Source organism: Mycolicibacter longobardus, assembly GCF_002102265.1.
In the GTDB taxonomy this organism is placed as follows: domain Bacteria; phylum Actinomycetota; class Actinomycetes; order Mycobacteriales; family Mycobacteriaceae; genus Mycobacterium; species Mycobacterium longobardum.
The window spans coordinates 1-56103 of the sequence record NZ_LQPG01000040.1 but is presented as its reverse complement, the minus strand read 5'-3'; the positions used below and the strand labels follow the sequence as shown (position 1 = coordinate 56103).

Genomic DNA, 56103 nt, shown 5'->3' with positions numbered 1-56103 from the left:
CGCACTTCGCCGGAATGCTCACCGTGGTGTGCAAGCTGCTGTCGATCGTGCGCCCCGACCGGGTGTTCTTCGGCGAGAAGGACTATCAGCAGCTGGTGCTGGTGCGCCAGATGGTCGCCGACCTCAACCTCGATGTGAGCGTGGTCGGGGTGCCGACGGTGCGTGAAGCCGACGGCCTGGCGATGTCGTCGCGCAACCGCTACCTCGACCCCGATCAGCGCGAGGCCGCCACGGCGCTGTCGGCGGCCTTGGCGGCCGGCGAGCGTGCGGCTTCGGCCGGGGCGGCCGCGGCGCTCGAGGCGGCTGCCGCGGTGTTGTCCGCGGTGCCGGGCGTCGACGTCGACTACCTGCAGGTGCGCGGGGCCGATCTCGGACCGGCGCCCGCCGATGGTCCGGCCCGGCTGCTCATCGCCGCCCGGGTCGGCTCGACCCGATTGCTCGACAATGCCGCGATCACTCTTGTAACCGACGTACAAAACCGGAGGAATTGATGTTTCGGACGATGCTCAAGTCGAAGATCCACCGTGCCACGGTCACCCACGCCGACCTGCACTACGTGGGTTCGGTGACCATCGACGCGGATCTCATGGACGCCGCCGACCTGCTCGAAGGCGAGCAGGTCACGATCGTCGACATCGACAACGGCGCTCGGTTGGTGACCTACGCGATCACCGGTGAGCGGGGTAGCGGCGTTATTGGAATCAACGGTGCGGCAGCGCATCTGGTGCATCCCGGCGACCTGGTGATCCTGATCGCCTACGGCACGATGGAGGACGCCGAGGCTCGGCGCTACCGGCCCCGGATCGTGTTCGTCGACTCCGACAACAAGCAGGTGGACCTCGGCGACGACCCGGCTTTCGTGCCTGACGACGTATCGGATCTGCTGTCCCCCAGAAGCGTGCGATAACCGTGCTGCTGGCGATCGACGTCCGCAACACCCACACCGTCATCGGCCTGATCGCCGGCTCCGGTGACCACGCAAACGTCGTGCAGCAGTGGCGGATTCGCACCGAAGCGGAGATCACCGCCGACGAGCTGGCGCTGACTCTGGACGGTCTGATCGGCGACGACGGTGAACAGCTCACCGGTGCGGCCGCGCTGTCCACCGTGCCGTCGGTGCTGCACGAGGTCCGGCTGATGCTCGATCAGTACTGGCCCTCGGTTCCGTCGGTGCTGATCGAACCGGGTGTGCGCACCGGCATCCCGTTGCTGGTGGACAACCCCAAGGAAGTGGGGGCGGACCGGATCGTCAACAGCCTGGCCGCTTTCCACAAGTTCAAGACCGCGGCGATAGTCGTCGACTTCGGTTCGTCGATCTGCGTCGACGTGGTTTCGGCCAAGGGTGAGTTCCTGGGCGGCGCCATCGCGCCCGGCGTCCAGATCTCCTCAGATGCCGCCGCGGCCCGTTCCGCCGGCCTGCGCCGGGTCGAGCTCACCCGGCCGCGCTCGGTGATCGGCAAGAACACCGTCGAATGCATGCAGGCCGGCGCGGTCTTCGGTTTCGCCGGGCTGGTCGACGGCCTGGTTCGCCGGGTCCGTGAGGAGGCGGCGAGCTCCGGAGACGACGTGACCGTGGTGGCCACCGGACACTCCGCCCCGCTGTTGCTGGCCGACCTGGAGACCGTCGACCACCACGACCCCAACCTCACCCTGGACGGGCTGCGGCTGGTGTTCGAACGCAATCGGGACAGTCAACGGGGCAGGCTCCGGCCGGCGCGCTGAGCGCCGCGGGCTTTTCGCTCTACCGGGGCTGTTCCTCTAAGCTGGCCCGTCGTGAGCTCCGCCGATTCAACCCCCGAGACGCTGGATGAATCCGGCCTGCCTGAGCAGTTCCGGATCCGCCGCGACAAGCGGGCTCGACTGCTGGCGCAGGGCCGTGACCCGTACCCGGTGGCGGTGGAGCGCACCCACACGCTCGCCCAGATCCGGGCGAGCTATCCCGACCTGGCCGCCGACACTGCTACCGGCGACGTCGTCGGCGTGGCCGGACGGGTGGTGTTCGCCCGCAACTCCGGCAAACTGTGCTTCGCGACCCTGCAGGAGGGCGACGGCACCCATCTGCAGGTGATGCTCAGCCTGGCCAGCGTCGGCGAGCAGGAGCTGGAGGCCTGGAAGGCCGACGTCGACCTGGGCGACATCGTCTTCGTGCACGGGGAGGTGATCAGCTCCCGCCGCGGTGAGCTCTCGGTGCTCGCCGACTCCTGGCAGATGGCCTCGAAGTCGCTGCGGCCCCTGCCGGTCGCGCACAAGGAGATGAGCGAGGAGTCGCGGGTCCGGCAGCGCTACGTCGACCTGATCGTGCGCCCGGAGGCGCGCGTGGTGGCCCGCCAGCGGATCGCGGTCATCCGAGCGGTGCGCAATGCGCTGGAGCGGCGCGGATTCCTCGAGGTCGAAACACCGATGTTGCAGACATTGGCCGGCGGCGCGGCGGCCCGGCCGTTCGTCACTCATTCGAACGCCCTCGACGCGGATCTTTACCTGCGAATCGCGCCCGAACTCTTTCTGAAACGGTGTGTTGTAGGCGGTTTCGACCGCGTCTTCGAACTCAATCGAGTGTTCCGGAACGAAGGTGCGGATTCCACCCATTCGCCGGAGTTCTCGATGCTCGAGACCTACCAGGCCTATGGCACCTATGACGACTCGGCCGTGGCCACCCGGGAGATTATTCAAGAGGTCGCCGACGAGGTGATCGGAACCCGTCAACTGCCGCTGCCCGACGGCAGTGTGTACGACATTGGCGGCGAATGGGCGACGGTAGAAATGTATCCATCACTGTCGGAAGCGCTCGGTGAGGAGATCACTCCGGCGACCGCGGTCGAGCACCTGCGCGCGGTGGCGGACCGCCTCGGGGTGGAGATTCCCCACGACCGCGGCTACGGCCACGGCAAGCTGGTCGAGGAACTGTGGGAGCACGCCGTCGGCCACGGTCTGAGCGCCCCCACTTTCGTCCGGGATTTCCCGGTGGAGACGACGCCGCTGACCCGCCAGCACCGCAGTATCGAAGGCGTCACCGAGAAGTGGGACCTGTATATGCGGGGCGTCGAACTCGCCACCGGCTATTCCGAACTCATCGACCCGGTGGTGCAGCGCGACCGGTTCGCCGCCCAGGCCCGGGCGGCGGCCGCCGGAGACGACGAGGCGATGGCCCTCGACGAGGACTTCCTGGCGGCGATGGAACATGCGATGCCGCCCTGTACCGGCACCGGAATGGGCATCGACCGCTTGCTGATGGTGTTGACGGGCCTATCAATTAGGGACACTGTTTTGTTCCCGATTGTTCGCCGTCAAGGCAACTGAACTGCGCCTGACCTGTTGTGTTGAAGCATGCGTATTTTTATGGCACATTGGTCGGCGAGGTCGAATACGGCTTTGCGCAGCTTTGCGGGCAGGAAAGCTAACCGAGGGGGAACCCAATGGCGAAAAAAGTGACCGTCACCTTGATCGATGATTTCGATGGTGAGGGTGCCGCCGACGAAACGGTGGAATTCGGGCTTGACGGGGTCACCTATGAGATCGACCTTTCGAGCAAGAATGCGACGAAACTGCGCGCAGAGTTGAAGAAGTGGGCCGACGCGGGCCGCCGGGTCGGGGGACGCCGGCGTGGGCGGTCGGGTGGCGGCCGCCGCGGAACCATCGACCGGGAACAGAGCGCCGCGATCCGGGAATGGGCTCGCCGCAACGGGCACAACGTGTCGACCCGCGGTCGTATCCCGGCCGACATCATCGACGCATTTCACGCCGCGACCTGACGGGTTGGGCGGGTTAGGTTTCGCTTCTGGCGAACCGGATGAGCCCCCGGAAACGTATTCCGGGGGTTAGGCGTTGCTCTCTTGCATCCGGTGCCAGGCCTTACGGGGCCTGCATCGGTGGGTCGATTCGCCTACGCATTGCAAGGCAGGTCACGGCGCGCTCGCCCGCCCACTAGAGTGGACGGCAGGTACGCCGGGCCGAGCCGGGCCCGACCAAGTACCGATCGTGAGGGAGAGCAGGTAGCCGCCGATGTTCGAGAGATTTACCGACCGCGCCCGCAGGGTTGTCGTCCTGGCCCAGGAAGAGGCCCGGATGCTCAACCACAATTACATCGGGACCGAGCACATCCTGCTGGGCCTGATCCACGAGGGCGAAGGCGTTGCCGCCAAGTCGCTGGAGTCGCTGGGCATCTCCTTGGAGGGAGTGCGCAGCCAGGTCGAGGAGATCATCGGCCAGGGCCAGCAGGCGCCGTCCGGGCACATTCCGTTCACGCCCCGCGCCAAGAAGGTGCTCGAGCTGAGCCTGCGTGAGGCGCTGCAGCTCGGCCACAACTACATCGGCACCGAGCACATTCTGCTCGGCCTGATCCGTGAGGGTGAGGGCGTCGCCGCCCAGGTTCTGGTGAAGCTGGGTGCTGACCTGACCCGGGTTCGCCAGCAGGTGATCCAGCTGCTGAGTGGTTACCAGGGCAAGGAGACCGCGGAGGCCGGCACCGGCGGACGCGGCGGCGAGTCCGGCTCACCGTCCACCTCGCTGGTGCTCGACCAGTTCGGTCGCAACCTGACCGCGGCCGCCATGGAGGGCAAGCTCGACCCCGTCATCGGCCGCGAGAAGGAAATCGAGCGGGTCATGCAGGTGCTTTCCCGGCGCACCAAGAACAACCCGGTGCTGATCGGTGAGCCCGGCGTCGGCAAGACCGCTGTCGTCGAGGGCCTGGCGCAGGCCATCGTGGCCGGTGAGGTTCCGGAAACGCTGAAGGACAAGCAGCTCTACACCCTGGACCTGGGTTCGCTGGTGGCCGGCAGCCGCTACCGCGGTGACTTCGAGGAGCGCCTGAAGAAGGTCCTCAAGGAGATCAACACCCGCGGCGACATCATCCTGTTCATCGACGAGCTGCACACCCTGGTGGGTGCCGGTGCGGCCGAGGGCGCGATCGACGCGGCCTCGATCCTCAAGCCCAAGCTGGCTCGCGGTGAACTGCAGACCATCGGTGCCACCACCCTCGACGAGTACCGCAAGTACATCGAGAAGGACGCCGCGCTGGAGCGTCGGTTCCAGCCGGTGCAGGTCGGCGAGCCCACCGTCGAGCACACCATCGAGATCCTCAAGGGTCTGCGGGACCGTTACGAAGCCCACCACCGGGTCTCGATCAGCGACTCGGCGATCGTGGCGGCGGCCACCCTGGCCGACCGCTACATCAACGACCGGTTCCTGCCGGACAAGGCGATCGACCTGATCGACGAGGCCGGGGCGCGGATGCGGATCCGCCGGATGACCGCGCCGCCGGACCTGCGCGAGTTCGACGAGAAGATCGCCGACGCGCGCCGCGAGAAGGAGTCCGCGATCGACGCGCAGGACTTCGAGAAGGCGGCCAGCCTGCGGGATCGTGAGAAGCAGCTCGTTGCGCAGCGCGCGGAGCGCGAGAAGCAGTGGCGCTCGGGTGATTTGGACGTCGTCGCGGAAGTCGATGACGAGCAGATCGCCGAGGTGCTGGGTAACTGGACCGGTATCCCGGTGTTCAAGCTGACCGAGGCCGAGACCACCCGCCTGCTGCGGATGGAAGACGAGCTGCACAAGCGGATCATCGGCCAGGAGGACGCGGTCAAGGCGGTCAGCAAGGCGATCCGGCGCACCCGTGCCGGGCTGAAGGACCCCAAGCGCCCGTCCGGCTCGTTCATCTTCGCCGGCCCGTCCGGTGTCGGTAAGACCGAGCTGTCCAAGGCGCTGGCGGAGTTCCTGTTCGGCGACGACGACGCACTGATCCAGATCGACATGGGTGAGTTCCACGACCGGTTCACCGCGTCGCGGCTGTTCGGTGCGCCTCCGGGCTACGTCGGCTATGAGGAAGGCGGCCAGCTGACCGAGAAGGTGCGGCGCAAGCCGTTCTCGGTGGTGCTGTTCGACGAGATCGAGAAGGCGCACCAGGAGATCTACAACTCGCTGTTGCAGGTTCTCGAGGACGGTCGGCTCACCGACGGGCAGGGCCGCACGGTGGACTTCAAGAACTGCGTGCTGATCTTCACGTCCAACCTGGGCACCTCCGACATCTCCAAGGCGGTCGGACTGGGCTTCACTCAGGGCGGCGGGGAGAACAACTACGAGCGGATGAAGCTCAAGGTCAACGACGAGCTCAAGAAGCACTTCCGCCCGGAGTTCCTCAACCGCATCGACGACATCATCGTCTTCCACCAGCTCACCAAGGAAGAGATCATCGAGATGGTCGATCTGATGATCGGCCGGGTGGCCAAGCAGCTCAAGGCCAAGGACATGGACATCGCGCTGACCGACAAGGCCAAGTCACTGCTGGCCAAGCGCGGCTTCGATCCGGTGTTGGGGGCCCGCCCGCTGCGGCGCACCATCCAGCGCGAGATCGAGGACCAGCTCTCGGAGAAGATCCTGTTCGAGGAGCTCGGCCCCGGCCAGCTGGTCACCGTCGACGTCGACAACTGGGACGGCGAGGGCGCGCACGAGAACGCGGTGTTCACCTTCGCCGGCAGCCCCAAGCCGGCGGCGGAGGAGTCCGATCTGGCCAAGGCCGGCGCGCCCACCGGGGAGTAGTTCCCGCGACGACCGTGAATCTGGCGACGTAGACCCGGCGGGTCGCGTCGCCAGATTCCGTTTCGGGGCGCTACTTGCTCGCCGGCAGCAGTCCGAAGGCCTGCCCGGCGACCTGCAGCATCCAGCTGCCGACGCTCTTGCCGTGGTCCCGCGGCCAGTTGAGCTGGAAGCTGACCACCCACGGCTGGCCGGTCTTGTCAACGGCGTACCAGCTGAAGGTCAGGTCGCCGGGCAGGCCGCCGGCTTTGGCGCCGATGTAGGGCCAGTCGGCGCGGGGCAGGTCGATGCCGCGGACCGCGGACAGGATCTCCTTGACCGGTGCGGCCTTGCCCACCGCACCGGTCTGCAGGGCGACGTGCACCCGGCAGATGTCTTCGGCGCTGCCGTACCACTCGGCGCCGTACGCGGAAGCCGGGATGTGCGCACGGATCGGATCCGGCTCGTAGGGGCGGGAATTGGCCTGCTGCAGCAGCTTTGCGCGCTCTTGCGCCGAGCCGTGCTGCCACTGCTCGCGCAGGTCCGGTTTGCCCCAGCCGACCGAGAACAGTTCGTGCATGGTGGGAAACGGCGTCATGCTGGCCGGGTCGTGGTGGCCGGCTGCGACCAGTGCCCGCTCCACAGCGCGGGTGCCCACGCGTCCGATCAGCAGGTCGGTCGCCATATTGTCGCTGGTGGCGATCATCTTCTCGGCAGCCCTGCGCACCGACACCTGCGCTCCGTCGGGCAGTTTCTCCAGCCCCGACGATCCGACGGCCTTGGCTTGGCCGGTGATGGTCAGTGGGTCGTCCCAGGACACCGTCCCGGCCTTCACCTCGTTGGCCACCGCCAGCAGCACATACAACTTGAAGATCGACGCCAGCGGCAGGGACTGGGCGGTGTTGGTGCCGGCCACCGGTTTGCAGACGCCGCGCTCGATGCGGGACGCCTGATAGGAGTAACGTGCGCCGGTCCGTTTCAGCACCGCGTCGACGTCGTGCCAGGACCCGATCTCCGGTGCTTCGGTGGTCGGTTTGAACAGATCCACCATGCCGTTGTCGTCGGTGCGGATCCGGATGTCCTGGCGGGCGCCGTAGGACGTGGTCAGGTGCAGGGTGGCCGCCGCGGCGCGGATGTCGACGCTGTCGAGGTGGAACGGGCGGTCCCACCACAGCGATTCCATGGTCGTGACCACCTGCTCGACCTTGTCCGGTGCGGCCAGGGTCGCCACCCCGACCGGACCGATCGGCCAGTCGGAGTTCAGCATGTCCATGGTCTGCTTGGCGCGCAGGCCTGGCGGGGTCTTGGTCGAGATCGTCACCCCGCCGGCGTCGGAGCTACCGGGCGAGGCTGGGGACGGGGCGCACCCGGCGGTCACCAAGGCCAGAGCGGTTGCCAGCGCCGCGGTCACAACCCAGGCGGCCAGCGGTCGCCTCATCGGGTTAGGCCTCGGAGGCGGTTCCGGCAACGTCAAGCACAACCTCGAACTCCAGCAACGACGCCCCGGTCGCCACCGGGTTTGCCCGCTGGCCGGCGTGGGCTTCGATGGCGGGTCCCTGCGCCCACGCCTGGAACGCTTCGTCGGACTCCCAATGCGTCACCACGAAGTAGCGGTCATCACCCTTGATCGGGCGCAGCAGCTGGAAGCCAAGAAAACCGGGCTGGTTCTCCACGGCGTGCGCGCGGTGGGCGAACCGTTTTTCCAGCTCGGGCCCGGCGTCGGCGGGCACCTCGATTGCATTGATCTTCACCACTGACATGTGGCTAGGCTACCGTGCCCCGGGTGGAGACCGCGTCGACCGAGCTGCTGACCTACCGCGGTGGGCACGGGGCGCCGTTGGTCCTGGTGCACGGGCTGATGGGCCGTGGCAGCACCTGGCCGCGGCAGTCGGCGTGGCTGACCCGGCTGGGGGCGGTCTACACCTACGACGCGCCCTGGCACCGTGGCCGCGACGTCGCCGACCCGCATCCGATCAGCACCGAACGCTTCGTGGCCGACCTGGCCACCGCGGTGGGGCAGTTGCCGGGCCCGGTGCGCCTGGTCGGGCACTCGATGGGCGGGTTGCACTCGTGGTGTCTGGCGGCCAGCCATCCCGAGCTGGTCTCCGCGCTGGTGGTCGAGGATATGGCGCCGGACTTCCGGGGCCGCACCACCGGCCCGTGGGAGCCATGGGTGCACGCCCTGCCGGTCGAGTTCGCCTGTGCCGACGAGGTGATCGCCGAATTCGGCGAGATCGCCGGGCGGTACTTCCTGGAGGCTTTCGACCGGACCGAGACCGGCTGGCGCCTGCACGGCCGGCCCGAGCGGTGGGTGCAGATCGCCGCCGAGTGGGGCACCCGCGACTACTGGGACCAGTGGCGGGCGGTGCGCTGCGCGACATTGTTGATCGAGGCCGGCAACTCGGTGACACCCGCGGGCCAGATGCGCGAAATGCACCGCATCGCACCTGGCAGCACCTACCTGCACGTCCCGGCAGCGGGCCACCTGGTGCACGACGACGCGCCGCAGGTTTACCGCGACGCCGTCGAGTCGTTTCTGTCCTGACCGGGCAGCGCGAAAAGGCCGTCGGCGAGCTGTTCCACCAGGCCGTCGTCCAGCAGTGAGGCCAGGGCCCGCTCACGCTGCACCGCGTCCACCGGCCAGGCCACGTCAAGATCGGCTCGGGTCACCGCAACGGCGTTGTCCCGCAACACATCCAGTAGGCGCCCGCGCACCTGACGATCGGTTCCGGCATAGCGCTGGGCGGGCCGCCGTTGTTGCCCGGTGGCCGGCGGCGAGCCGGCCAGCCGCCACCGGCAGCCGTTGCGCAGCGGGCAGCCGCCGCAGCGAGGTGCCCGCGCCGTGCACACGATCGCGCCCAGCTCCATCAACGCCGCGGAGAACCGAGCGGCCCGGTCGGCTGTGGGCAGCAGGGCCAGCAGGGCCTCGACGTCGGCGTGGTCGCGTCTGGCCGACGGGGCGCCGGCATCGGCCCGCCCGTGCACGGCCCGGGCCACCACCCGGCGCACGTTGGTGTCCACCACCGGAACCGGTTTGCGGTAGGCGAAGCTGGCCACCGCCCGTGCGGTGTAGCTGCCCACCCCGGGCAGCTGCTCCAAGACGTCGACCTCGTCGGGAACCACATCGGCGAAGTCGCGGGCGATCACCGTCGCGCACTCGTGGAGCCGTTTGGCGCGGCGGGGATAGCCGAGCTTCCCCCATGCCCGCAGCACGTCGGCTTGGGTCGCGGACGCCGTCGCCGACGGGGTCGGCCAGCGCACCACCCAGTCCGTCCAGATCGGCAGCACCCGTGCCACCGGGGTCTGCTGCAGCATGAATTCGCTGACCATGATCTGCCACGGTGTGACATCGGCTGCCCGCCAGGGCAGATCGCGCTCGGCAACCGCGAACCAGTTGAACAGTTCGTTAAATTCGATGCCGGCCCCGCACGGCGGTCGATTCACAGGCAGAATGTCCGGCATGCCTAACTCCAACCCGGTATCAGCATGGAAAGCACTCAAGGAGGGTAACGAGCGCTTCGTCGCCGACGAGCCCAAGCACCCCTGCCAGGATGTCGCGCGCCGCGCCGCCCTGGCCGACGGTCAGAAGCCGACCGCGGTGGTGTTCGGCTGCGGTGACAGTCGGGTGGCCGCCGAGCTGATTTTCGACCAGGGGCTGGGCGACATGTTCGTGGTTCGCACCGCCGGTCACGTCATCGACTCGGCGGTGCTGGGCTCGATCGAGTTCGCCGTGGCAGTGCTCAATGTTCCGCTGATCGTGGTGCTCGGCCACAACAGCTGCGGCGCGGTGAAGGCAACGCTGGCTGCGCTGGACGAAGGTGCGGTGCCGGGCGGCTACCTGCGCGACATCGTCGAGCGGGTGACGCCGTCGATCCTGCTGGGCCGTCGCGACGGGCTGCGTGCTGTCGACGAGTTCGAGGCCCGCCACGTCAAGGAGACGGTGGCGATGCTGGCGGCTCGATCCACGGTGATCGCCGACCGGATCGCGGACGGCTCGTTGGCGATCGTCGGCGCGACCTACCACCTGGCCGACGGAAAGGTATCGGCGCGCGGCCACCTCGGCGATATCGGCGACTTGGGCGACGACTAGTCGCCGAAGGTCACAACGCGGCTACGACACGCCGCGAAGGGTCGGACAACTCGCGGTGAGGTCGTCCTACCGTGAGAACGTGCTCGATTTGGAACCGCAGGGTCCGCTGCCTTCGCAGATCTATTGGCGACGCCGCGGCCTGGCGCTGGGCATTGCGCTCGCCGTGATTGGAATCGTTTCGGCCATCGTCTTCGCCGTCGTGCACAGCAGCGCGGGCGCCGACAGCTCCGACGGGAAGCAGACGGCCGCCGCGCAGCACGCCAAGCCGCAGAACGCCGCGCCCGAAGAGGCCAAGACCCCGGTGGTGCCCCCCGCCGAGCAGGCCCCGCCGCCGTCGCCGACCCCTACCGCCGCGGTGATTCCCCCGCCGGTGCTCAAGGAGGGCGACGACTGCCCCGATTCGACGTTGGCGGTCAAGGGCATCACCGGTCCGCAGTACGCGGTGGGCGAGCAGCCCCAGTTCACCATGGTGGTCACCAACATCGGCCTGGTGGCCTGCAAGCGGGATGTGGGGGCCGCGGTGCTGGCCGCCTACGTCTACTCACTGGACAACCAGCGGCTGTGGTCCAACCTGGACTGCGCGCCGTCGAATGAGACCCTGGTGAAGACCTTCGATCCCGGAGAGCAGGTCACCACCACGGTGACCTGGACGGGCATGGGTTCGGCGCCGCAGTGCCCGCTGCCGCGGCAGCCGATCGGACCCGGCACCTACAACCTCGTCGTACAACTGGGCAATCTGCGATCGGCGACGGTGCCGTTCATGCTGACCGAACCCTCGCCGGACGCGCCCCCGCCGGTCGAGGACGTGCCCGCGCCCGACGTGCCGCCGCCGGGCAACTAGCCGCCATCCAGCAGCTTCAACGGCGGTGCCGGCTGGCCGGTGCGGCGGTCGGCGATCTCGACCAGGTGATGCAGTGCGGCGACGATGTTGGCGGCTGCCACCGTGCGCAGGCCACCCACGGTGGCAGGAGCGCCCGGTGGAGTCAGCGCGGTGGTGAACCCGAGCCGGGCCGCCTCGGTGAGCCTGCGGTCCATCCCGCTGACCGGGCGCAGGTCCCCGGCCAGGCCCACCTCGCCCACCACCACCGTGGTCGCCGGCAGCGGCAGGCCGCCATACGCCGACGCCAGCGCGATGGCCACGGCCAGGTCCGTCGACGGGTCGGTCAACCGCATACCTCCCACGGTGGACAGGTAGATGTCGCTCGCCGCGATCGGCAACTCCGCGTGTTTGTCGAGCACCGCGGTGATCATGGCGGCCCGGGCGTGGTCGATACCGCTGACGGCTCGGCGCGGTGAGCCGCCCGACGGGGTGGCCAGCAGCGCCTGCACTTCGCCGATCAACGGGCGCTTGCCGTCCAGTGCGACGGTGATCGCGGTGCCGGGCACCGGTTCGCTGCGCTGTTCCAGGAACAGCCCGGACGGGTCGGCGACGCCTTCGATGCCGCTGTCGCACAGCAGGAAACAGCCCACCTCGTCGGTGGCGCCGAAACGGTTCTTCACCGCCCGCACCATTCGCAGCACCGAATTGCGGTCGCCGTCGAAGTGCAGCACCACGTCGACAAGGTGCTCCAGTGAACGCGGGCCGGCGATCGCGCCGTCCTTGGTGACGTGGCCGACCAGGATCAACCCGACGTCGGCGCCCTTCACCGCCGCGGTCAGGGCCGCGGTGACGGCGCGCACCTGGGTGACCCCGCCGGCCACGCCGTCGGTGTCGGCGGCCGCGATCGTCTGCACCGAATCCACCACCACCAGCGTCGGACGCACCGCCTCGATATGGCCCAGCACGGTCTGCAGGTCGGATTCGGCGGCCAGGTAGATCTCGTCGTGGCTGGATCCGGTGCGCTCGGCCCGCAGCCGGATCTGCCCCGCGGACTCCTCCCCGGACACGTAGAGCGCCCGCCGCCCCGCCAGTGCCCACCGGTGCGCGACCTCGAGCAGCAGCGTGGACTTGCCGACGCCGGGATCTCCGGCCAGCAGTGTGACCGAGCCGGGAACCACCCCACCGCCCAGCACCCGATCGAGCTCTGCGACGCCGGTCGGCGCAGGGCGTGCGCAGCCCGCTCTGATCGAGCTGATCGGGACCGCGGGCCGGTCCGGCGCCGCCGGGCGCAGTCCACCTGCCGGCGCGGCCGCTTCGGCTACCGGGTCGATGCCGCCCCAGCTACCGCATTCCGGGCAGCGACCCAGCCACTTTGCGCAGGTGTGCCCACATTCGGCGCAGCGATACAGCGAACGGGGCTTGGAGATCTTGGCCACCCCCCGACGGTATCGGTTGGGTCCGACAGCGACGGCGAGCGACGCGGGGCGTCAGCGGTGCGAAAGCGTGCCGGCCGAGATCGGGACGGCCAGGGTGACCGAGCCGGCCTTCTTGAAGTCGAAGGTGAAGTCGTAGGTGAGCCCGTTCATGATCGCCTGGTCCAGCGTCAGCGTGGCCGCCGCGGTGTTGGCGTCGGCCACCTCGGGCAGGGCCTTGGCGGCGGGCGCTGTCGGCAGCTCGGGGCCCGCCGGGGCGCTGACGATCAGCACACCGCCCACCGGCACGGTCTTGCCGCCGGTCAACGGGGACACCTTGCCGACCGGCGTCTTGATGTCGGTCAGCTCGTCATCGGTCTCCGTCGACTGGTTGCTGACGACGAACACCAGGTCGACCGTCTGGCCGGGCTCCAGGGCGTCGCCGGTCTGCGTCGCCTGGATTCGGACGTCCCGCAGCGCCAGGTTGCCGACGGTGGCCGAGGCGCCGTTGACCGCGGAGGCCTGATCGGCGGTCTGGGAGATCTGGCCGGTACCGCACCCGGCGAGTGCCGCGGCAGCAACCAGGCCGATCGCAGCCTTGTTGAAGGCCCTGCTGAACCAGTTCACGTGTGGTCTCCTGCTCGGCGGTCACGGCTTGTGACTATGCACTGTAGTAGCAACCGCTTCACCGCGGTAGCGCAGGGTTGCGGGTCGCCCGTAACCCTGCGCCACCTGCTGAGATCGGGCTCCGATCAGAATTGGCCAAGCACGCTTCTGGCGCGCTGTCAACCCCCCATCTGGGGTCGCGGTGCCCCTGACCTGCACCGTTGTTAGTCCGGTGTCGGGGCGCCGTGTTAGCATGGGGTAGCGAAAGGGGCTCAAATCAGATGATCTTTAAGGTCGGAGACACCGTCGTATATCCACACCACGGTGCAGCGTTGATCGAGGCGATTGAAACCCGGACCATCAAAGGCGAGCAGAAGGACTATCTGGTCCTCAAGGTGGCGCAGGGCGACCTCACCGTTCGAGTTCCCGCTGAAAATGCCGAATATGTCGGTGTGCGTGACGTTGTCGGCCAGGAAGGTCTGGACAAGGTCTTCCAGGTGCTGCGCGCTCCCCACACCGAGGAGCCGACCAACTGGTCGCGCCGGTACAAGGCCAACCTGGAGAAGCTTGCCTCCGGTGACGTGCACAAGGTAGCCGAAGTGGTTCGTGACCTGTGGCGCCGCGACCAGGAGCGTGGCCTGTCCGCCGGCGAGAAGCGGATGCTGGCCAAGGCCCGTCAGATTCTGGTCGGTGAGCTGGCGCTGGCCGAGAACACCGACGACGCCAAAGCCGAGACCATCCTCGACGAGGTGCTGGCCGCGGCGTCCTGACCGCGGCATTCTTTAGCGACCGGGGAATCGGTGCCAACGACAGTTGCCGTGGTTCCGGCCGCGGGCGCGGGTGTGCGGCTGGGGGCGGGCAAACCCAAAGCCTTCTTCATCCTCGGCGGGCAGACCCTGGTCGAGCGTGCCGTGGCGGGCCTGCGAGAGTCCGGTGTCGTCGACCAGGTGGTGGTCGCGGTGCCACCGGGCCGCACCGATGAGGCGAAGCTGATCCTCGGCGAGAAGGCCACCATCGTCGCCGGCGGCGCCGACCGCGTCGAATCCGTCCGGCTCGCGCTGGCCGCCGCCGGAGAACCCGATTTCGTGCTGGTCCATGACGCCGCACGACCGCTTACCCCGCCCGCCCTGGTGGTCCGGGTGGTGGAGGCCTTGCATGCCGGGCACCGGGCGGTCGTCCCGGGCCTTGCGATACCCGACACGATCAAGGCGGTGGACGCCAACGGCGCGGTACTGGCCACGCCCGAACGGGCCGGCCTTCGGGCCGTGCAGACGCCGCAGGGGTTCGCCGCCGATCTGCTGTTGCGGGCCTACCAGCAGGCGGATCCGGCGGCGCAGTTCACCGACGACGCCTCGATGGTCGAACACATCGGCGGCCAGGTCCAGGTCGTCGAAGGCGACCCGCTGGCCTTTAAGATCACCACCCCGTTGGACGCGTTGCTCGCCGAGGCGGTGGTGAGCCGGTGAACCCGCCGCCGCGGGTCGGGTTGGGCACCGACGTGCATCCGATCGAGCCGGGGCGGCCTTGTTGGCTGCTGGGACTGTTGTTTGCCGACGCCGACGGCTGCGCAGGGCACTCCGACGGCGATGTGGCCGTACACGCCCTGTGCGACGCGCTGCTGTCGGCGGCAGGGTTGGGGGACCTCGGTGCGGTGTTCGGCGTCGACGAGCCACGCTGGGTAGGGGTAACCGGTGCCGTGATGCTCGGCCACGTACGCGAATTGCTCGGTGACAGCGGTTTCGCGATCGGCAATGCCGCGGTGCAGGTCATCGGCAACCGGCCGAAGGTGGGACCGCGCCGCGCCGAGGCGCAGCAGCTGCTGTCGGAATTGTTGGGCGCGCCGGTGTCGGTGTCCGCGACCACCACCGATGGCCTCGGGCTCACCGGTCGAGGCGAGGGCTTGGCCGCGGTCGCTACCGCGCTGGTGGTGCCGCTGTAGTTCGGTCGGCGGGGTTTAGCAGGCGCCGAAGATGACGCCGATGACACCACAGGTGACCTCGGTGCCGACGGTTGCGCCGATGTCGCCGGCTGCCTCGCCGGCCACCTCGGCCAGGGCCGCAGGGTCCAGGGCCAGGCCCAAAGCATCGGTCGCGGCGGCCGCACCGATCTCTGCGCCATCGCCCGCGTCCGCAGCGGCCCCGAAAAGGTCTGTCGCGGCGGCCGCACCGATCTCCGCACCGTTGTTCGCGCCCTGGGCGGCGAAACTGGTCAGCAGGGGCGTAGCCATCGGGATCATCATCGGGGCCATCATCGCGGCCATCGGGGCCATCATCGCCATCGACATACCGATCTGGGGACCCATGGCAGCCATACTGGCGGTGCTGGCGCCGGCGGTGGTGGCGCCGGCAGTGCTGGCCTGGCTCATCTGTTCTGCCTGCTGCTCGGCTTGCTGCCGTTGCTGTTCGGCCTGGACGTCGTCCAGCGCCTCCGTGTCGATCCCAGCCGGCTCAGCCTGCTCGGCCGGCGCAGCCACAGCCTCTTGCTGGGCTTGCTGATTGTTCGGCTCGTCGGCGTAGGCCGTCGCTGTTCCGGCAATTGTGGCCGCAGCCAGGAGCGCTCCAGAGACTGCCGCCAGACGTTTACTCACTGCCGCAATATATGCCACCCGTGACCACCTGTCCACCGATGCGGTCGGCGCACCCGGTCCTGGCAATCGCTGGTAGCGGCGGGTGCGGCCGATGCGCCCGGTAAGCTGGCCCGTCGTGACCGATCGCCCCAGCCTGCGGCTGCACGACACCGCAACCGGCGCCGTGCGTGAATTTGTTCCGCTGCGGCCGGGCCACGTGTCCATCTATCTATGTGGTGCCACCGTTCAGGCCCCGCCCCACATCGGCCATGTCCGCAGCGGCGTCGCGTTCGACGTGTTGCGCCGGTGGCTCACCGCCCGCGGGTACGACGTCGCGTTTGTGCGCAATGTGACCGACATCGACGACAAGATCCTCAACAAGGCCGCCGCCGCGGGCCGGCCGTGGTGGGAGTGGGCCGCCACTTACGAGCGCGAGTTCACCGCCGCCTACGAGGCGCTGGGGGTGCTGCCGCCCTCGGCCGAACCCCGTGCCACCGGCCACATCACCCAGATGGTCGAGCTGATCGAGCGCCTGATCGACACCGGGCACGCCTACACCGGCGGCGGCGACGTGTACTTCGACGTGCTCAGCTACCCCGAATACGGCCAGCTGTCCGGCCACAAGATCGATGACGTGCACCAGGGCGAGGGTGCGGCCACCGGCAAGCGCGATCCGCGCGACTTCACGTTGTGGAAGGGCGCCAAGCCCGGTGAACCCAGCTGGCCCACGCCGTGGGGGCGGGGCCGTCCGGGTTGGCACCTGGAATGTTCGGCGATGGCCCGTACCTACTTGGGCACCGAGTTCGACATCCACTGCGGCGGGATGGACCTGGTCTTCCCGCACCACGAGAATGAGATCGCCCAGAGCCGCGCGGCCGGCGACGGCTTCGCCAACTACTGGCTGCACAACGGCTGGGTCACCCTGGGCGGCGAGAAGATGAGCAAGTCGCTGGGCAACGTGCTGTCGATGTCGGCGGTGCTGCAGCGAGTCCGGCCCGCCGAACTGCGGTACTACCTGGGTAGCGCGCACTACCGGTCCATGCTGGAGTTCTCCGAGACAGCCCTGCAGGACGCGGTCAACGCCTACGTCGGCATCGAGGAGTTCCTGCACCGGGTGCGCAGTCGGGTGGGCGCGGTGGTCCCCGGCGACTGGACGCCGCGTTTCGCTGCCGCGCTCGACGACGATCTGTCGGTGCCGATCGCACTGGCCGAGGTGCACCGGGCCCGTGCGGAGGGCAACCGGGCCCTCGACGCCGGCGACCACGACAACGCGCTGGCCGCCGCCGGTGCGATCCGGGCGATGATGAACGTGCTGGGCTGCGACCCGCTCGACGAGCGCTGGGAATCGCGCGACGAGACCTCGGCGGCGCTGGCCGCGGTCGACGTGCTGGTGCGCGCCGAGTTGGACCGCAGGGAAACGGCCCGCGCCGAACGGGACTGGCAATTGGCCGACGAGATCCGCGGCCGACTCAAGGACGCCGGCATCGACGTCACTGACACCGGGGACGGTCCGCAGTGGTCGCTGCTGGTCGGGGGGGCCGACTGATGGCGGGAAACTCCAAGCGCAAGGGTGCGATTCGCAAGCCCGGCACCAAGAAGGGTCCGACCGTCGGCTCCGGCGGCCAGCGCCGCCGCGGGCTCGAGGGTCGCGGCGCCACCCCGCCGGCACACAAACGGGAATACCACCCGGCGGCCAAGGCGGCCAAACGCGCGGCCAAGCAACGGGCTTACCGGACCACCAAGCGCACCGACGAGAGCGAGACAGTGCTGGGCCGCAACCCGGTTCTGGAGTGTCTGCGCGCCGGAATCCCGGCAACCGCGCTGTATGTCGCGCTCGGCGCTGAGGCAGACGAGCGTCTGACCGAATCGGTAACCCGGGCAGCCGATTCCGGACTGCCGATTCTGGAGGTCCCGCGCTCCGACCTGGACAAGATGACCACCAACGGTCTGCACCAGGGCATCGCGCTTCAGGTTCCGCCGTACCAGTACGCGCATCCCGACGACCTGCTCGCCGCGGCGCGGGCAGATGTCGCACCTGCGCTGCTGGTCGCGCTGGACAACATCTCCGATCCGCGCAATCTCGGCGCCATCGTGCGATCGGTGGCGGCGTTCGGCGGACACGGCGTGCTGATCCCCCAGCGCCGGTCGGCGTCGGTGACCGCCGTGGCATGGCGTACCAGTGCCGGTGCGGCAGCACGGATTCCGGTTGCACGTGCCTCGAACCTGAACCAAACCCTCAAGGCGTGGGCGGATCGCGGCCTACAGGTGGTTGGGCTGGACGCCGGCGGAGACACCGTGGTCGACGAGTTGGACGGCTCCGGCCCGATGGTCTTGGTCGTCGGTTCCGAGGGCAAGGGCCTGTCCCGGTTGGTCCGGCAGAACTGCGACGCGATCGTGTCGATACCGATGTCGGGGCCCACCGAGTCACTCAACGCGTCGGTGGCCGCCGGGGTGGTGCTGGCCGAGATCGCCCGTCAGCGAAGGTGATCCGTCGTGGTCTCGTCGCGTTGTCGGTGCTCACGGCCGCGCTGATGGGGCCTTCGGCATCCGCCGGCGCACAACCGGCGACGTTCGATCTGCAAGCCCACCGCGGGGGGCGGGGCGAGACCACCGAGGAGTCGCTGCGGGCGTTCGCCAAGTCGCTCGGACTGGGCGTCAGCACCCTGGAGTTGGACATCGTGCTGACCCGCGATGCCCAGCCCGCGGTCTGGCATGACCTGTCGGTCGAGCCCGCCAAGTGTGCCGATACCGGACCGGCCTTCGCCGGTGATCCCGATTACCCGTACGTGGGCAAGCGGATAGCCGAGCTCACCCTCGCCCAGCTGCGCACGCTGGACTGCGGACAACCGCTGCCGGAGTTCCCCGACGCGGAAGTGGTGCGGGGAAACGTGATCGCGACGTTGCCGGAAGTCTTCGCGCTCGCCGGTCACACGAGCGTCCGCTACAACATCGAGACCAAGGTCGACTCCGAGAACCACCGGCAGATCGTCGACGTGATCCTGGCCGCGGTGCGCGCCGCCGGCAAGCTGGGCGCCGTCGAGATTCAGAGCTTCGACTGGCGGACCCTGGCGTTGGTGCGTGCCGTCGAGCCGGCCATTCCCCTTGTCGCGCTGTGGGAGCGCGGTCCCGACCCGATCGCCGGGGCGGTGGCCGCCGACGCCGACATCGTGTCCCCGGACTACTCGGTGGTGGATCGGGCATTCGTGGAACGCGCACATGCGGCCGGACTCAAGGTGATTCCGTGGACGGTCAACGAGGCCGAGGACATGCGCCGGCTGATCGCCGCGGGAGTCGACGGACTCATCACCGACTATCCGAGCCGGTTGCGCGCCGTGCTGGCCGAGCTGGGCATGCCGCTGCCGCCGGCCTATCCGACCAGCTAGAGATTCAGCAGCAGCGCAAGAGTCAGGTTCAGGCCCACGGATCCTCGCGGTGCCACACCGTGGGCAGGTGCAGCCCGACTCCATCGGCCTCGGCCAGTTCAGTCAGAACGCGCATCGTGACGTCCAGGTCGTCGCCGGCATAGGGCAAGGCGCGCAACGGCTTTGTCAGCGGACGAAAGAAGTCGTCCCAGTGGGTCAGCACTACCGTCGAAGCGCCCACCGCCCGCACCGTCTCGTTCCAGTAGTCGACCAGATACTGCCGGGGCTGAATGCCGAGCTGGCCGATGCCCAGATAGACCACGTCGGCGCGCCGGTCGGCCAACGCCCCCGGGATGAACCCCGCGCTGCCCACGATCAGCAGGCTGTGCCCCGAATACCGGTGGGCCACCAGCGCCGACCATGCCTCGCCGCACTTGTAGGCCGAGGCCTTCACCGGCGGAACCACCGCGGTGGTGATCACACCGGGGAAGCGGTCCGGTGGGCAGTGCCGCGACTCGATCAGGGTGACGTCGTAGCCGCCCAGCGTCAGGGTCGCCCCGGGAACGGCGACGATCAAGCGGTCGTCCGAGAGTCCATGGCCCCGGCCGATATTGGCCGTCGACTCACCACCCACCAGCGCCGCACCGGTGCGTTCGGCCACCACCGCGGAGTCCAGCGCGTGATCGATGTGGGTGTGCAGTGGGATCACAGCCGCCAGCTCGCGCGCGCCGGCCCGGGCCAGGCAGCCGTCGATGCGGGGGGCTGACGGTGACACCTTGCGCAGCGCCACCCGCGCCAGACCGGGACGCGAGAAGTAGCCGTCGGTCATCAGCGCCGACGACCCGTCGTCGATCAGCATGCTGGTCACGCCGAGCCACGTCACCGACAACGGCGCGCCCGGCTCGGCTGCCGGCACGGTGAACCGGTGCGCGTACCGGCCGATGTCGGGGCGGCCGAGCTTGAGACGCATCAGCGAGAAGGCGGGTCAGACCTTGGGACTGTCCTCGTCACCGATCAGCAACCGGACCGCGAGGTCCAGCCGGGTGCTGAAATCGGTGGCCGAGGCCCGCCGAGTGAGCCAGGCAAGCAGGTTGGACAGCCACACATCCGAGATCACCCGGGAGATGTGGTACTGCTCCTCGGTGGGCTCGCCGTCGCTCATCGCCCCGGCGAACATCGAGTCGATCAGCTTCTGGACGTGGTCCACTTCGCCCGCCGCCGACGCGTCGGCGAAGACATACGCCCGGGTCATGGCCTCGGTGAGCAGCGGGTTGCGCTGCATGGCGCGGTTGAGCTTGTTGACCACCAGATTGAGCCGCTGGTGGCGGGTGGTTCCGGCGTGTGTGACGGGATCTGTCTTGGTGTCCACCCGCGCGATCTCGCGGCCCATCGCCGAGACCAGCAGGTGGACCTTCGACGGGAAGTACCGGTACAGGGTGCCGACGGCGACGTCTGCCCGGTCGGCCACCGCGCGCATCTGCACCGCGTCGTAGCCTCCCTTGGAGGCGATCGCCAGAGTGGCGTCGAGGATGCGTTTGCGCCGTTCCCGCTGCGCTTCGGAGCCGAGGTCGGATTCGGTCAGCACAGCGACGTTGACAACCTCGCGCGGTTGGCTGGTCGATCCGCGGCTTGCGGTGCTGTCGGCTGGTGACGACATGTGCTGTGCAACTCCTTCCTTGACCTACTCGCCGGAAACGATACGCATCACGTAGCGCAATATCGCGGTTCCAACACCGGCCGAACGTGAGGTGTCCAGCCACAACGGTTCGACTTGACGCTCGGACGCTGGCACTATTAGAACACGTTCTAGTGGGTTGCGGGGCCTCCCTGACCCAGTGAAATATCAAGTACTTATCGAGCCGAGGAGCCCAGCGTGTCAGTGACTACCACGGAGACCAGTGCCGCCGACCAGCTCGCCGCCCGCGAGCTGGTCCGCGACTGGGCCGCCGCAGCGGGCACCACGGAGGCGATTCGTGCCGCGGAACTGGGCGAAACCGATTCCTGGCGAACCGTTTTCTCTCGCCTCGCCGAACTGGGTCTGTTCGGCGTGGCCGTAGCCGAGGAGTACGGCGGGGCCGGTGGGCGGCTCGAGGATCTGTGCGCCATGGTCGACGAGGCCGCCAAGGCGCTGGTTCCCGGCCCGGTGGCCACCACCGCGCTGGCCACCCTGGTGGTCACCGATCCGCAACTGGCCGAAGCCCTGGCGTCCGGCGAGCGGGTCGCCGGCGTGGCCACCGACACCGCCACGGTGAAGGTGAGCTTCGACCCCGCGACCGCGCAGGCATCCGGCACCGCCGATCGGGTGCTGGGCGCCACCGCCGACGGGCTGCTGGTGCTGCCGGCCGGGGAGGACAACCAAGCCTGGGTGCTGGTGGACGCCCGCGCGGACGGGGTGGACGTGGAGCCGCTGGCCGCCACCGACTTCTCCCGGCCGCTGGCCAAGGTGACGTTGTCGGCCGCGCCCGCGGTGCTGTTGGAGGCCGGCAGCCGGGTGGAGAACCTGGCGGTCACGGTGCTGTCCGCCGAGGCGGCCGGAGTGGCTCGCTGGGCGCTGGACACCGCCGTCGAATACGCGAAGGTGCGTGAGCAGTTCGGCAAGCCGATCGGCAGCTTCCAGGCCGTCAAGCATCTGTGCGCCGAGATGCTGTGCCGGGCCGACCAGGCCGCGGTGGCCGCCAGCGATGTGGCTCGCGCCGCCTCCGACCCCGATGACCAGCAGTTCGCCATCGCCGCCGCGGTGGCGGCCGCCATCTGCATCGACGCCGCCAAGGCCAATGCCAAGGACTGCATTCAGGTGCTCGGCGGCATCGGCATCACCTGGGAACACGACGCGCACCTGTACCTGCGCCGGGCCTACGGCATCGGGCAGGCGCTGGGCGGACCCGAGCGCTGGCTGCGCCGCACCGCCGAGCTCACCCGGGCCGGGGTGCGGCGCCGGCTGGAGGTCGATCTGGGCGAGGCGACCGATGTCCGGCCCGAGATCGCCGCGGAGGTGGCCCGCATCGCCGCACTGCCCGACGAGCAGCGCCAGGCGGCGCTGGCCGAATCCGGCCTGCTCGCGCCGCACTGGCCGGTGCCGTACGGGCGCGCGGCCAGCCCCGCCGAACAGCTGGTGATCGACCAGGAGCTCGCCGCGGCCGGTGTCGCACGCCCCGACCTGGTGGTCGGCTGGTGGGCGGCGCCGACGATCCTCGAGCACGGCACGCCCGAGCAGATCGAGCGCTTCATCCCGGCCACCCTGACCGGCGAGGTGTTCTGGTGCCAGCTGTTCTCCGAGCCCGGCGCCGGCTCGGACCTGGCGGCGCTGCGCACCAAGGCGGTGAAGGTCGACGGCGGCTGGCGGCTGACCGGGCAGAAGGTCTGGACCTCGCGGGCGCACGATTCGCAGTGGGGGGTCTGCCTGGCCAGGACGGACGCCGAAGCTCCCAAACACAAGGGCATCACCTACTTCCTGGTGGACATGGCCGCTGAGGGCATCGACATCCGGCCGCTGCGGGAGATCACCGGAGACGCTCTGTTCAACGAGGTATTCCTCGACGACGTGTTCGTGCCCGACGAGATGGTGGTCGGCGGCGTCAACGACGGCTGGCGGCTGGCCCGCACCACCCTGGCCAACGAGCGGGTCGCGATCGCCGGCGGCACCGCGCTGGGCAACCCGATGGAAGAGCTGCTGGCGGCCTTGAAAGAGCGGGAGGCGGACACCGCCACCGCCGAGCGGCTGGCCCGGCTGATCATCGCCGCCCAGGCGGGTTCGCTGCTGGACCAGCGCATCGCTCAGCTCGCGGTCGGCGGGCAGGACCCCGGCTCGGAGTCCTCGGTGCGCAAGCTGATCGGCGTGCGCTACCGGCAGGACCTGGCCGAGTTCCGGATGGACGTGTCGGACGGGGCCGGCATGGTGGCCGGCCGCCCGGTGCACGACTTCCTTAACACCCGCTGCCTGTCGATCGCCGGCGGCACCGAGCAGATCCTGTTGACGCTGGCCGCCGAGCGACTGCTGGGGTTGCCGCGGGGGTAAACGGGCCGCAAGGCTCGCCGAACGTGCACTCAGATCGAAAAATCGGCTGGATTTCGCGCTCAGTACACGCTCGGCGAAGGGTCACAGACCTGCCGACGGGCCGGTAAGAATATCGCAACCCGTGGTAATGGCTCTGAAACGATCTTGAAACCTTCTCCGGGCAGGGTGGCGGCAGACCCCCGACCCAAGGAGGTGACCACGCCATGCCCGCCCAAGACGACTCCCACGGCTGCCGGGAGGTGTCGACCCTCTGCGCCTACTGCGGGGTCGGCTGCGGCATGTTGCTGCAGGTCAGCGCCGATGCGGCGACCGGGCGTACCCGGGTGGTCAAATCCGTCGGCGACAAGAGCCATCCGACCAACTTCGGCCGGTTGTGCACCAAAGGCGCCACCACCGTCGACCTGCTGGCCGCGCCCGGCCGGATGGAGTCGGCGTTTCTGCGGCCGGGCCGCGACGAGCCGATCGAGCCAACCGACGTAGCCGCCGCCATCAGCCACTGCGCGACCCGGCTGCGCACGATCATCGATGAGCACGGTCCCGACGCCGTCGCGCTGTATGTCTCCGGTCAGATGTCGCTGGAGGCCCAGTACCTGGCCAACAAGCTGGCCAAGGGTTTCATCGGAACCAACCAGATCGAGTCCAACTCGCGACTGTGCATGGCCAGCGCGGGCAGCGGCTACAAGCAGTCACTCGGCTCGGACGGGCCGCCCGGCTCGTATCAGGATTTCGATCACGCCGACGTATTCTTCGTGACCGGCGCCAATATGGCCGACTGCCACCCGATTCTGTTCCTGCGGATGATGGAGCGCGTCAAGGCCGGCGCCAAGCTGATCGTCGTCGATCCGCGCCGCAGCGCCACCGCGGACAAGGCCGACCTGTTCCTGCAGATCGCCCCCGGCACCGATCTGGCGCTGCTCAACGGACTCCTGCACCTGATCGTCGCCAATGGGCACACCGACGACGAGTTCATCGCCGAGTTCACCGAGGGCTGGGAGGTCATGCCCAGCTTCCTCGAGCAGTTCACCCCGGCGAAGGTGGCCGAGCTCACCGGTATCCCCGAGGCCGACATCCGCACCGCCGCGCAGTGGATCGGCGAAGCGGGCAACTGGATGAGCTGCTGGACCATGGGGCTCAACCAGAGCACCCACGGAACCTGGAACACCAATGCCATCTGCAACCTGCACCTGGCCACCGGTGCGATCTGCAAGACCGGCAGCGGCCCGTTCTCCCTGACCGGCCAGCCCAACGCGATGGGTGGCCGGGAGATGGGCTACATGGGCCCGGGTCTGCCCGGCCAGCGCAGCGTCGTCTCCGCCGACGACCGTGCCTTCGTCGAGGACGTCTGGGGCATCCCGCGCGGCACACTGCGCACCGAGGTGGGCGCCGGCACCATCGACATGTTCTCGCAGATGGCCGACGGCCAGATCAAGGCATGCTGGATCATCTGCACCAATCCCGTTGCCACAGTGGCCAATCGCAAGACCGTACTGGAGGGTCTGGAAGCCGCCGAGTTGGTGATCACCCAGGATGCGTTCGCCGAGACCGAGACCAACGCCTACGCCGACGTGCTGCTCCCGGCGGCGCTGTGGACCGAGTGCGAGGGGGTGATGGTCAACTCCGAGCGCAACCTGACCTTGTTCTCCCAAGCGGTCGACGCACCGGGCCAGGCGCTGCCCGACTGGCAGATCATCGCCCGCATCGCCGCCGAGATGGGGTACGCCGAGGCGTTCGACTACTCGAGTGCCGAGGAGGTGTTCGAAGAGATCAAACGGTTCGCCAACCCCAAGACCGGCTATGACCTGCGCGGCGTCAGTTACCAGCGACTGCGCCAGACACCGATCCAATGGCCGTGCCCGCCGGACAGTGAGGAAGACCGCCACCCGATCCGCTACCTCAACGACGGAGCCAGTCAGACCCAGCTGGTCCGCGCGGACGGCAGCGTGCCGAGGTTGGCGTTCGCCACCGACAGCGGCCGGGCGGTGTTCTTCGCACGTCCCCACCTGCTGCCCGCTGAGATGCCCGACGACGACTATCCGTTCCTGCTCAACACCGGCCGGCTGCCGCACCAATGGCACACCATGACCAAGACCGGAAAGGTCGCCAAGCTCACCAAACTCAACCCCGGCCCGTTCGTGGAGATCCACCCCGACGATGCCGCCCGGCTGGGCATCACCGACGACGACCCGGTGGAGATCGCCTCGCGCCGGGGCCGCGCGGTGCTGCCGGCGGTGGTCACCGAGCGGGTGCGACCCGGGAACTGCTTCGCCCCGTTCCACTGGAACGACACCTTCGGTGAATACCTGTCCATCAACGCCGTCACCAACGACGCCATCGACCCGACATCACAGCAGCCGGAGTTCAAGGCGTGTGCGGTCACCCTGAGCAAAGTCGTGGTCGAGTCGCCGTCCGAACCTGAAACGCCCGGCACGCCGCAGACCGGCGAGATCAGCCTGGACCAGGTGGACACCCTCATCGAATTGTTCGGGCTCAGTGGCGAATCCGTGACCACCGTGCCCCCATTCGCCCCGATGGAGCGCATCTACTTGAGTGGTCTGCTGACCGCGCTCCGCACGGAGGCCGGGCGCAGTGCCTCCGGCGTGCCGACGGTACCGGCCAATGCGCCGCTGGAGCCGGCTACCCGGATGTGGGTCGACGGCCTGCTGGCCGGGTTGTTCTCCCGGCATCCGGCACCGGCGGCCAACCCGCCGCAGGCGGCCCCGGCTGATGACGGATCTCGCCCGGAGCGCGTCGTGGTGTTGTGGGCCTCGCAGACCGGCAATGCCGAAGAGGTGGCCGCCCGCTGTGCGGCACACCTCGGCGAGGCCGGACTGCCGGTCGCGCTGCACACGATGAACGACTTCGCAGTCACCGACCTGTCCACCACCCGGCAACTGATCCTGGTCTCCAGCACCACCGGCGACGGTGACCCGCCCGACAACGGCGCCGTCCTGTGGGAGGAGTTATCCGCCGACGGGACACCACAACTCACCGACACCCGCTACGCGGTACTGGCGCTGGGTGACTCCAACTACGACGATTTCTGTGGCTACGGGCGCAAACTCGACACCCGACTGGCCGAACTCGGCGCCACCCGAATCCTGGACCGTGTCGACTGCGAGCCCGATTACGACGATGCCGTGGATGAGTGGCTCTCCACGATCCGTGGGACGCTGAGCACCGCGCCCGTGCCGGCCGCGTCGGCTCCGGCCGTGCCGCCTGTTGCCGCTCCCATTGCGGCCCGCCCGTCGCGGGAACCGGGGCGGTACAACAGAAAGAACCCGCTGCTCACCAGTCTGGTGTGCAACAACGTGCTCAACGGCCCGGGTTCGACGAAGGAGGTGCGGCAGCTGGCGTTCGCGCTGCCGAAAGGGACGCTGAGCTATCAGGCCGGTGATGCACTCGGGGTGTGGCCACGCAACAGCGCCGCGCTGGTCGACGAATGGCTGACAGTGACCGGCCTGGACGGCGCGCACGTCATCGAGCTGGCCGACCACGGTTCGATGCCGTTGCGGCAGGCCCTGGTTGAGCGATTCGAGATCGCCCGTATCACCGGCGACCTGCTGCGGTTTGTGGCGGAGCGCAGCCAAGACCACGAACTGGTCGAGCTGTTGCAACCGGAGAACAAAGCTGCGCTGTCGGACTGGATGTGGGGCCGCCAGTCGGTGGACGTGCTGGCCGCAAGCCCGGTGCACGCCACGGTCGAAGACTGGCTCGCCGTGCTCAAACCGCTGGCACCGCGGATGTATTCGATTTCGTCGGCATGTGTCGACAACCCCGGCGAGGTGCACCTGACGGTCGGCGCGGTGCGCTATGAGTGTCGGGGGGTGCCGCGCGGCGGTGTGTGCTCGACGTATCTGGCGGATCGGAGTGACGACGCCGAGATCGGGATATTCGTACAGCCCACCAATCATTTCCGGCCGCCGGCGGATCCCAACGCCCCGATGATCATGATCGGGCCGGGGACCGGCGTCGCACCGTTCCGCGGCTTCTTGCAGCAGCGCCGCGCGCTGGGGCACCGCGGGCGGAACTGGTTGTTCTTCGGCGAACGCAATGCCGCCACCGACTTCTACTACCGCGACGAGCTCGAGGAAATGCACACCAGCGGCCTGCTCACCGAGCTCGATCTGGCGTTCTCCCGCGATCAGCCCGAGAAGGTCTACGTACAAGACCTGCTCCGCGCTCGCGGCGCCGAAATCTGGGAGTGGTTGCAGGATGGCGCACACCTCTACGTGTGCGGCGACGCCAGCCAGATGGCCAAGGAAGTCGACCGCGCGATCTGCGATATCGCCGCACGACACGGGCTGCTCGCCCGCGACGCCGCGAAAGCCCATGTGCGGGCGCTGGCCTCGGCGGGCCGGTACCAGCGCGACGTGTACTGACTCGGCTAAAAGACCGTCTGCGCGCAGGTGGACGGCGTGGTCAGGTTGACCCCGCTGTAGACCACCTGCACGTGGGTGCAGACGATCACGTTGGCGTCGGTCTTGGGCCGCCCGGTGGAGTACTCCAGGACGTCGATGCTGCCGTTGGTCTGATATTTCTCCGGCGGGCCCTCGCCGTTGTACATCGACTGGATCACCGCACCGGTGCCGTCCTTGAACACCTTTGTTCCGGGGCCGCCGCGGTCTTTGAACCAGCCCTCGCCGCCGTCGGTGTGCACGTCCAGGTAGGCGGTTCGCTTCGACGAGCGGATCTCGGTGCTCTGCCGGGCCCACAGGTCGGGCGGGAAGCCGGTCATGCCGTCCGGGGTCTGCAGTTGCACCCCGACCGTGAAGCGGCACAGCGGCGGTGCGCTGCAGTCGACCCAGCTGTGGGTCTGCAGTTGGTCGAAGTCGTTGACCGGCAACAGTGATGTCTTGGTATCACTGGCCGCAGACCCGATCGCGGGCGGAACCAGCGCGGTCAGCAGCGTTGACGCTGCCGCTACCATCAGCAACCGTTTCATGTCGCACCAACCTAGACCTGAGATCACTCGTCGTATGTCACTTCCACCGAATCCGTCTCGGGGTGGGCTTGGCAGGCCAGGATCAGCCCCTCGGCGAGGTCCTGGGGTTCCAGCACGTCGTTGATCTCCATGGTGACCTTGCCCTTTTTCAGCTCGCAGGCGCAGGCGCCGCAGTGGCCCTCCCGGCAGGAGAACGGGGCGTCGAGGCCCTTGTCGAGCAGCAGGTCCAGCAGCTTGACGTGACGTGGCCACACCAGCTCGTGCTTTTCGCCGTCCAACTCGACGGTCACGGTTGCCGGCGGGGTCCCTGTGCCCTCCGCGCCCTCCGGAGCATCCTCGATCTTGACGGCGGCGAACGGGTCGCTGTCCAGCGACTTGAACACCTCCAGGTGTACCTGCGTGTCGGGCACTTCCAGCGTCCGCAGGGCGTCGCGGGAGGCATCCATGAACGGCCCCGGCCCGCAGATGAAGACCTGGCTATCGGTGTAGGGGGCGGCCAGCCGGGCCAGCGCCGCGGGGCTCGGCAGGCCCTGTACCGATTCCAGCCAGTGCACGACCGTCAGTCGGTCGGGGTACTTGGCGGCCAGTTCCTGCAGCCGTCGGGCAAAGATCACCGACCGCTCGTCGCGGTTGGCGTAGATCAGCACCACCTGACCGTTGCCCTCGGTCAGTGCCGACTTGCAGATGGACAACATCGGGGTGATCCCGCTGCCGGCGGCCAGCAGCAGGAAGTCGGTGTCCAGCGACTTCGGGACGAACGTGCCGGACGGCGCCAGCACATGGATCCGCATCCCGGCGTGGGCATGGTCGCACAGCCAGTTCGAGGCGTAGCCGTCCGCGGTCCGCTTGACGGTGACCGTCATTGCGTCGTCGGTGAACGGTGAGCTGCACAGCGAGTAACAGCGGGCCACCGAGCCGGTGCGGTCGCTGGGTACCCGCAGCGTCAGGAACTGGCCCGGCGAGTATTTCAACCGCTGGGGCGGGATCTCCGGGTCGTCGGGACCGTCCGGCACGCCGAATACCAGCAGGCACGCATCGTCGGTCTCGGCGACGACGTCGGTGATCTGCAGTTCCAAGACATGACTGCCGAGTGGTTCGTCCGGAATGGTCTCCGTCACGGCCCGCCCTTCTCTTCGGTCATAACTAGAACAGGTTACAGAAAACCGGCCCGGGATTGCTACCAGCCGCAGGAACACCCCGCTCGACACAAATCGGAACGTGTTCTAATCTCACTCTAGGCTGGTTGGAAAACGGGCCGGAAGAACCTGCTCACTCCTGGGAGGCAATCTAGTGACGTCCCTTCAACAGCGCGACGCCCAGTCGGTGCTCGCCGCGATCGACGACATTCTTCCGCAGTTGCGCGAGCGCGCCCAGGAGACCGAGGATCTGCGTCAGATCCCGGACGCCTCCATCAAGACGCTCGAGGACATCGGCTTTTTCCGGCTGCTGCAGCCCGAGCAGTGGGGTGGCCTGCAGTGCGACCCGACGATCTTCTACGAGGCGGTGCGCCGGCTGGCCAGTGCCTGTGGCTCCACCGGCTGGGTTGCCGGGATCATCGGCGTGCACAACTGGCACCTGGCGCTCTTCGACCAGCAGGCCCAGGAAGACGTCTGGGGTGAGGACGCCAGCGTCCGGATCTCGTCGTCGTACGCGCCGATGGGCGCCGGTGTGGTCACCGAGAACGCCGACGGCTACATCGTCAACGGCTCCTGGAACTGGTCGTCGGGCTCGGAGCACGCCACCTGGGCGTTCCTGGGCGGACCGGTGATCAAGGACGGCAAGCCGGTGGACTTCGGCAGCTTCCTGATCCCGCGCACTGACTACACCATCGACGATGTCTGGCACGTGGTCGGCCTGCGGGGCACCGGCAGCAACACCGTCGTGGTCAAGGACGTGTTCGTGCCGCGGCACCGCTTCCTGTCCTACAAGGCGATGAACGACCACACCGCCGGCGGTTATGCGACCAACACCGCGCCGGTCTACAAGATGCCGTGGGGCACCATCCACCCCACCACCATCTCGACCCCGATCATGGGAATGGCCTACGGCGCTTACCAGGCGCACGTCGAGCACCAGGGCAAGCGGGTGCGTGCCGCGTTCGCCGGCGAGAAGGCCAAGGACGACCCGTTCGCCAAGGTCCGGATCGCCGAGGCCGCCAGCGACATCGACGCCGGCTGGCGCCAGCTGATCGGCAACGTCGCCGACGAGTACGCCCTACTGGTGGCCGGCAAGGAGATTCCGTTCGAGCTGCGCGCCCGGGCCCGCCGCGACCAGGTCCGCGCCACCGGCCGGGCGATCGCATCCATCGACCGGCTGTTCGAGGCGGCCGGTGCCACCGCGCTGTCCAACGACGCTCCGGTCCAGCGGTTCTGGCGTGACGCGCACGCCGGCCGGGTGCACGCTGCCAACGACCCGGAGCGGGCGTACCTGATCTTCGGCAACCACGAGTTCGGGTTGCCGCCCGGCGACACCATGGTCTGATCGGTCTGGACCACGCTGGGAGATTGACGAGCTTGCTGGAGGTGTTCCGATGAGTATCCGTTCGCTGGGCTACCTGCGAATTCAGGCCACCGACATGGCGGCCTGGCGGGACTTCGGGCTGAAAGTCCTCGGCATGGTCGAGGGATCCGGCTCATGCGAGGGTGCGCTGTACCTGCGGATGGACGAGTTCCCCGCCCGGCTGGTAATCGTGCCCGGGGACACCGACCGGTTGCTGGTGTCCGGTTGGGAATGCGCCAACGCCGCGGGGCTGCAGGAGATCCGGCAGCGGCTGGAGGCCGAGGGCACGCCGTACAAGGAAGCGACCGCAGCCGAGCTGGCCGAGCGGTGCGTCCAGGAGATGATCGCGTTCGACGACCCGTCGGGCAATCACCTGGAGGTCTTCCACGGTGTGGCGCTGCAGCACCGCCGGGTGGTCAGCCCCTACGGGCACCGGTTCGTCACCGAGGAGCAGGGCCTGGGTCACGTGGTGCTGTCGACCAAGGATGACGCCGAGGCGCTGCACTTCTACCGCGACGTGCTCGGCTTCAAGCTGCGTGACTCGATGCGGCTGCCCCCGCAGATGGTGGGCCGCCCGGCCGACGGCGACCCGGCGTGGCTGCGGTTCTTCGGCTGCAACCCGCGTCACCACAGCCTGGCGTTCCTGCCGATGCCCACCCCGACCGGAATCGTGCACCTGATGGTCGAAGTGGAGGACGCCGACGATGTCGGGCTCTGCCTGGACCGCGTCGCCCGCCGCAAGGTGCCGATGGCCGCCACCCTGGGCCGGCACGTCAATGACAAGATGCTGTCCTTCTACATGAAGGCGCCCAGCGGTTTTCAGATCGAATTCGGTTGCGAGGGACTGGAAGTCGATGACGACGACTGGGTGGCGCGGGAGAGCACCGCGGTCAGTCTGTGGGGTCATGACTTCACGGTTGGTATGAACTGACGGTGACCGAGCTTCCGATCGACCCGCGCGCGTTCCGCAACGCGCTGGGCCAGTTCTGCACCGGCATCACGATCATCACCACCGTGCACGACGATGCGCCGGTCGGCTTCGCCTGCCAGTCGTTCGCCGCGCTGTCGCTGGATCCGCCGCTGGTGCTGTTCTGCCCGACCAAGATGTCGCGGTCCTGGCAGGCCATCGAGGCCAGCGGAAAGTTCTGCGTCAACATCCTGGCCGAACAGCAGAAGGACGTCTGCGCCCGGTTCGGCTCCCGCGAGCCGGACAAGTTCGCCGGCGTGGACTGGGAGCCCTCCCCGCTGGGGTCGCCGATCCTGGCCGGTTCCCTGGCCCACATCGACTGCACGGTGGCCTCGGTGCACGACGGGGGCGACCACTTCGTGGTGTTCGGTGCGGTGCAGTCACTTTCGGATGTCCCGGAGGTCAAGCCCCGGCCACTGCTGTTTTATCGCGGCGACTACACCGGTATCGAGCCGGACAAGACCACACCGGCGCACTGGCGCGACGACCTGGAGGCGTTTCTCACCGCCACCACCGAAGACACCTGGCTGTAGCGTTCCCCCTGCGCCGAGCGGGAATCCGGCGATGCCGCCGCGGCGTGTTACGTCGTGAGATTCACGTTCGCGGGAGAGCTCTGAGCCAGCTCACCTGATCTGCGATGATCTCGGACGAGTGACTGCTGGAGAACGGCTCGAAGTGGTCGACGTCGTAGTTCTTCAGGTCGCCCGTGGCGCCAGACGAGCGAGATGATCGATGGCCCGTGCTGACACCGAGATGTCGCGTTCGCCTGCCTGAATCAGTACCGGACAGGTGAGATTTGGAGCTTGTGTAACCGGTCGCCAGAACGGCAGGGGCAGCACCACACCGGCGTGCACTTCATTGCGCCAATCCGACGTCGCAATCGAACGGAATCCTGCGAACTCACCCGGGAATGTCATGCCGCCATGGGCACTGGCTTAGCGGACACCGGAATCAGCGTGTCCCGCATCGCCCGTATCGTGACCCACGTTGCATTGCGCGGCTGGATTCTCATCCCGTGGATTGTTCGCCACCGGCCGTCCAGAAACGGGCAGAGTAGGATAGCGCCGGCCACGTGTTGGTCCGCGGCGGCTGCCTGCAGCGCGGTCCCGCCGCTCAGTGAGAACCCCCAAACGATGATTCTGTCGGGGTCGATTCCGTCGAGTGTCCGCGCGAATGTGATAGCCGCCAAACGGTCCTCGAGTTGCTCAGTCATGCGAACCCGTTGCCGCGGTTCGCCTTCTGAGTCGCCGAGGTAGCGATGGTCGTAGACTAGCGTCGCGACGCCGGCACGCGTCAGCGCCTCGGCGTAGCTGGACAGTGCATCGTGGCGGGTCAACCCGACGCCGTGAGCCATGACCACGCAGGGCACGTCGCCGGGGGCATCGCTTGGACGATAGAGCCACCCCGCGCAACGTATTCCAGCGGAGAGGAATGTGACATCCGCCCGATTCATCGACGGCGATGGTAGCCGACGCCGTGTCGCTGTAGTCATCGAATCGGTCAGCCGTTCTACTGGTCAGTAGCGCCACGACACTGCGGGGCGATCCGTCGCTGGCGCGACCACAGCGGCGCAATTCGACGTCTACCATGCGTCGGGTGAAGCGCCTCGGTTGGTCGGCGGCGGCCTTTCTTGCCTACAACGCAGTGATGTTGCCGATTGAGCGCGGGATGCGCAAGACGGGCGGTCCCGGGATCATCGCGTTCGAGCTGGCCGGTAGTGCTTCCCGCGCCGAGGAGATCCTGACCGCCTGGGGCGCCGAAGGCCGCCGGTGGGCACGCTGGTCGCTGTGGCTCGACTTCGGCTACATGCTGACCTACGGCACCCTGGTGGGGTTGCTCATCAATGCCGTCCGTGGTCGTCGGGGCGACACCGCGGCACTGCGGCTCCTGCCGATCGGCGCTGTGGCCGGCGATGCCATCGAGGGGGTGGCGCTGCTCAAGGTGCTCGACGGTGTGGACCGCGACGCCAATGCCCGGCGGGCCCGCAGCGCGGCACTTACCAAATTCGCGTTGCTCGCGGTCGCGCTGGCCTATGTCGGAATTCGTTCAGTGCAAAGGGTTTCGCGGGCGTAGCCCGGGGACTCGCGCGGGCAATCACTCTAATCACTTGTGTCACTGTGGTTTTAGTTGTCGGTTTCTTGTCAGTGCGCGCCGCTATGATTCGCACATGCGTTCGAATAGCCGGGCAGAGATCGTCGGAGCCTTCGATGCGCTCTCCGCTGACCTGGATCGGGCGCTGGAACTGGACTTCGAGGCCTTGACACCACGCGAATGCCTGGCGATCTTGCAGCGCTGCGAGAAGCTACGCCGGCGGCTGCCGGCCGTTGAGCATCCGTTGGTCAACCAGCTCGCCACCGCTGATCCCGCCGAGATCGGCGGCAAGGCACGCTGGATCTTGGCCGACACCCTGCACATCACCCGCGGTGAAGCCAAGCGCCGCATCACCGACGCCGCCGAACTCGGGCCACGGCGCGCCATCACCGGCGAACCACTGCAACCGGTGCTACCGGTGGTAGCCGCCGCCCAGCGCGACGGGCGGATCGGGGCCGCCCACATCGCGGTGATCCGCTCCTTCTTCCACTACCTGCCCGACGGTATCGATGCCGGCACCTTGGCCCAGGCCGAAGACCACCTCACCGAACTGGCCACCCAGTGCCGCCCCGACGAACTCACCCAACTGGCGAAGCGACTAGCCGACCATCTCCACCCCGACGGCAACTACAGCGATGAGGAACGCGCCAAACGCCGCGGCATCGTGCTGGGCCCCCAAGACCGCGACGGCATGACCCCCATCACCGGCTACCTCGATCCTCAAGCCCGCGCCACCTGGGATGCCGTGGCGGCCCGCTGGGCCGCACCGGGCATGTGCAACCCCGACGACCCCACCCCGTGCACCAGCGGCACACCGTCGCAAGCCGCGATCGACGCCGATACCCGCAATGCTGGGCAACGCAACCACGACGCGCTGACCGCGATGGGCCGCGCCCTGCTGGCCTCCGGAGAATTGGGCCAGCACAACGGCCTGCCGGCCAGCATCATCGTCTCGGCCACCCTGGCCGACCTGGAGGCCGGCACCGGCAAAGCCCACACCGGCGGCGGCACCTGGCTGCCGATGCGCGACGTGATCGCGATGGCCTCCCACGCCCACCATTACCTGCGGATCTATGACGGCGCCAAAGAACTCGCCCTGTTCCACACCAAACGCCTGGCCTCACCCGGGCAACGCATCGTGCTCTATGACAAGGAGCGTGGCTGTTCGCACCCCAACTGTCCCATCTCCGGCTACAACTGCGAAGTCCACCACGACGACGACTACGCCACCACCAAACGCACCGACATCCACGACCTGACCCTGCGCTGCGGCCCCCACCACCAACTCATCACGTCAGGCGGCTTCAAAACCCGCAAACGCCACGACGGCACCACCGAAACCCTGCCACCGGCGCATCTGGACCACGGCCAACCCCGCATCAACCACTACCACCACCCCGAAAAACTACTGAACGACAACAACTCCAGCGACGAAGACGACGAAGATCCGTAACCCGTTGTAGTTCTTAGGGTTAGCCCCGGGGAATGGGGCGGCCTAGGGGGGCAGTATTGTCGCCGATCAACTCGGCGAGCGACTCGGTGTCGTCGAGGTCTACACCGTCCCGCAAGCCTTCACTGCCGTGCGTCGGCAACAGCCAAGCCACGTGCTCATGTCCATCACCCGATGCGCCCATCCAGTCATGATGCTCTTGGACCGGCGTCAATGCCAGCGTTGCTGGTGCTCCGCATGGCTTCGCAGATACGCGCCGGGGGAGTAGAACTCGTCGTAGAAGTCGGTGTCGAGGTGCTGGGCCTGCAGGTACATCAGCACGTGCACGGTCGGGACGGTGCCGGGCAGCTTGCCGAACGTGTCGTAGATGTAGGACGCCTGGCAGGTGACCAGCTCGGCGATGCCGTCCGGGGGCAGCGCCGAACCGCGCACGGCCGGGCTGTTCGACCACGGCCCCGGCGTATCCGGGTGCGATGGACCACCCGGACCGAACTTTCGGGCCACCAGCTTGGCTACGCCGTCGGCCACCGAGGCGACGTGTGGTGGGCTGAGCGTCTCGAAATGCCCCGGCAACCCGGTGACATTCGGGAACGGCCAGCGCGGGTCGTCATCGGCGACGAAACCCAGCCCGGGCGCCCGCGGGTCACCGGAGCCACCCAGCACCGACAGCCGGTCCAGGCCGTCGAAGATCCAGCCGCCCAGACCCATCGCCTGCAGTCCCAGCGCCCCGTTATGGGCGGCGATGGACAACTCGGCGCTGGCCTCGGTCAGGGTGTACTGCTCGACGAACGACAGCGGTATCGGGTCATCGGCGTGTGCCAATCCGGAAAATGCCTGCACGCCGGGGATTTCGCGACCGTTGACGTCATCGCGGACCGGATATCCGTTGGCCGCGAAGAACCACAGATTCTCCAGCAGGTGCTCGGCCAGGTCAGCCACGGCGAACGCCAGCAGGCTGCCCGGATGGTTGCCGATCCAGGTGTTGTGGCCCTCCATGTAGGGCTCTTCACGTGGCAGCTCCAAGCGGGAATCCGAAAGCCGCACATAGGAATCCGCGGTATGGCTGATCCAGCCCTCGATGGTGTCGAACTGCTGTGGTTTCTGGTCGCGGGTGGGCAGCAGGTAACAGCCGGTGTCGTCGGTGAAGAACAGCTGGCTGGTGTGAAAACCCGCCGCCGACGGCACGGCCCGGCCGGTGGCGCTGCCGGGGTAGTTCGGCAGCGCAGGGGCGTACCCGGGGTGGTGCGCGATGCCGTCGTGCCAACCGGTGACGCCGGCCATCAACGACAGCAGCAGGGCACGCTCGACCTCGGACAACGGCTGCACGGGCCGGCGGCTGCGGTAGGCCAGCGCGCCGGCGGGAATGGCGCCGCCGACCGGGAACCGCCGCGACCGGCGCCCGGTGATCGCGGCGAACAGCCCGAAACCCGAAGCCTGCGCCAGCGCGGCCCGTTCGTGTTCGCTGATCACCAGGCCCATGGCCCGGACCTAATTGCTGACGGTCTCCAGCAGTGTGGCCAGCTGGGTCGGTGATACCGCGATCCCGCATTGGCTCTTCAGGTCGGTGAGCGGCTGGGCGATGCCCTGCAGGGTTGACAGCTGGTCGAGGTGGCCGACGAAGTAGCCCTGCACCGAGGACTTGGCCTGGTCCGGGGGCATGGTGGCCGCGGCGGTCAGCACGTCGTTGGCCTCCGGGTGGGCGCCGAGGAATCCACCGGCTTGGCTCAGCACGCCGCTGGCGGTGCTGGCCAGCCCGGCAGCCGTGCAGGGGGAGGGTGCGGCATCGGCTGCCGGCGAGATGGTCCCGGCCATCGCCGCAGCGGCCACCGCACCGAGGATGCCGACGGCCGCGGCGCCGATCGCCAGGCGAGAAGTCGTGATTGTGCTCATTGCAGGGTCCCTTCGATCAGGTATTTCGAGCTTGGGCCTAAACCTACCGGAGCGGCAGCCACCCGCGGATCCGGCGCAGTGCTTCGTCGATGTCGGCGGTCGGGCCGGCGAACGACAACCGGACGAAGGTATGACCGCGCTCGGTGTCGAAGTCGACTCCCGGAGCCAGCGCCACGCCGGTGTCGGCCAGCAGGCGCGCACAGAATTCCAGCGAGTCGTCGGTGTGCTCCGAGACGTCGGCGTAGACGTAGAACGCCCCGTCGGTGGGCGCCAACCGATCGATGCCCAGGTCCCGCAGCCCGTTCAGCAGCAGCGCCCGGTTGGTCGCGTAGTGCCTCAGGTGGCCGTCGGACTCGGCGATGGATTCCGGGGTGAATGCGGCGACCGCCGCGTACTGGGCCAGCACCGGCGGGCAGATGGTGAAGTTGCCGGTCAGGCAGTCCACCGCGCGTCGCAGGGCCGGTGGGACCAGCAGCCAGCCCAGCCGCCAGCCGGTCATCGCGAAGTACTTCGAGAAGCTGTTGGCCACCACCGCGTTGCGTGAGGTCTGCCAGGCGCAGCTGGTCTGCGGGGCTCCGGCGTAGACCAGCCCGTGGTAGACCTCGTCGCTGATCAGCCGAACCCCGGCGGTGTCGCACCATGCGGCGATCGCGGCCAGCTCCGCCGGTTCCAGCACGGTCCCGGTCGGGTTCGCCGGGCTGGCGACGATCACTCCGGCCAGGGGCCCGGTCTCAGCCAGCTCGGCGAGCATGGCCGCGGTGGGTTGGAAGCGGGTGTCCGGTCCGCACGGGATCTCGACCACCTCGCAGCCCAGCGCGGTCAGGATGTTGCGGTAACAGGGATAGCCCGGACTGGCGATCGCCACCCGGTCGCCGGCGTCGAAGCAGGCCAGAAACGCCAGCAGAAAACCGCCCGACGAACCAGTGGTCACCACCACGTCGTCGGGGTCGACGCTCAGCTCGTAGCGATCCGCGTATGAGCCGGCGATGGCCGAACGCAGTTCTGGGATCCCCAGTGCCACTGTGTAACCCAGCTGATTGGTGCTCAGCGCGGCGGCCGCGGCGGCCCGCACCGGCGCGGGGGCGCCCACGCTGGGCTGTCCGGCCGACAGGTTCACCAGGTCGCCGTGGCTGCGCTGGCGTTCGTCGGCGGCCAGCCACACATCCATCACATGGAAGGGTGGGATGCCGGCGCGCAGCGCCGCACGTTCGAGACGGCTGGTCATAGCCTCACTTGCTCAGGTCCAAGAAGGTGAAGGGTTCGGCGGCGGCGAACTGCGCCGAGGACTCGCCCGCGAGCATGTTCGATTCATCGGGGCCGAGGTCCAGCTTGCGTGCCGCCGCGCCCTCGCTGAAGTCGAGCTTGTTGAGATCCACCCAGAAGACGTTGGGGGTCAACGCGGACTCGAAGAAGTACAGCTTGCGGGTGTGGTGGGCGACGGTGCGCCAGCGGGTGGAGGAGATGTTGGGCTCGTCGGGTGTGGAGATGCCGAACGGGACGGATACGTTGCGCACCACGCTCAGCGCCGAGGCGAGCGCGATCTTGGGGTCCTCGGATTTCGGTACCGCGTTGACGTAGAACGAGGCCCGCGCGAACCGGTCCGCGGCCCGGTTGGTGCCCGGCAGCATGACGGTTCCGCCGAGCTGCTCCCAGTAGGCGTTGACGGCAAGCTGCTGATCGAAGACCGGCGAGTTCGTCATCACCTGATAGTCGCGGCTGTGGTGGATGGTCTGCTTTCCACCGATGTATTCCACGATCGCGCTGTCGCCGGTCGCATCCGACAGCGACAGATGCAGGGTGGCCAGCCGGTCCTCTCCGGGAACTCCGTCGGTCACCAGGACGTAGGGCTCAGCGCTGAGATCCGCGACCGCCTCGGCCACGGTGGCGAAGTTGTCCAGTACGTACTGTGCCCAGATGGAGATGGCCAGCCCGGGCCGGGAACCGTCGTAGACCGGATACTCCGACTCGGCCAGCCACAGCAGGTTGACCGAGAGACCAGCCTCGTTCAATCCGTCGGTGGTGCAGATGTCGTAGCCGGTGGCCACCACACTGCCGTATTTGGCAGTCCACTCAAGGGAGTTCGCCCCGGCCCGCCCGTCGCGTTTCACGCCGCGCGGCAGCGCCCAGAGGTTGGTCGCCAGGTCCAGCTTCCAGTCCATCGACCGTCCGGTGATGATGTTGCCGTTGGGTCCCAGATAAACCAGTCGGGTGCACATGCGTCTTACCGTACGGGACTTCTAGAACACTTCGGCCTGCAACCGATGCAGGTATTCGGACGGATGACCGAGCAGTTGTGAACTGCCGTGCGCGCGTTTGAAATACAGCTGGATGTCGCTCTCCCAGGTGATCGCGATGCCGCCGTGCAGCTGAACGGCCTCGCCGGCCACCTTGGAGAATGCCTCGCTGGCAACGACTCTGGCCAGCGCGGCCGATGTCGTGGAGGGTTCGGTGAGCGCGTCGTCGACGACGGCGCGCGCAGCTGAGACCGCGACGTAGAGATCGGCCATCCGGTGCTTGAGCGCCTGGAAGCTGCCGATCGGCCGGCCGAACTGCACCCTGGCCTTGGTGTATTCCACGGTGAGGTCCAGGCAGCGCGTCGCCGCGCCGATCTGCTCGGCGGCCAGCAGGATCGCCGCGTAGTCCGCGATGCCGGGGTCGGCGCCGATCGGCTCGGTCTGTCCGGCGGTGACCCGGCCCAGACGACGGGTGGGGTCCATGGTGGCCGCCGGCTCGCTGGTGAACGTGGTCCACCGGCTGAGCTGGTCGCCGTCGGTGCCGATTACGACGCTGCCGTCCGCACCCACCAGATCACCGTTGACGGCGTAGTCGGTGCCGAAGACGACCGTTCCGATCGCGCTGCCTTCCGCCAGCTGCTCCAGGGCTGTGCCGTCGGGCTCGGGCGCGGCCAGCAAGGCCAGCTCAGCCAGGACGGTGCCCAGCAGCGGGGTGGGCACCAGCGCCTTGCCCAGTTCTTCGAGAACGACCGCGGCGTCGCCCAGTTCGCCACCGGCCCCGCCGAGTTCCTCGGGCACCACCAGGGCGGCGGCGCCGACCTGCTCGCAGAGCAGCTGCCACAGCGTCTCGTCGTAGCCGCGGTCGGACTCCATGGCCGCCCGGACGGCTTCGGGTGTGGCGTGCTTCTCGACCAGCGCCGCGACGGTCTGGCGCAGCAGGTCGCGTTCTTCGTTGCGGGCAGCCATCTAGATCGCCTCCAACACTCGCCGCCGGTGGGCGGTCGGATCACCCCAGGCCGGGCGCAGGGCCTGCACCCGCAACAACCACAGGGACAGGTCGCATTCGCTGGTGAAGCCGATCGCGCCATGGGTCTGCAACGCGGAATGGGCCGCGAGCAATGCCGCATCCGAGGCGGCCACCTTGGCGGCGCTGACGTCGCGGGCGGTGTCGGCGTGGAGCGGTCCGGCCGCGGAATCAGCCAGAGTCAGGGCCGCCCCGTAAACCAGCGGGCGGGCCAGTTCGAGTGCGATGTGCACGTCGGCAAGCTTGTGCTTGATCGCCTGGTAGCCGCCGATCACCCGGCCGAACTGGGTGCGCTGCTTGGCGTAGTCGACGGCGGTATTCAGCATCGCCTGGCCGGCCCCGATGAGCTGTGCGGCGGTTGCCAGTGCACCCACCTCGTAGGCACGGGTGGTGTCGGCCTCCCAGCTCTCCCCGCCCGCGGTGACGTCGAAGACTCCCCGGCTGGGGTCCACCGAGGCGTGGCGGGTGCCGGCCTGTGCCGTGCCGGCCTGGCCGTTGTCGGCCAGCAGGACCAGATCGGCGCGATCGGCATCGACGGCGCGGGGGGTGTGCGGCGGAAGCGCCACGGTGGCGATCAGCTCACCGGCGGCCAGCCCGGCCAGTTGGTCACCGGCATCGGGTGAACCGGCCAGCAGAATCGGCGCCACCGCAATCGATTCCACTACCGGACCGGGCACGCACCAGCGACCCAGCGCCTCGATGGCCAGCATCAGGTCGACCGGATGGGCGCCGATGCCGTCGAACTCCTCCGGCACCGCCAGCGCGGTGACGCCGAGCTCGGTGAGCTGGTTCCACACCGCACGGCCCGGCTCGGGGTTGCCCTGCGCCCAGGCGCGCACCGCGCTCGGGACGTCGGCGGCGCCGAGGGCTGCGTCGATGCTGGCCGCGAAGTCACGCTGCTCTTGGTCTAGATCGAATTTCACTTCTTCTCCCGGGGCAGGCCCAGCAGCCGCTCGGCGATGATATTGCGCTGAATCTCGTTGGTGCCGGCGTAAATCGGTCCGCCGAGCGCGAACAGGTAACCGTGGGTCCAGGCATCGGCGAGCTCGCCGTCGGCGCCGCGGATATCCAGGCCGGTCTGGTGCAGCGCGACGTCCAAATCGGACCAGAACACCTTGGTGACCGAGGATTCCGCGCCCAGCTCGCCGCCGGCGGCCAGCCGGGTGACGGTCCCGAAGGTCTGTAACCGGTAGGCCTGCGCCTTGATCCAGGCGTCGGCAACCCGGTCGGTGAACACCGGGTCGCTGCCGTGGTCCTTCCAGAGTGTGGCCAGTTTCTCGGCACCCACCAGGAAGCGGGCCGGGCTGCGCAGGCTCATGCCGCGCTCGTTGCTCGAGGTGCTCATCGCGGCGCGCCAGCCCTCGTTCGGCACACCGATCACGTCGTTGTCCGGCACGAACACGTCGTCGAGAAAGATCTCACCGAAACCGGTCTCCCCGCCGAGCTGCTCGATGGCACGCACGGTGATCCCGTCGGCCTTGAGGTCGAACATGAAGTAGGTCAGCCCGTGGTGGCGCTGGGCCTGTGGGTCGGAGCGGAACAACCCGAAGCCGCGTTCACCGAACGGGGCGCGCGAGCTCCAGATCTTCTGCCCGTTGAGTTTCCAGCCGCCGTCGACCTTGGTCGCCGTCGAACGCAGCGACGCCAGGTCGCTGCCGGACTCGGGCTCAGACCACGCCTGCGCCCAGATCTCCTCGCCGCTGGCCATCTTCGGCAGCACCCGGTCCAGTTGCTCTTCGGTGCCATGCGCGAACAGGGTGGGCGCCAGCATCGAGGTGCCGTTGGCGCTGGCCCGGCCCGGCGCGCCGGCGCGGAAGTACTCCTCCTCGTACACCACCCACTGCAGCAGGGTGGCGTCGCGCCCGCCGTACTTCTTCGGCCAGGCGATCACCGACAGGCCGGCGTCGAAAAGCACCTTGTCCCAACGGCGATGCTGCTCGAAACCCTCAGCGGTGTCGTAGGACTCAGTCGGGAACTTGTCCTTGTTCGCGGCCAGGAACTCCCGCACCTCGGCACGAAATGCCTCGGTCTCGTCATCGAAATTCAGGTCCATCAGGCCCACTCCCTCAATTCATGCTTGACCACCTTGCCGCCGGGATTGCGCGGTAGGGAGTCGGTGAAGGTCACCGATCTAGGTGCCTTGAAGTTCGCCAGATGTTCACGGGCGTAAGCGATCACTGCCGACTCGTCCAACTCCGAGCCGGCCCGGCGCACGATGAAGGCCCGGCCCACTTCGCCGAGCCGTTCGTCGGGCACCCCGATCACGGCCACGTCGGCCACCCCGTCGAGGCGGGCTAGCGCCTGCTCGATTTCGGCAGGGTAGACGTTGAAACCTCCGCAGATGTACATGTCTTTGAGCCGGTCGGTGATCCGCAGGTTTCCGGCCGCATCCACGGTGCCGACGTCACCGGTGTGCAGCCAGCCCTGTGCGTCGACCGCCGCGGCGGTGGCCTCCGGGTCGTCGAGGTATCCGAGCATGATGTTGGCGCTGCGCAGCAGCACCTCACCGGCTTCTCCGGGCTGAGCGGCGCCGTCGATCTGCAGCTCGAAGTCGGCGATCGGGCGCCCGCAGGTGGTGGCGACGGTGACGGCGTCGTCGTCGGCGCGGCACATGGTGGCGAACCCGCCGGATTCGGTCAGCCCGTACGCGGTGAGCACGATGTCGATGTCGAGCTCGGTCTGCATGCGTTCGATGAGCACCACCGGCACGGTGGCCGCCCCGGTGACCGCGAACCGAAGCGAGCTCAGGTCGTGCCGGTCACGCTCGGGGTGATCCAGCAGGGTCTGGTAGATGGTGGGCGGACCGGGCAGCACGGTGATCCGGTGCTCCTCGATGGCGCGCAGCGCTTGGGCCGGGTCGAAGGTCAGTTGCGGGATCAGGGTTGCCCCGGTCTGCAGGCAGGCCAGGATCCCGGCCTTGTAGCCGAAGTTGTGAAAGAACGGGTTGATGCACAGGTAGCGGTCATCGCCGGTCATCTGGCCGCACGCCGCCCAGGCCGCGGGGCCGGCCAGTGACTGCCGGTGGGCGCAGAGCACCCCTTTGCTGCGACCGGTGGTTCCGGAGGTGAACAGGATGTCGGAGAGGTCGTCGGGGCGCACTGCGGCCGCGCGGGAGTCGATTTCGGTGGCTGCCACCGCTGCGCCGCCGGCGATGAACTCGTCCCAGGTCCCGTCGGTCGCATCGATCGGCACCCGGACCACGTGCGCCAGCTCCGGCAGTGCGCCGCGGTCCAGCTCGGCGAGGCGGTCGGTCTTGAGGAACCGGCCCATCCCGACCAGCACCTTGGCTTTGCTGCGGGCCAGGATGTCGGTGGCCTCCGCGGCGGTATAGCGGGTGTTCAACGGCACCAGCACGCCACCGGCGTAGTGCGTGCCCAGGCAGGTGATGACCCAGTGCCAGGTGTTCGGCGACCACAGCGCGACGCGGTCGCCGGGTCCCACGCCGAGGGTGATCAGCGCGGCGGCCGCCCGACGCACCTCGTCGCGCAGCTGGCTGTAGGTGAGACGTTTGTCCTCGGTGACCAGGGCGTCATGGTCGGGAAGCGCACGCGCGATGTGGTCCAGCGCCGCAGGAGTGGTCTGCGGTTCTGTGCTCATCGGCGCCACTCCTCCTCCTGGGCTTGACGGCCCGTAGCCGAGCAAGTGCTTGGTAGGTTAGCCTACAAGGGTGCAAGCAGTCGAGGAGTTCCGGGCTGAGGTCCGTGCGTGGCTGGCCGACAACCTGGTCGGGGAGTTCGCCAAGCTCAAGGGCCTCGGCGGCCCCGGGCGCGAGCATGAGGCGTTCGAGGAGCGGATGGCGTGGAACCGCCATCTGGCCGACGCCGGGCTGACCTGCCTGGGCTGGCCGGTGGAGCACGGCGGGCGTGGCCTGTCGGTGGCGCACCGGGTGGCGTTCTACGAGGAGTACGCCCGCGCCGACGCGCCCGACAAGGTCAACCACCTGGGCGAGGAGCTGCTGGGGCCGACGCTGATCGCCTTCGGCACGCCTGAGCAGCAGCAGCGATTCCTGCCCGGCATCCGCAATGTCACCGAGCTGTGGTGTCAGGGCTACTCCGAGCCGGGCGCCGGAAGCGACCTGGCCAATGTGGCCACCACCGCGGTGCTCGACGGGGACGCGTGGGTGATAAACGGGCAGAAGGTCTGGACGTCGCTGGCGCACCTGTCGCAGTGGTGCTTCGTGGTGGCCCGCACCGAGAAGGGCTCTAAGCGGCACAACGGGCTGTCCTACCTGCTGGTGCCGCTGGACCAGCCCGGAGTTGAGATCCGGCCGATCGTGCAGCTGACCGGCACCTCGGAGTTCAACGAGGTGTTCTTCGACGACGCCCGCACCGATGCCGACCTGGTGGTCGGCGAGCCCGGCGACGGTTGGAAGGTGGCGATGGGCACGCTCACCTTCGAGCGAGGCGTGTCCACGCTGGGGCAGCAGATCCGTTACGCGCGTGAACTTTCCGCGCTCGCCGAGCTCGCACAACGCAACGGCGCCGCCGAGGACCCGCTGATCCGTGAGCGGCTGACCCGCTCCTGGGTCGGCCTGCGGTCGATGCGGTCCTATGCGCTGGCCACCATGGACGTCGAGCAGCCCGGGCAAGACAACGTCTCGAAACTGCTGTGGGCCAACTGGCATCGCGATCTCGGCGAGCTGGCCATGGACGTGATCGGGCGCGACTCGATGGTGTTGGCCGACGGCGAGTTCGACGAGTGGCAGCGGCTCTACCTGTTCACCCGCAGCGACACCATCTACGGCGGGTCCAACGAGATTCAGCGCAACATCATCGCCGAGCGGGTTCTCGGCCTACCCCGGGAGGCAAAGGGATGAGCTCGACTTCGGATCTGTCCAAGGTGCCGGATGAGGTTGCCGGGCACGGCCTATTGGCGGGCAAGACGGTCCTGGTGACGGCTGCCGCCGGCACCGGTATCGGTTCCACCACCGCGCGACGTGCGCTGCTCGAGGGCGCCGACGTCGTGGTCTCCGACTATCACGAACGCCGCCTCGGCGAGACCCGCGATGAACTGGCCGGCCTCGGGTTGGGTCGGGTGGAGGCGGTGGTCTGCGACGTCACCTCCACCGCCGCGGTGGACGCGCTGTTCGACGAGGCCGTGGCGAAGATGGGCCGGCTCGACGTGCTGGTCAACAACGCCGGGCTCGGTGGGCAGACTCCGGTGATCGACATGACCGACGACGAGTGGGACCGCGTGCTGAACGTGACCCTCAACTCGGTGATGCGGGCGACCCGGGCCGCGTTGCGCTACTTCCGCGGGGTCTCCCACGGTGGGGTGATCGTCAACAACGCCAGCGTATTGGGTTGGCGCGCTCAGCATTCCCAGTCGCACTACGCGGCGGCCAAGGCCGGTGTGATGGCCCTGACCCGGTGCAGCGCGATCGAGGCCGTCGAATACGGGGTGCGGATCAACGCCGTCTCGCCGTCCATCGCCCGGCACAAGTTCCTGGAGAAGACCAGTTCCTCCGAACTGCTGGACCGGCTCGCCGACGGTGAGGCGTTCGGCCGGGCCGCCGAGCCGTGGGAGATCGCCACCACCATCGCGTTTCTGGCCAGCGACTACTCCAGCTACCTGACCGGCGAGGTCATCTCGGTTTCCAGCCAGCGGGCCTGATGCCATGACCCGTCGTGACGAACTGCTGAACCTGGCTGCGGCGATGATCGCCGAGCGTGGCCTGCGTGCCACCACCGTGCGCGACATCGCCGACGCCGCCGGGATCCTGTCGGGGAGTCTGTATCACCACTTCTCGTCCAAGGAGGAGATGGTCGATGAGGTGCTGCGCGACTTCCTGGACTGGCTGTTCGACCGCTACCAGCAGATCATCGATCACGAGACCGATCCGCTGGAGCGCCTCGAGGGACTGTTTCTCGCCTCGTTCGACGCCATCGAGCACCGGCACGCCCAGGTCGTCATCTACCAGGACGAAGCCAAGCGGCTGTCGTCCCATGAGCGGTTCTCCTACGTCGACGAACGCAACCGGCAGCAACGCAAGATGTGGCTGGACGTGCTGGCGCAGGGTATCGAAGCGGGATGTTTCCGGCCCGACCTCGACGTTGACCTGGTGTACCGCTTCATTCGCGACACCACCTGGGTATCGGTGCGCTGGTACCAACCGGGTGGTCCCTTGACGGCCGAGGAAGTCGGCAGGCAGTACCTCGCCATCGTGCTGGGTGGAATCACCAAAGAAGGAGTCTGAAATGGCCGCACAAGTTTCTGAGGCGTATGTCATCGACGCCGTCCGTACCGCCGTCGGCAAGCGCAACGGGTCGCTGGCCGCCTATCACCCGATCGACTTGGGCGCGTTGGCGTTTCGCGGCCTGCTGGACCGGGTGGATGTCGACCCGGCTGCCGTCGACGACGTGATCACCGGCTGCGTGGACGCCATCGGTGGCCAGGCCGGCAACATCGGTCGGCTGGCATGGCTGGCCGCCGGCTACCCCGAAGGGGTCCCCGGGGTCACCGTCGACCGGCAGTGCGGTTCCAGCCAGCAGGCGATCTCCTTCGGGGCGCAGGCGATCATGTCGCGTACCGCGGACCTGATCGTGGCCGGGGGCGTGCAGAACATGAGCTGGATCCCGATCTCGTCGGCGATGATCGTCGGCGAGCAGTTCGGCTTCACCTCGCCGACCAACGAGTCGAAGAAGTGGCTGGAGCGCTACGGCGACGAGGAAGTCTCCCAGTTCCGCGGCGCCGAGATGATCGCCGAGCGCTGGGACATCTCCCGCGAGGACATGGAGCGCTTCGCCCTGCAGAGCCATCAGCGGGCGTTCGCCGCGATCGCCGAGGGGCGTTTCGACAACGAGATCATCGATGTCGACGGCTTCCGGGTCGACGAGTGCCCGCGTGAATCCACGCTGGAGAAGATGGCCGGTCTCAAGACGCTGGTCGAGGGTGGCCGGCTTACCGCCGCGGTGTCCAGCCAGATCTGTGACGGGTCGGCCGCGGTGCTGCTCGCCTCCGATCAGGCCGTCAAGGACCACAAACTGACCCCCCGCGCGCGAATTCATCACATCAGCGCCCGCGGTGACGACCCGGTGATCATGCTGACCGGCCCGATCCCGGCCACCCGTTACGCGCTGGAGAAGACCGGCCTGAGCATCGATGACATTGATGTTGTAGAGATCAACGAGGCGTTCGCGCCGGTGGTCCAGGCCTGGATGAAGGAGTTCCCGATCGACCCGGCCAAGGTCAACCCCAACGGCGGGGCGATCGCGCTGGGTCACCCGTTGGGAGCCACCGGGGCGAAGCTCTTCACCACCATGCTCAACGAGCTGGAGCGCACCGGCGGGAAGTACGGATTGCAGACCATGTGCGAGGGTGGCGGCACTGCCAACGTCACCATCATCGAACGGCTCGGCGGCTAGATTTCGGAGGGCTGCGGCGTCGGTCCCGTCGTAGTCCCGCGGAACCGCCGAATCCGCGCGGCGATTGCCGGAGCGATCGTGATTCCCACCGGGATCCACAGCGGAAGCAGGGTCAGAAGGACGAACGCGATGATGGTCGCGTAGGCGCTGACGAGGTCACTCATTTGCGTGCTCACTTCCTCCGCAAAGCGGAATCGGCGTAGTGGTTTTTCTTGGGTGTCACGCACGCTAGCCAGCGGGCAACCCGGTTGGCTTTGTCGTCGAACGACCAACTGGCGGCGGGCCCTTGTCGTCCGCAGACGAAGGCAGTTGGGCGGCGGGTTCAGTGCACCAGCCCGGAGATGATGTCGTCGACCGTCCGTTGTGCCAGTGCATCCAGATCGGGGCGCGCAGTGCCCCGCAGCGGTCCGCGCAGCGCCAGTTCGGCGAAGCCGTGCACGGCCGACCAGCACGGCCACTCCGCACCGATGCGCCGGTTCCGTTGCAGCACACCAGCATCGGCCATCGCATCGAGGGCATCGATCAGCGCGCGAAGCGGCGGCGGAACCCGGCCGTCGTCGGCTGAAGGGATGCCGGAACCGCTGGGCTGATGCGTCGGTCCCAGTTTCGCCTCTCCTCCGTCGAGGCTCGCTGAACCGACGAAAAAGGCCACGCTGAACCAGCCCGGCTCGTCCAGTGCGAACTCGATGTAGCCGAGGCCGACCGCGCGTAACTGTTTGCGGGCCCGGGTCTGCGCGGAGCCGCGGCCGTTGACCGGTGTGAGCATGCGCTCGGTCATCCGGTCCTGGATGGCCGTCGCCACGGCGTTCAACAGCGCGTCGCGGTCGGCGAAGTGGCGGTATGCGGCGTTGGGGGAGACCCCGGCTCGACGGGTCGCCTCCCGGATGGTGAGTGCTTCCGGGCCACCGAGCCGGGTGAGCTGCAGGCCGGCGTCGATCAGTGCCGCGCACAGATCGCCGTGGTGATAACCGGTCTTGGTGCCAGCCACCTCTTGACAACCCCCTCGAGTTGAAGTGTACGGTGTGAACATAGTCAATGTAGACGCCGTACACATGGCAACTGGGGGTTTTGTGATGACGAGCTTGGCTTTGCCGCCGGTGGTGGATCAGTCGACCTGGCGGAAAGAACTCGACGCCCTACGGGTCCGGGAGAAGGCGGCCACCCGCGAACTCGACGCGATCGCCGCTCAGCGCCGCCGGCTGCCGATGGTCGCGATGGGCGACTATGTCCTCGAAGGTGAGGACGGTCCGGTCGGGTTGGCCGAGGTATTCGACGGCAAGCGCCAGTTGATCGTCTACAACCACATGTGGTTTCCCGGCGAGGAATGGCAGTGCCCAGGGTGCACCGGGTACACCGCGCAGTTCACCCGGCTGGAGTTCCTGGCCGGCTATGACGCGCGGTTCGTCATCGTCACCCAGGGGCCCATCGATGAGGCCATCGAGTACAAACGCCGGGTCGGCAATCAGATGACCTGGTACAGCACCGCCAACAGTCCGTTCGGAGCCGACGTGGACGCTCCGCCCGGCGGTGGATTTGCCGTGAATGTCTTTCTGCGCCAGGGCGACAAGGTGTACCGCACCTGGCACACCAACGGCCGCGGAACCGAACAGCTCAGCCACACCTTCCCGTTGATCGACGTGCTGCCCTACGGGCGTCAGGAAGAGTGGCAGGACTCGCCCGACGGCTGGCCGCAGGATCCCACCTACAGCCGCTGGGTCGGCTCGCAGGAGATCGCCCGGCTGTACGGCACCAATTCGTAGTTGTCTCCAACGTTGTCCCCAACCCAGAAGGAGCAAGATGAGCACCATCAAGACCGGACTGAAGACGCTCAACCTCGTGTGTGTGGCGACACCCGAGCAGGACAAGGCGGTTGCGTTCTATGAGTCGTTGGGCTTCGAGAAGCGCACCGACATCGATATGGGCGATGGCTACCGGTGGATCGAGGTCTACCCGCCGCAGGGTGCGGCTGGTATTGCGCTGGCGCCGCCGGAGCCGGGCCGCGGACCGGTCGAGCCGACCGACACCGGCATCGCGCTGACCACCGACGACGTCGACGCCACGCATGCCGCGATGAAGGAGCTCGGGGTCGATGTCGATGCCGAGGTGTCCCGGATGGGCGATCCCGTTCCGCCGATGTTCTGGTTCCGCGACCCGACCGGGCACACCCTGCTAGTGGTGGAGGCCTGACACGATGCCCAGCATCGTCCCGTCGCTCTGGTTCGACAACAATCTTGAGGAGGCCGCGCAGTTCTACACGGACATCTTCCCCAACTCATCGATCGAGACCATCAACCGCTCCGCACCGACGGGATCCGATGGTCCCGGCGGGGTGGTTTCGGGCATCTTCGTTTTGGACGGAGTGCGGTTCCTTGCCATCAATGGCGGTCCGCAATTCCGCTTCACTGAGGCAGTGTCGTTCATGGTCAGCTGTACCGACCAGGATGAGGTCGACTATTACTGGGCCCGGCTCCTCGACGGCGGCCAGGAATCGCAGTGCGGCTGGCTGAAAGACCGCTTCGGCCTAAGCTGGCAGGTCGTGCCGGTCCGGCTCGGTGAGTTGCTCAGCGATCCCGATCAAGCACGGGCGACCGCCGCCTCGATTGCGATGATGGGCATGCGCAAGATCGTAATCGCCGAATTGGAGGCCGCCGTTCAGGGCGTCTGACCGTTTCGGGCTTGTCACTGCACGAAGGACGACGCCGCGCGCAGGTGCTCGACGGCGTCGGCCACGATGCCCTCGATCAGCTCCGCGCACGACGGCAGACTCTCGAGGATGCCGGCCACCTGGCCCGAGGCCAGCACCCCGGCTTCGGTATTGCCTTCCACCAAGCCGGCTTTGAGCAGCATCGGGGTGTTGGCGGCCATCAGCACCTGCGACCAGGTGAGTTCCTTGCCGTGCCGCATCGCCAGTCCGTCGCGGACCATGGTGGGCCAGCTCATCTGGGACATCTTCTTGAACTTCGCGGCATTGCGGATGGCGGCGGTGAAACCGCGAGCACGCGAACCGCTTTCGAGCTTGTCCACCAACTCGGTGCGCAGCACCCGGTGCGGCATGCCGTCGACCCGGGTGGACACGACGGTGCCGTTCAGGTCGGCCGCCAGGTAGCGCTGCTTGACCGAGTCGGGAACCGTCGAATCACTGGTCAGCAGGAATCGGGTGCCCATGGCCACGCCGGTCGCACCGTACGACAGGGCGGCGGCCAGTCCGCGGCCGTCGAAGAATCCCCCGGCGGCGATCACCTGCACACCGGTGCCGGCAACCGCGTCAAGCACCGACGGCAGCAGCAGCGTGGTGGCCACCGGACCGGTGTGCCCGCCGCCTTCGCCGCCCTGCACGATCACCGCGTCCGCGCCCCAGGACGCCACCTTCTTGGCGTGCTTGGCCGCGCCCACCGACGGGATCACCACCGAGCCGGCCTCTTTGAGCTTGGCGATCAGCTCGGCCTTGGGTGCCAGTGCGAACGAGGCCACCTTGACGCCCTCGCGGATCATCAGATCCACCCGGTCGCCGGCGTCGGCGGCGTCGGCGCGGATGTTCACGCCGAACGGCTTGTCGGTGGCGGCCTTGACCTTCTCGATGGCGGTGGCCAGCTCGTCGATCGTCATGGTTGCCGAGGCCAGGATGCCCAGCCCGCCGGCGTTGGCGGTGGCCGACACCAGCCGTGCGCCGGCCACCCAGCCCATCCCGGTCTGCACCACCGGGTGCTCGATGCCGACCAGCTCGGTCAGCGGGGTGCGCAGCCTGCTCATGCCCGTACTTCTTTGTCCCGCAGTGACTTCGGATCGATGACCTCGCGGATCAGCCGCAGCTCCTCGACCTCCGGCAGTCGGGTCGTAGCGGCCTCGGCCAGGCCGTGCACCTCGAACGAGGTGTTCTCGGCGACCTCGTCGGCGGAGACGCCGGGGTGCAGCGAGACCGCCCGCATCTGGTGGTCCGGACCGCCGAAGTCGAACACCCCGAGGTTGGTCACCACCCCGCCCAGGTTGAAGAAACGAAACGCCGGATTGGCCGGGTCCACCTTGTCGTAGCCGATGCCGGAGACGATGTCGACGGCCTCGCAGAACACCCGCGACGAGTGCGCGCCCACCCAGTAGCTGGTGGTGTGGTTGATGGTGTTGCCCGGTGCGCCCCGGACCCCGAACATCTGCCGGGTGGGCTGTTGCAGGGGACCGAACGCCGAGAGGTTCTGGTTGCCGTAGCGGTCGATCTGGTTGGCGCCCATGATCACATGGCGCCGGCCCCACGACAGGGTTTCGAAGACCCGGTTGAACGGCATCCACCCTTCCAACGCCCCGACCTTGCCGATCGCCGGGGTGTCGGCCAGGATGCGGGCCTCACCGTCGGTGAGCACCAGGTCGGGGGAGAAGGTGAGGCGGGCGAGCCGGGCACCGACCGAGGGCACCGTGGCCATCGGGCTGGCCATGATCTCGCCGGCGTCGCGGAACAGCTCGGCGCAGGCGACGGCGCAGATCTCAGCGCGAGTGGGTGAGTCGGTCATGCTTGTGCCTCCGCTCCGAATGCCTTGACCGCAGCCTGGTAGTCGTCTTCGCTGCCGGACAGGTAGGTGGCCTTGAACTCCGCCCAGGTCTCGTCGGACTTGGCGGCCTCGGCGTAATGCCGCTGGAACTTCTCGTCACGTCCGTAGTCGGCTGCGCCGATGGTGAAATGGGCTCCGTTCGGTGCCTCGACGACGCGATCCACCATCATCCGGTTGATGACCTGGGTCTGCGGCGACGTGGTGGCGATCAGCTCCTCGGTGGGCACGATCTTCTCCACCGACAGGAACCGGCGCTGCGCCGACATCAGGAACAGATCGTCGAAGTACGGGTCGATCCCGGTGTAGGCGGCGTTGCCGCGGGAGTCGCCGAGGTTCATGTGCACGAACGCGGCGTCCAGGTTCAGCGCCGGCATCGCGACCAGCGTCTCGTGACCACCCCCTTCTGCAGCCGAGACCGGATACGGCGAGGTGACGGTCTTGAGCTCACCTTCCCAGAAGTCGATCACCGAGCTGCCCAGACCGGCCCGGATCGGCAGGAACGGCAGCCGCTGAGCGGCAGCCTGCAGACCGCAGCGCAGCATGCCCTCGTCCATCTCCCGGGCCTCGATGGCGCCGGTGGTGCGGGCGCGCGAGAACCATGGGTCGTAGAACGGCGGAGAGTCCAGGGAGACAAAGCCGTAGTAGGCCCGGCGCACCTTGCCCGCCGAACACAGCAGACCCAGATCCGGGCCGCCGTAGGTCACCACGGTCAGGTCCTTGACGTCCGTGCGCAGGATGGCGCGAACGAACGCCATCGGCTTGCGGCGCGATCCCCAGCCGCCGATGCCGATCGTCATGCCATCGCGCAGCTCGGCGACGGCGTCGTCCAGCGTGGTTACCTTGTTCGCCATCACTTCTTCCCCTTCTCGGTGCCGGCGAAGGCGTCGCGGTGCTCGTCGGCCACCCCGGCGAGATTGAGCTCGAAGGTGAAGCCCTGCTCCATCCGGTAGCTGGAGTTGACCTTCTGCACGTCGATGAGGTTCAGAGCCTCCTTGGCGGCCCGGATCACCCGGGTGTCCTTGGCGGCGATGTCGCGGGCCACCCGCAACGCGGCCTCGTCGAGTTCGGCGCGGGGCACTACCTCATGCACCGAGCCGTACTGGTGCAGGGTGGCGGCGTCCACGGTGGCCGCGGTGTAGAACAGCCGGCGCATCATGTGCTGCGGCACCAGCCGGGACAGGTGGGTGGCCGCACCCAGGGCGCCGCGCTCCACCTCCGGAAGGCCGAACTTGGCGTCGTCGGAGGCCACGATCACGTCGGCGTTGCCGACCAACCCGATGCCGCCGCCCACGCAGAAGCCGTTGACCGCGGCGATCACCGGCACCGCGCACTCGTAGACGGCTTTGAACGCGGCGAAGCAGCCGCGGTTGGCGTCGATCAGGGCGGTGAAGCCCTCGGTGTTCTGCATCTCCTTGATGTCCACGCCGGCGTTGAAGCCGCGGCCTTCGGCGCGCAGGATCACCGCGTGGGTGGACATGTCGTTGCCGACTGCGGTGATGACCTCGCCCAGCTCGAACCAGGCTCGGGACGGTAGTGCATTGACCGGTGGGAAGTCGACGGTGACCGCGACGATCCCGGGTTCGACGGTCTTGGATGTGATCGGCATGGGCGAACTTACCTGTCGTTTCGGGGCCATTTGTACCTAAGCAAGCACTTGCTTGGTACGCTAGCACAATGTCTGCTCCTGCACCCGCTGCGCTCTTTCCCGGATTGACCGGCAAAGTGGTCCTGGTGACCGGCGGGGTTCGTGGCGTCGGCGCGGGTATCAGCGCCGTCCTCGCCGACCAGGGCGCGACCGTGGTGACCTGCGCGCGGCGTCCCGTGGAGGGCCTGCGGTATGAGTTCCACGCCTGCGACGTGCGTGACGACGACGCGGTCCAGGGCCTGATCGAGGCGATCGTCGCCAAGCACGGCCGGCTCGACGCGGTGGTCAACAACGCCGGCGGTTCGCCGCACGCGCTGGCCGCGGAGGCCTCGGCCAACTTCAGCCGCAAGATCATCGAGCTCAACCTGCTGGCGCCGCTGCTGGTCGCCCAGCACGCCAACGCCGTCATGCAGACCCAGGCCACCGGCGGCTCGATCGTCAACATCACCAGCGTCAGCGGCCACCGCCCGTCGCCGGGCACCGCTGCCTACAGCGCGGCCAAGGCGGGCGTGGACAACCTGACCGCCACCCTGGCCGTCGAGTGGGCGCCGAAGGTCCGGGTGAACTCGGTAGTGGTCGGCATGGTCGAGACCGAGCAGTCCGAGTTGTTCTACGGCGACGCCGAGTCGGTGGCCGCCGTCGCCGCCACCGTGCCGCTGGGCCGGCTCGCCAAGCCCGCCGATATCGGTTGGGCGGCGGCTTTCCTGTCTTCCGACGCCGCCTCCTATATCAGCGGCGCCAGTCTGGAAGTGCACGGCGGTGGCGAGCCGCCGGCCTACCTGCAAGCTTCGAGCGCCAACAAGTAAGTCGGCCCCAAGAAAAGGAGACAGCACACATGGGACTTCTCGACGGCCGCGTGGTCATCGTCACCGGAGCGGGCGGCGGAATCGGGCGGGCGCATGCGCTGGCCTTCGCCGCCGAGGGCGCCCGGGTGGTGGTCAACGACATCGGTGTGGGTCTGGACGGCTCACCGGCCGGTGGGGGCAGCGCCGCTCAAGGCGTGGTCGATGAGATCGTCGCGGCCGGTGGGGAAGCCGTCGCCAACGGCTCCAACGTGGCCGACTGGGAGCAGGCCGCAGCGCTGATCCAGACCGCGGTGGACACCTTCGGCGGACTCGACGTACTGGTCAACAACGCCGGCATCGTGCGCGACCGGATGTTCGCCAACACCAGCGAAGAGGAGTTCGACGCCGTCATCGCCGTGCACCTCAAGGGGCACTTCGCCACCATGCGGCACGCGGCCGCCTACTGGCGGGCCAAGTCCAAGGCCGGCGAGTCCGTCGATGCGCGCATCATCAACACCAGCTCCGGCGCCGGCCTGCAGGGCAGTGTCGGGCAGGCCAACTACAGCGCCGCCAAAGCCGGCATCGCCGCGATGACGCTGGTCGCCTCGGCCGAGATGGGCCGCTACGGCGTCACGGTGAACGCGATCGCCCCGTCGGCGCGCACCCGGATGACCGAGACCGTGTTCGCCGACATGATGAACACCCAGGAGCAGGCCTTCGACGCGATGGCCCCGGAGAACGTCAGCCCGCTGGTGGTGTGGCTGGGCAGTGTCGAGTCGCGTGACGTGACCGGCAAGGTCTTCGAGGTCGAAGGCGGCAAGATCCGCGTCGCCGAGGGCTGGGCGCACGGCCCGCAGGCCGACAAGGGCGCCCGCTGGGACCCCGCCGAGCTGGGGCCGGTCGTCACCGATCTACTGGCCAACGCACGCCCCGCGGTTCCCGTCTACGGGGCGTAAGCGGCGAGAACCCCGACGTGGCGCGCAATGGCGCGTGGCCACCCGGGGATCGCCGACACCCCAAGGGCCCGTTGGGTTGCGGGACAAGTAAGAAAAATCCATTGTTCGTCAACATTTCCCTGTGCTCCGATTTATCGTTGCCTGAGGATCGCTCGATCCTTCAAACCTGAGCCCAGGGAAAGGCCGGGAAATGTCTGCACGGCAACGCATTCGCAAATTCGGGTTCAATGCACGTTCTCGTGGCCGGTTGATCGGTGCCGGCAGCGCGGTCGGGGCTTTCCTGGCGTTCGGGATGGCGCCGTTGGCGGCTGCACCGGCGGCACAGGCTGACGACTTCGGTCTG

56 protein-coding genes (1 of these 56 only partly in view) are annotated in these 56103 nt (G+C 68.1%); 31 read left to right on the top strand and 25 right to left on the bottom strand.

Going from position 1 to position 56103, the window contains the following annotated elements; translation table 11 throughout:
- From panC to clpC1, 6 genes are all read left to right on the top strand, one after another.
- A protein-coding gene (gene panC / locus AWC16_RS20020) for a pantoate--beta-alanine ligase (RefSeq protein WP_085266470.1) crosses the window boundary here: on the top strand, positions 1–491 show its 3' portion. The gene continues 421 nt to the left of window position 1, outside the view; 491 of the gene's 912 nt are visible here — the last part of the coding sequence; its start codon lies off the left edge, out of view; it ends in the stop codon at positions 489–491.
- Positions 491–907, top strand: coding sequence for an aspartate 1-decarboxylase (panD, locus tag AWC16_RS20015; RefSeq protein ID WP_085266469.1), 417 nt, complete (start codon positions 491–493; stop codon positions 905–907). Before panC ends, panD begins: the two co-directional genes overlap by 1 nt.
- A 2-nt stretch (positions 908–909) precedes the next feature.
- Positions 910–1722 (top strand): type III pantothenate kinase, encoded by an 813-nt coding sequence (locus tag AWC16_RS20010; RefSeq protein WP_085266468.1) that lies wholly within the window; start codon positions 910–912, stop codon positions 1720–1722.
- Between the two features lie 51 nt (positions 1723–1773).
- Positions 1774–3297: a lysine--tRNA ligase gene (lysS, locus tag AWC16_RS20005; protein WP_085266467.1), complete on the top strand. Its 1524-nt coding sequence runs from the start codon at positions 1774–1776 to the stop codon at positions 3295–3297.
- 116 nt (positions 3298–3413) lie between these two features.
- The gene (lsr2, locus tag AWC16_RS20000; RefSeq protein WP_024442366.1) at positions 3414–3749 is read left to right on the top strand and encodes a histone-like nucleoid-structuring protein Lsr2; all 336 of its coding nucleotides are present in this window, start codon (positions 3414–3416) and stop codon (positions 3747–3749) included.
- 250 nt (positions 3750–3999) lie between these two features.
- Positions 4000–6528 (top strand): ATP-dependent protease ATP-binding subunit ClpC, encoded by a 2529-nt coding sequence (clpC1, locus tag AWC16_RS19995; protein WP_085266466.1) that lies wholly within the window; start codon positions 4000–4002, stop codon positions 6526–6528.
- Between the two features lie 70 nt (positions 6529–6598).
- Here clpC1 and AWC16_RS19990 read toward each other — a convergent pair whose 3' ends face one another.
- Positions 6599–7942 carry a serine hydrolase gene (locus AWC16_RS19990; RefSeq protein ID WP_085266465.1) on the bottom strand — a complete coding sequence of 448 codons (1344 nt, stop codon included), beginning with the start codon at positions 7940–7942 and terminating at the stop codon, positions 6599–6601.
- Between the two features lie 4 nt (positions 7943–7946).
- Positions 7947–8264 (bottom strand): mycobilin-forming heme oxygenase MhuD, encoded by a 318-nt coding sequence (gene mhuD, locus AWC16_RS19985; protein WP_085266464.1) that lies wholly within the window; start codon positions 8262–8264, stop codon positions 7947–7949.
- Between the two features lie 23 nt (positions 8265–8287).
- Between mhuD and AWC16_RS19980 the strand changes: the two genes are divergently transcribed.
- The gene (locus AWC16_RS19980; protein WP_085266512.1) at positions 8288–9049 is read left to right on the top strand and encodes an alpha/beta fold hydrolase; all 762 of its coding nucleotides are present in this window, start codon (positions 8288–8290) and stop codon (positions 9047–9049) included.
- On the opposite strand, the gene AWC16_RS19975 is transcribed toward AWC16_RS19980, so the two are convergent.
- Complete coding sequence (locus tag AWC16_RS19975) at positions 9016–9966, bottom strand: HhH-GPD family protein (RefSeq protein WP_085266463.1); 951 nt, start codon at positions 9964–9966, stop codon at positions 9016–9018. The genes AWC16_RS19980 and AWC16_RS19975 overlap by 34 nt on opposite strands.
- On the opposite strand from AWC16_RS19975, the gene AWC16_RS19970 reads away from it, so the two are divergent.
- Both AWC16_RS19970 and AWC16_RS19965 read left to right on the top strand, forming a co-directional pair.
- Positions 9965–10594 (top strand): carbonic anhydrase, encoded by a 630-nt coding sequence (locus AWC16_RS19970; protein WP_085266511.1) that lies wholly within the window; start codon positions 9965–9967, stop codon positions 10592–10594. The two genes, AWC16_RS19975 and AWC16_RS19970, sit on opposite strands and share 2 nt — an antisense overlap.
- Positions 10595–10673: 79 nt before the next feature.
- Positions 10674–11435, top strand: coding sequence for a hypothetical protein (locus AWC16_RS19965; protein WP_085266462.1), 762 nt, complete (start codon positions 10674–10676; stop codon positions 11433–11435).
- Here the strand turns inward: AWC16_RS19965 and radA are convergent.
- Positions 11432–12841 (bottom strand): DNA repair protein RadA, encoded by a 1410-nt coding sequence (gene radA, locus AWC16_RS19960; RefSeq protein ID WP_085266510.1) that lies wholly within the window; start codon positions 12839–12841, stop codon positions 11432–11434. The two genes, AWC16_RS19965 and radA, sit on opposite strands and share 4 nt — an antisense overlap.
- 60 nt (positions 12842–12901) lie before the next feature.
- Positions 12902–13453 carry a copper chaperone PCu(A)C domain-containing protein gene (locus tag AWC16_RS19955; RefSeq protein ID WP_234812357.1) on the bottom strand — a complete coding sequence of 184 codons (552 nt, stop codon included), beginning with the start codon at positions 13451–13453 and terminating at the stop codon, positions 12902–12904.
- Positions 13454–13713: 260 nt separating this feature from the next.
- Between AWC16_RS19955 and carD the strand changes: the two genes are divergently transcribed.
- Genes carD through ispF form a run of 3 tightly spaced genes read left to right on the top strand, consistent with a single transcriptional unit; the run spans position 13714 to position 15371 of the window.
- Complete coding sequence (gene carD / locus AWC16_RS19950) at positions 13714–14202, top strand: RNA polymerase-binding transcription factor CarD (RefSeq protein ID WP_013830798.1); 489 nt, start codon at positions 13714–13716, stop codon at positions 14200–14202.
- A 30-nt stretch (positions 14203–14232) separates the two neighbouring features.
- Entirely contained in the window at positions 14233–14898 is a 666-nt protein-coding gene (ispD, locus tag AWC16_RS19945; RefSeq protein ID WP_085266461.1) for a 2-C-methyl-D-erythritol 4-phosphate cytidylyltransferase, read from the top strand.
- Positions 14895–15371, top strand: a complete 477-nt coding sequence (ispF, locus tag AWC16_RS19940; RefSeq protein WP_085266460.1) for a 2-C-methyl-D-erythritol 2,4-cyclodiphosphate synthase — start codon at positions 14895–14897, stop codon at positions 15369–15371. The genes ispD and ispF overlap by 4 nt, the downstream gene beginning before the upstream one ends.
- A gap of 15 nt (positions 15372–15386) precedes the next feature.
- Here the strand turns inward: ispF and AWC16_RS19935 are convergent, their stop codons facing one another.
- Positions 15387–16019, bottom strand: coding sequence for a hypothetical protein (locus AWC16_RS19935; protein ID WP_133056016.1), 633 nt, complete (start codon positions 16017–16019; stop codon positions 15387–15389).
- Positions 16020–16134: 115 nt separating this feature from the next.
- Here AWC16_RS19935 and cysS point away from each other — a divergent pair, with 115 nt between their 5' ends.
- The 3 genes from cysS to AWC16_RS19920 are packed head-to-tail and all read left to right on the top strand — an operon-like array spanning position 16135 to position 19381.
- Positions 16135–17544, top strand: a complete 1410-nt coding sequence (cysS, locus tag AWC16_RS19930; protein WP_085266458.1) for a cysteine--tRNA ligase — start codon at positions 16135–16137, stop codon at positions 17542–17544.
- Positions 17544–18485 (top strand): 23S rRNA (guanosine(2251)-2'-O)-methyltransferase RlmB, encoded by a 942-nt coding sequence (gene rlmB, locus AWC16_RS19925; RefSeq protein WP_085266508.1) that lies wholly within the window; start codon positions 17544–17546, stop codon positions 18483–18485. The genes cysS and rlmB overlap by 1 nt, the downstream gene beginning before the upstream one ends.
- Positions 18486–18529: 44 nt before the next feature.
- Positions 18530–19381, top strand: a complete 852-nt coding sequence (locus AWC16_RS19920; RefSeq protein ID WP_207572365.1) for a glycerophosphodiester phosphodiesterase family protein — start codon at positions 18530–18532, stop codon at positions 19379–19381.
- A 28-nt stretch (positions 19382–19409) separates the two neighbouring features.
- On the opposite strand, the gene AWC16_RS19915 is transcribed toward AWC16_RS19920, so the two are convergent.
- Complete coding sequence (locus tag AWC16_RS19915; protein WP_085266456.1) at positions 19410–20330, bottom strand: MBL fold metallo-hydrolase; 921 nt, start codon at positions 20328–20330, stop codon at positions 19410–19412.
- 15 nt (positions 20331–20345) lie between these two features.
- The gene (kstR, locus tag AWC16_RS19910) at positions 20346–21017 is read right to left on the bottom strand and encodes a cholesterol catabolism transcriptional regulator KstR (RefSeq protein WP_085266455.1); all 672 of its coding nucleotides are present in this window, start codon (positions 21015–21017) and stop codon (positions 20346–20348) included.
- 216 nt (positions 21018–21233) lie between these two features.
- Between kstR and AWC16_RS19905 the strand changes: the two genes are divergently transcribed.
- Positions 21234–23375, top strand: coding sequence for an acyl-CoA dehydrogenase family protein (locus tag AWC16_RS19905; RefSeq protein WP_085266454.1), 2142 nt, complete (start codon positions 21234–21236; stop codon positions 23373–23375).
- A 203-nt stretch (positions 23376–23578) separates the two neighbouring features.
- Entirely contained in the window at positions 23579–27754 is a 4176-nt protein-coding gene (locus AWC16_RS19900; protein WP_085266453.1) for a bifunctional nitrate reductase/sulfite reductase flavoprotein subunit alpha, read from the top strand.
- A 5-nt stretch (positions 27755–27759) separates the two neighbouring features.
- Here AWC16_RS19900 and AWC16_RS19895 read toward each other — a convergent pair whose 3' ends face one another.
- Complete coding sequence (locus AWC16_RS19895; RefSeq protein WP_085266452.1) at positions 27760–28317, bottom strand: hypothetical protein; 558 nt, start codon at positions 28315–28317, stop codon at positions 27760–27762.
- A gap of 23 nt (positions 28318–28340) precedes the next feature.
- On the bottom strand, positions 28341–29435 hold the full coding sequence (locus tag AWC16_RS19890) for a ferredoxin--NADP reductase (RefSeq protein ID WP_085266451.1): 1095 nt from the start codon (positions 29433–29435) through the stop codon (positions 28341–28343).
- Positions 29436–29607: 172 nt separating this feature from the next.
- Between AWC16_RS19890 and hsaA the strand changes: the two genes are divergently transcribed.
- Genes hsaA through hsaB form a run of 3 tightly spaced genes read left to right on the top strand, consistent with a single transcriptional unit; the run spans position 29608 to position 32316 of the window.
- Positions 29608–30798 carry a 3-hydroxy-9,10-secoandrosta-1,3,5(10)-triene-9,17-dione monooxygenase oxygenase subunit gene (gene hsaA, locus AWC16_RS19885; RefSeq protein ID WP_085266450.1) on the top strand — a complete coding sequence of 397 codons (1191 nt, stop codon included), beginning with the start codon at positions 29608–29610 and terminating at the stop codon, positions 30796–30798.
- Between the two features lie 49 nt (positions 30799–30847).
- A complete protein-coding gene (gene hsaC, locus AWC16_RS19880; RefSeq protein ID WP_085266449.1) occupies positions 30848–31747 on the top strand; it encodes an iron-dependent extradiol dioxygenase HsaC in 900 nt (299 codons plus the stop codon).
- Between the two features lie 2 nt (positions 31748–31749).
- Positions 31750–32316: a 3-hydroxy-9,10-secoandrosta-1,3,5(10)-triene-9,17-dione monooxygenase reductase subunit gene (gene hsaB, locus AWC16_RS19875; RefSeq protein ID WP_085266448.1), complete on the top strand. Its 567-nt coding sequence runs from the start codon at positions 31750–31752 to the stop codon at positions 32314–32316.
- Positions 32317–32696: 380 nt separating this feature from the next.
- Here hsaB and AWC16_RS19870 read toward each other — a convergent pair whose 3' ends face one another.
- Positions 32697–33236 carry an alpha/beta hydrolase gene (locus AWC16_RS19870; protein ID WP_165759276.1) on the bottom strand — a complete coding sequence of 180 codons (540 nt, stop codon included), beginning with the start codon at positions 33234–33236 and terminating at the stop codon, positions 32697–32699.
- A 143-nt stretch (positions 33237–33379) separates the two neighbouring features.
- Between AWC16_RS19870 and AWC16_RS19865 the strand changes: the two genes are divergently transcribed.
- Both AWC16_RS19865 and AWC16_RS19860 read left to right on the top strand, forming a co-directional pair.
- Positions 33380–33856: a hypothetical protein gene (locus AWC16_RS19865; RefSeq protein ID WP_085266446.1), complete on the top strand. Its 477-nt coding sequence runs from the start codon at positions 33380–33382 to the stop codon at positions 33854–33856.
- 94 nt (positions 33857–33950) lie between these two features.
- On the top strand, positions 33951–35327 hold the full coding sequence (locus tag AWC16_RS19860; protein WP_085266445.1) for an HNH endonuclease signature motif containing protein: 1377 nt from the start codon (positions 33951–33953) through the stop codon (positions 35325–35327).
- Positions 35328–35534: 207 nt separating this feature from the next.
- Here AWC16_RS19860 and AWC16_RS19855 read toward each other — a convergent pair whose 3' ends face one another.
- The 8 genes from AWC16_RS19855 to fadD3 are packed head-to-tail and all read right to left on the bottom strand — an operon-like array spanning position 35535 to position 44069.
- Positions 35535–36803: a hypothetical protein gene (locus AWC16_RS19855; protein WP_085266444.1), complete on the bottom strand. Its 1269-nt coding sequence runs from the start codon at positions 36801–36803 to the stop codon at positions 35535–35537.
- A gap of 9 nt (positions 36804–36812) precedes the next feature.
- Positions 36813–37214 (bottom strand): heme-binding protein, encoded by a 402-nt coding sequence (locus AWC16_RS19850; RefSeq protein WP_085266443.1) that lies wholly within the window; start codon positions 37212–37214, stop codon positions 36813–36815.
- A gap of 43 nt (positions 37215–37257) precedes the next feature.
- Positions 37258–38439, bottom strand: a complete 1182-nt coding sequence (locus AWC16_RS19845; protein WP_085266442.1) for a pyridoxal phosphate-dependent aminotransferase — start codon at positions 38437–38439, stop codon at positions 37258–37260.
- 4 nt (positions 38440–38443) lie between these two features.
- Positions 38444–39430, bottom strand: coding sequence for a linear amide C-N hydrolase (locus tag AWC16_RS19840; protein ID WP_085266441.1), 987 nt, complete (start codon positions 39428–39430; stop codon positions 38444–38446).
- A 21-nt stretch (positions 39431–39451) separates the two neighbouring features.
- Positions 39452–40414: an acyl-CoA dehydrogenase IpdE2 gene (ipdE2, locus tag AWC16_RS19835; protein WP_085266440.1), complete on the bottom strand. Its 963-nt coding sequence runs from the start codon at positions 40412–40414 to the stop codon at positions 39452–39454.
- Positions 40415–41395 (bottom strand): acyl-CoA dehydrogenase family protein, encoded by a 981-nt coding sequence (locus AWC16_RS19830; protein ID WP_085266439.1) that lies wholly within the window; start codon positions 41393–41395, stop codon positions 40415–40417.
- Positions 41392–42525, bottom strand: coding sequence for an acyl-CoA dehydrogenase family protein (locus tag AWC16_RS19825; protein WP_085266507.1), 1134 nt, complete (start codon positions 42523–42525; stop codon positions 41392–41394). The genes AWC16_RS19830 and AWC16_RS19825 overlap by 4 nt, the downstream gene beginning before the upstream one ends.
- Complete coding sequence (gene fadD3 / locus AWC16_RS19820) at positions 42525–44069, bottom strand: 3-((3aS,4S,7aS)-7a-methyl-1,5-dioxo-octahydro-1H-inden-4-yl)propanoate--CoA ligase FadD3 (protein WP_085266438.1); 1545 nt, start codon at positions 44067–44069, stop codon at positions 42525–42527. The genes AWC16_RS19825 and fadD3 overlap by 1 nt, the downstream gene beginning before the upstream one ends.
- 70 nt (positions 44070–44139) lie before the next feature.
- On the opposite strand from fadD3, the gene ipdE1 reads away from it, so the two are divergent.
- Genes ipdE1 through fadA6 form a run of 4 tightly spaced genes read left to right on the top strand, consistent with a single transcriptional unit; the run spans position 44140 to position 47836 of the window.
- Entirely contained in the window at positions 44140–45288 is a 1149-nt protein-coding gene (ipdE1, locus tag AWC16_RS19815) for an acyl-CoA dehydrogenase IpdE1 (protein ID WP_085266437.1), read from the top strand.
- Positions 45285–46085, top strand: a complete 801-nt coding sequence (ipdF, locus tag AWC16_RS19810; RefSeq protein WP_085266436.1) for a (5R,7aS)-5-hydroxy-7a-methyl-1-oxo-2,3,5,6,7,7a-hexahydro-1H-indene-carboxyl-CoA reductase — start codon at positions 45285–45287, stop codon at positions 46083–46085. Before ipdE1 ends, ipdF begins: the two co-directional genes overlap by 4 nt.
- A gap of 4 nt (positions 46086–46089) precedes the next feature.
- On the top strand, positions 46090–46668 hold the full coding sequence (kstR2, locus tag AWC16_RS19805; RefSeq protein WP_085266435.1) for a TetR family transcriptional regulator KstR2: 579 nt from the start codon (positions 46090–46092) through the stop codon (positions 46666–46668).
- 1 nt (position 46669) lies between these two features.
- Positions 46670–47836: a steroid 3-ketoacyl-CoA thiolase FadA6 gene (gene fadA6, locus AWC16_RS19800; RefSeq protein WP_085266434.1), complete on the top strand. Its 1167-nt coding sequence runs from the start codon at positions 46670–46672 to the stop codon at positions 47834–47836.
- On the opposite strand, the gene AWC16_RS24535 is transcribed toward fadA6, so the two are convergent.
- Both AWC16_RS24535 and AWC16_RS19795 read right to left on the bottom strand, forming a co-directional pair.
- Positions 47833–48000: a hypothetical protein gene (locus tag AWC16_RS24535; RefSeq protein ID WP_165759275.1), complete on the bottom strand. Its 168-nt coding sequence runs from the start codon at positions 47998–48000 to the stop codon at positions 47833–47835. The genes fadA6 and AWC16_RS24535 overlap by 4 nt on opposite strands.
- Before the next feature lie 158 nt (positions 48001–48158).
- Positions 48159–48824, bottom strand: a complete 666-nt coding sequence (locus AWC16_RS19795; RefSeq protein ID WP_109561507.1) for a TetR/AcrR family transcriptional regulator — start codon at positions 48822–48824, stop codon at positions 48159–48161.
- Between the two features lie 85 nt (positions 48825–48909).
- Between AWC16_RS19795 and AWC16_RS19790 the strand changes: the two genes are divergently transcribed.
- Genes AWC16_RS19790 through AWC16_RS19780 form a run of 3 tightly spaced genes read left to right on the top strand, consistent with a single transcriptional unit; the run spans position 48910 to position 50501 of the window.
- Complete coding sequence (locus AWC16_RS19790) at positions 48910–49596, top strand: DUF899 domain-containing protein (RefSeq protein WP_085266506.1); 687 nt, start codon at positions 48910–48912, stop codon at positions 49594–49596.
- Between the two features lie 37 nt (positions 49597–49633).
- The gene (locus tag AWC16_RS19785; RefSeq protein ID WP_085266432.1) at positions 49634–50023 is read left to right on the top strand and encodes a VOC family protein; all 390 of its coding nucleotides are present in this window, start codon (positions 49634–49636) and stop codon (positions 50021–50023) included.
- A gap of 4 nt (positions 50024–50027) precedes the next feature.
- The gene (locus AWC16_RS19780) at positions 50028–50501 is read left to right on the top strand and encodes a VOC family protein (RefSeq protein ID WP_085266431.1); all 474 of its coding nucleotides are present in this window, start codon (positions 50028–50030) and stop codon (positions 50499–50501) included.
- Positions 50502–50515: 14 nt separating this feature from the next.
- On the opposite strand, the gene ipdC is transcribed toward AWC16_RS19780, so the two are convergent.
- From ipdC to echA20, 4 genes are read right to left on the bottom strand one after another with little or no spacing between them, the layout of a single operon-like run.
- Positions 50516–51586, bottom strand: a complete 1071-nt coding sequence (ipdC, locus tag AWC16_RS19775; RefSeq protein WP_085266430.1) for a (3aS,4S,5R,7aS)-5-hydroxy-7a-methyl-1-oxo-octahydro-1H-indene-4-carboxyl-CoA dehydrogenase — start codon at positions 51584–51586, stop codon at positions 50516–50518.
- On the bottom strand, positions 51583–52335 hold the full coding sequence (gene ipdB / locus AWC16_RS19770; protein ID WP_085266429.1) for a cholesterol ring-cleaving hydrolase subunit IpdB: 753 nt from the start codon (positions 52333–52335) through the stop codon (positions 51583–51585). The genes ipdC and ipdB overlap by 4 nt, the downstream gene beginning before the upstream one ends.
- Positions 52332–53225: a cholesterol ring-cleaving hydrolase subunit IpdA gene (gene ipdA, locus AWC16_RS19765; protein ID WP_085266428.1), complete on the bottom strand. Its 894-nt coding sequence runs from the start codon at positions 53223–53225 to the stop codon at positions 52332–52334. Before ipdA ends, ipdB begins: the two co-directional genes overlap by 4 nt.
- Complete coding sequence (gene echA20 / locus AWC16_RS19760; protein WP_085266427.1) at positions 53225–53980, bottom strand: (7aS)-7a-methyl-1,5-dioxo-2,3,5,6,7,7a-hexahydro-1H-indene-carboxyl-CoA hydrolase; 756 nt, start codon at positions 53978–53980, stop codon at positions 53225–53227. The genes ipdA and echA20 overlap by 1 nt, the downstream gene beginning before the upstream one ends.
- A gap of 68 nt (positions 53981–54048) precedes the next feature.
- Between echA20 and AWC16_RS19755 the strand changes: the two genes are divergently transcribed.
- Positions 54049–54825, top strand: a complete 777-nt coding sequence (locus tag AWC16_RS19755; protein WP_085266426.1) for an SDR family oxidoreductase — start codon at positions 54049–54051, stop codon at positions 54823–54825.
- A gap of 29 nt (positions 54826–54854) precedes the next feature.
- Positions 54855–55760 (top strand): SDR family oxidoreductase, encoded by a 906-nt coding sequence (locus AWC16_RS19750; protein ID WP_085266425.1) that lies wholly within the window; start codon positions 54855–54857, stop codon positions 55758–55760.
- The last annotated feature ends 343 nt before the right edge of the window (positions 55761–56103 follow it).

Bases quoted from the DNA above. Each gene is read 5' to 3' on its own strand.
- AWC16_RS19900 (WP_085266453.1), top strand. From the start codon at position 23,579: ATGCCCGCCCAAGACGACTCCCACGGCTGCCGGGAGGTGTCGACCCTC.
- ipdF (WP_085266436.1), top strand. From the start codon at position 45,285: ATGAGCTCGACTTCGGATCTGTCCAAGGTGCCGGATGAGGTTGCCGGG.
- AWC16_RS19915 (WP_085266456.1), bottom strand. From the start codon at position 20,330: ATGCGTCTCAAGCTCGGCCGCCCCGACATCGGCCGGTACGCGCACCGG.
- AWC16_RS19895 (WP_085266452.1), bottom strand. From the start codon at position 28,317: ATGAAACGGTTGCTGATGGTAGCGGCAGCGTCAACGCTGCTGACCGCG.
- rlmB (WP_085266508.1), top strand. From the start codon at position 17,544: ATGGCGGGAAACTCCAAGCGCAAGGGTGCGATTCGCAAGCCCGGCACC.
- AWC16_RS19850 (WP_085266443.1), bottom strand. From the start codon at position 37,214: ATGAGCACAATCACGACTTCTCGCCTGGCGATCGGCGCCGCGGCCGTC.
- kstR2 (WP_085266435.1), top strand. From the start codon at position 46,090: ATGACCCGTCGTGACGAACTGCTGAACCTGGCTGCGGCGATGATCGCC.
- echA20 (WP_085266427.1), bottom strand. From the start codon at position 53,980: ATGCCGATCACATCCAAGACCGTCGAACCCGGGATCGTCGCGGTCACC.
- AWC16_RS19990 (WP_085266465.1), bottom strand. From the start codon at position 7,942: ATGAGGCGACCGCTGGCCGCCTGGGTTGTGACCGCGGCGCTGGCAACC.
- AWC16_RS24535 (WP_165759275.1), bottom strand. From the start codon at position 48,000: ATGAGTGACCTCGTCAGCGCCTACGCGACCATCATCGCGTTCGTCCTT.
- AWC16_RS19845 (WP_085266442.1), bottom strand. From the start codon at position 38,439: ATGACCAGCCGTCTCGAACGTGCGGCGCTGCGCGCCGGCATCCCACCC.
- ipdE2 (WP_085266440.1), bottom strand. From the start codon at position 40,414: ATGGCTGCCCGCAACGAAGAACGCGACCTGCTGCGCCAGACCGTCGCG.
- AWC16_RS19750 (WP_085266425.1), top strand. From the start codon at position 54,855: ATGGGACTTCTCGACGGCCGCGTGGTCATCGTCACCGGAGCGGGCGGC.
- mhuD (WP_085266464.1), bottom strand. From the start codon at position 8,264: ATGTCAGTGGTGAAGATCAATGCAATCGAGGTGCCCGCCGACGCCGGG.
- AWC16_RS19785 (WP_085266432.1), top strand. From the start codon at position 49,634: ATGAGCACCATCAAGACCGGACTGAAGACGCTCAACCTCGTGTGTGTG.
- panD (WP_085266469.1), top strand. From the start codon at position 491: ATGTTTCGGACGATGCTCAAGTCGAAGATCCACCGTGCCACGGTCACC.
- AWC16_RS19755 (WP_085266426.1), top strand. From the start codon at position 54,049: ATGTCTGCTCCTGCACCCGCTGCGCTCTTTCCCGGATTGACCGGCAAA.
- hsaC (WP_085266449.1), top strand. From the start codon at position 30,848: ATGAGTATCCGTTCGCTGGGCTACCTGCGAATTCAGGCCACCGACATG.
- AWC16_RS19920 (WP_207572365.1), top strand. From the start codon at position 18,530: ATGGGGCCTTCGGCATCCGCCGGCGCACAACCGGCGACGTTCGATCTG.
- ipdC (WP_085266430.1), bottom strand. From the start codon at position 51,586: ATGAGCAGGCTGCGCACCCCGCTGACCGAGCTGGTCGGCATCGAGCAC.
- AWC16_RS19840 (WP_085266441.1), bottom strand. From the start codon at position 39,430: ATGTGCACCCGACTGGTTTATCTGGGACCCAACGGCAACATCATCACC.
- AWC16_RS19790 (WP_085266506.1), top strand. From the start codon at position 48,910: ATGACGAGCTTGGCTTTGCCGCCGGTGGTGGATCAGTCGACCTGGCGG.
- AWC16_RS19970 (WP_085266511.1), top strand. From the start codon at position 9,965: ATGCCTAACTCCAACCCGGTATCAGCATGGAAAGCACTCAAGGAGGGT.
- AWC16_RS19855 (WP_085266444.1), bottom strand. From the start codon at position 36,803: ATGGGCCTGGTGATCAGCGAACACGAACGGGCCGCGCTGGCGCAGGCT.
- AWC16_RS19975 (WP_085266463.1), bottom strand. From the start codon at position 9,966: ATGCCGGACATTCTGCCTGTGAATCGACCGCCGTGCGGGGCCGGCATC.
- AWC16_RS19825 (WP_085266507.1), bottom strand. From the start codon at position 42,525: ATGGACCTGAATTTCGATGACGAGACCGAGGCATTTCGTGCCGAGGTG.
- fadD3 (WP_085266438.1), bottom strand. From the start codon at position 44,069: ATGAGCACAGAACCGCAGACCACTCCTGCGGCGCTGGACCACATCGCG.
- carD (WP_013830798.1), top strand. From the start codon at position 13,714: ATGATCTTTAAGGTCGGAGACACCGTCGTATATCCACACCACGGTGCA.
- AWC16_RS19780 (WP_085266431.1), top strand. From the start codon at position 50,028: ATGCCCAGCATCGTCCCGTCGCTCTGGTTCGACAACAATCTTGAGGAG.
- fadA6 (WP_085266434.1), top strand. From the start codon at position 46,670: ATGGCCGCACAAGTTTCTGAGGCGTATGTCATCGACGCCGTCCGTACC.
- ipdA (WP_085266428.1), bottom strand. From the start codon at position 53,225: ATGGCGAACAAGGTAACCACGCTGGACGACGCCGTCGCCGAGCTGCGC.
- ipdB (WP_085266429.1), bottom strand. From the start codon at position 52,335: ATGACCGACTCACCCACTCGCGCTGAGATCTGCGCCGTCGCCTGCGCC.
- AWC16_RS19870 (WP_165759276.1), bottom strand. From the start codon at position 33,236: ATGAATCGGGCGGATGTCACATTCCTCTCCGCTGGAATACGTTGCGCG.
- AWC16_RS19860 (WP_085266445.1), top strand. From the start codon at position 33,951: ATGCGTTCGAATAGCCGGGCAGAGATCGTCGGAGCCTTCGATGCGCTC.
- lsr2 (WP_024442366.1), top strand. From the start codon at position 3,414: ATGGCGAAAAAAGTGACCGTCACCTTGATCGATGATTTCGATGGTGAG.
- clpC1 (WP_085266466.1), top strand. From the start codon at position 4,000: ATGTTCGAGAGATTTACCGACCGCGCCCGCAGGGTTGTCGTCCTGGCC.
- kstR (WP_085266455.1), bottom strand. From the start codon at position 21,017: ATGTCGTCACCAGCCGACAGCACCGCAAGCCGCGGATCGACCAGCCAA.